The organism is Sphingomonas sp. UYAg733 (genome assembly GCF_054057355.1).
Map to the genome: position 1 here is coordinate 1 of NZ_JBSRZE010000006.1, position 54,959 is coordinate 54,959.

General features: G+C 64.2%; 60 protein-coding genes (1 of these 60 running past the window's edge). 38 read left to right on the plus strand and 22 right to left on the minus strand.

The genetic code is table 11. From position 1 onward, the window contains the following. Window positions 1–313 precede the first annotated feature (313 nt). Both ACVWZA_RS11855 and ACVWZA_RS11860 read left to right on the plus strand, forming a co-directional pair. On the plus strand, window positions 314–1,711 hold the full coding sequence (locus tag ACVWZA_RS11855) for an L-serine ammonia-lyase (RefSeq protein ID WP_457311415.1): 1,398 nt from the start codon (window positions 314–316) through the stop codon (window positions 1,709–1,711). Between the two features lie 74 nt (window positions 1,712–1,785). After that, entirely contained in the window at window positions 1,786–2,157 is a 372-nt protein-coding gene (locus ACVWZA_RS11860; protein ID WP_457311416.1) for a PilZ domain-containing protein, read from the plus strand. 180 nt (window positions 2,158–2,337) lie between these two features. Here ACVWZA_RS11860 and ACVWZA_RS11865 read toward each other — a convergent pair whose 3' ends face one another. From ACVWZA_RS11865 to ACVWZA_RS11880, 4 genes are all read right to left on the minus strand, one after another. Continuing rightward, window positions 2,338–4,620, minus strand: a complete 2,283-nt coding sequence (locus ACVWZA_RS11865; RefSeq protein ID WP_457311417.1) for a PAS domain S-box protein — start codon at window positions 4,618–4,620, stop codon at window positions 2,338–2,340. Between the two features lie 117 nt (window positions 4,621–4,737). Then, entirely contained in the window at window positions 4,738–5,028 is a 291-nt protein-coding gene (locus ACVWZA_RS11870; protein WP_457311418.1) for a UvrB/UvrC motif-containing protein, read from the minus strand. After that, the gene (locus tag ACVWZA_RS11875; protein ID WP_457311419.1) at window positions 5,028–7,127 is read right to left on the minus strand and encodes a catalase; all 2,100 of its coding nucleotides are present in this window, start codon (window positions 7,125–7,127) and stop codon (window positions 5,028–5,030) included. The genes ACVWZA_RS11870 and ACVWZA_RS11875 overlap by 1 nt, the downstream gene beginning before the upstream one ends. 81 nt (window positions 7,128–7,208) lie before the next feature. Beyond that, window positions 7,209–7,676 carry a hypothetical protein gene (locus tag ACVWZA_RS11880; RefSeq protein ID WP_457311420.1) on the minus strand — a complete coding sequence of 156 codons (468 nt, stop codon included), beginning with the start codon at window positions 7,674–7,676 and terminating at the stop codon, window positions 7,209–7,211. A 194-nt stretch (window positions 7,677–7,870) separates the two neighbouring features. Here ACVWZA_RS11880 and ACVWZA_RS11885 point away from each other — a divergent pair, with 194 nt between their 5' ends. Beyond that, the gene (locus ACVWZA_RS11885) at window positions 7,871–8,212 is read left to right on the plus strand and encodes a hypothetical protein (protein WP_457311421.1); all 342 of its coding nucleotides are present in this window, start codon (window positions 7,871–7,873) and stop codon (window positions 8,210–8,212) included. Between the two features lie 56 nt (window positions 8,213–8,268). After that, window positions 8,269–9,123, plus strand: a complete 855-nt coding sequence (locus ACVWZA_RS11890) for a GNAT family N-acetyltransferase (RefSeq protein WP_457311422.1) — start codon at window positions 8,269–8,271, stop codon at window positions 9,121–9,123. 156 nt (window positions 9,124–9,279) lie between these two features. Here the strand turns inward: ACVWZA_RS11890 and ACVWZA_RS11895 are convergent, their stop codons facing one another. Both ACVWZA_RS11895 and gstA read right to left on the minus strand, forming a co-directional pair. Continuing rightward, a complete protein-coding gene (locus tag ACVWZA_RS11895; protein WP_457311423.1) occupies window positions 9,280–9,609 on the minus strand; it encodes a DMT family transporter in 330 nt (109 codons plus the stop codon). Beyond that, window positions 9,606–10,232, minus strand: a complete 627-nt coding sequence (gene gstA / locus ACVWZA_RS11900) for a glutathione transferase GstA (protein ID WP_457311424.1) — start codon at window positions 10,230–10,232, stop codon at window positions 9,606–9,608. The genes ACVWZA_RS11895 and gstA overlap by 4 nt, the downstream gene beginning before the upstream one ends. Window positions 10,233–10,365: 133 nt before the next feature. Here gstA and ACVWZA_RS11905 point away from each other — a divergent pair, with 133 nt between their 5' ends. The 3 genes from ACVWZA_RS11905 (at window position 10,366) to ACVWZA_RS11915 (ending at window position 12,740) form a co-directional block, all read left to right on the plus strand. Continuing rightward, window positions 10,366–11,283 (plus strand): LysR family transcriptional regulator, encoded by a 918-nt coding sequence (locus ACVWZA_RS11905; protein ID WP_457311425.1) that lies wholly within the window; start codon window positions 10,366–10,368, stop codon window positions 11,281–11,283. 33 nt (window positions 11,284–11,316) lie between these two features. Next, window positions 11,317–11,670, plus strand: a complete 354-nt coding sequence (locus ACVWZA_RS11910) for a hypothetical protein (RefSeq protein WP_457311426.1) — start codon at window positions 11,317–11,319, stop codon at window positions 11,668–11,670. Window positions 11,671–12,272: 602 nt separating this feature from the next. Continuing rightward, complete coding sequence (locus ACVWZA_RS11915; protein ID WP_457311427.1) at window positions 12,273–12,740, plus strand: hypothetical protein; 468 nt, start codon at window positions 12,273–12,275, stop codon at window positions 12,738–12,740. Between the two features lie 131 nt (window positions 12,741–12,871). Here the strand turns inward: ACVWZA_RS11915 and xth are convergent, their stop codons facing one another. Continuing rightward, the gene (gene xth / locus ACVWZA_RS11920; RefSeq protein WP_457311428.1) at window positions 12,872–13,645 is read right to left on the minus strand and encodes an exodeoxyribonuclease III; all 774 of its coding nucleotides are present in this window, start codon (window positions 13,643–13,645) and stop codon (window positions 12,872–12,874) included. 75 nt (window positions 13,646–13,720) lie between these two features. On the opposite strand from xth, the gene ACVWZA_RS11925 reads away from it, so the two are divergent. The 3 genes from ACVWZA_RS11925 to ACVWZA_RS11935 all read left to right on the plus strand — a co-directional run bounded on the left by ACVWZA_RS11925 (window position 13,721) and on the right by ACVWZA_RS11935 (window position 15,422). After that, window positions 13,721–14,347: a YbhB/YbcL family Raf kinase inhibitor-like protein gene (locus ACVWZA_RS11925; protein WP_457311429.1), complete on the plus strand. Its 627-nt coding sequence runs from the start codon at window positions 13,721–13,723 to the stop codon at window positions 14,345–14,347. Window positions 14,348–14,350: 3 nt separating this feature from the next. Further along, window positions 14,351–14,956 carry an alpha-ketoglutarate-dependent dioxygenase AlkB gene (locus tag ACVWZA_RS11930; RefSeq protein ID WP_457311430.1) on the plus strand — a complete coding sequence of 202 codons (606 nt, stop codon included), beginning with the start codon at window positions 14,351–14,353 and terminating at the stop codon, window positions 14,954–14,956. A gap of 91 nt (window positions 14,957–15,047) precedes the next feature. Beyond that, a complete protein-coding gene (locus ACVWZA_RS11935; protein ID WP_457311431.1) occupies window positions 15,048–15,422 on the plus strand; it encodes a hypothetical protein in 375 nt (124 codons plus the stop codon). 66 nt (window positions 15,423–15,488) lie between these two features. On the opposite strand, the gene ACVWZA_RS11940 is transcribed toward ACVWZA_RS11935, so the two are convergent. Both ACVWZA_RS11940 and ACVWZA_RS11945 read right to left on the minus strand, forming a co-directional pair. Then, window positions 15,489–15,686 carry a hypothetical protein gene (locus ACVWZA_RS11940; protein WP_457311432.1) on the minus strand — a complete coding sequence of 66 codons (198 nt, stop codon included), beginning with the start codon at window positions 15,684–15,686 and terminating at the stop codon, window positions 15,489–15,491. Window positions 15,687–15,753: 67 nt separating this feature from the next. After that, on the minus strand, window positions 15,754–16,620 hold the full coding sequence (locus tag ACVWZA_RS11945; RefSeq protein ID WP_457311433.1) for a LysR substrate-binding domain-containing protein: 867 nt from the start codon (window positions 16,618–16,620) through the stop codon (window positions 15,754–15,756). A 102-nt stretch (window positions 16,621–16,722) separates the two neighbouring features. Between ACVWZA_RS11945 and bla the strand changes: the two genes are divergently transcribed. Both bla and ACVWZA_RS11955 read left to right on the plus strand, forming a co-directional pair. After that, entirely contained in the window at window positions 16,723–17,634 is a 912-nt protein-coding gene (gene bla, locus ACVWZA_RS11950) for a subclass B3 metallo-beta-lactamase (protein WP_457311434.1), read from the plus strand. A gap of 237 nt (window positions 17,635–17,871) precedes the next feature. Continuing rightward, window positions 17,872–18,309: a hypothetical protein gene (locus ACVWZA_RS11955; protein ID WP_457311435.1), complete on the plus strand. Its 438-nt coding sequence runs from the start codon at window positions 17,872–17,874 to the stop codon at window positions 18,307–18,309. 212 nt (window positions 18,310–18,521) lie between these two features. On the opposite strand, the gene ACVWZA_RS11960 is transcribed toward ACVWZA_RS11955, so the two are convergent. From ACVWZA_RS11960 to ACVWZA_RS11990, 7 genes are all read right to left on the minus strand, one after another. Continuing rightward, window positions 18,522–19,247, minus strand: coding sequence for a CPBP family intramembrane glutamic endopeptidase (locus ACVWZA_RS11960; protein WP_457311436.1), 726 nt, complete (start codon window positions 19,245–19,247; stop codon window positions 18,522–18,524). A gap of 83 nt (window positions 19,248–19,330) precedes the next feature. Further along, the gene (locus ACVWZA_RS11965; RefSeq protein WP_457311437.1) at window positions 19,331–20,182 is read right to left on the minus strand and encodes a hypothetical protein; all 852 of its coding nucleotides are present in this window, start codon (window positions 20,180–20,182) and stop codon (window positions 19,331–19,333) included. Window positions 20,183–20,504: 322 nt separating this feature from the next. Further along, window positions 20,505–20,987: a hypothetical protein gene (locus tag ACVWZA_RS11970; RefSeq protein WP_457311438.1), complete on the minus strand. Its 483-nt coding sequence runs from the start codon at window positions 20,985–20,987 to the stop codon at window positions 20,505–20,507. Window positions 20,988–21,014: 27 nt separating this feature from the next. Further along, window positions 21,015–21,173 carry a hypothetical protein gene (locus ACVWZA_RS11975; RefSeq protein WP_457311439.1) on the minus strand — a complete coding sequence of 53 codons (159 nt, stop codon included), beginning with the start codon at window positions 21,171–21,173 and terminating at the stop codon, window positions 21,015–21,017. A 201-nt stretch (window positions 21,174–21,374) separates the two neighbouring features. After that, the gene (locus ACVWZA_RS11980) at window positions 21,375–21,776 is read right to left on the minus strand and encodes a response regulator (protein WP_457311440.1); all 402 of its coding nucleotides are present in this window, start codon (window positions 21,774–21,776) and stop codon (window positions 21,375–21,377) included. Window positions 21,777–21,913: 137 nt separating this feature from the next. Continuing rightward, window positions 21,914–23,194: an amidohydrolase family protein gene (locus tag ACVWZA_RS11985; RefSeq protein ID WP_457311441.1), complete on the minus strand. Its 1,281-nt coding sequence runs from the start codon at window positions 23,192–23,194 to the stop codon at window positions 21,914–21,916. A gap of 190 nt (window positions 23,195–23,384) precedes the next feature. Next, on the minus strand, window positions 23,385–23,948 hold the full coding sequence (locus tag ACVWZA_RS11990; RefSeq protein WP_457311442.1) for a hypothetical protein: 564 nt from the start codon (window positions 23,946–23,948) through the stop codon (window positions 23,385–23,387). Window positions 23,949–24,026: 78 nt separating this feature from the next. Here ACVWZA_RS11990 and ACVWZA_RS11995 point away from each other — a divergent pair, with 78 nt between their 5' ends. The 13 genes from ACVWZA_RS11995 (at window position 24,027) to ACVWZA_RS12055 (ending at window position 35,149) form a co-directional block, all read left to right on the plus strand. Next, window positions 24,027–24,341, plus strand: a complete 315-nt coding sequence (locus ACVWZA_RS11995; RefSeq protein ID WP_457311443.1) for a hypothetical protein — start codon at window positions 24,027–24,029, stop codon at window positions 24,339–24,341. Then, window positions 24,338–25,162: a hypothetical protein gene (locus ACVWZA_RS12000; protein ID WP_457311444.1), complete on the plus strand. Its 825-nt coding sequence runs from the start codon at window positions 24,338–24,340 to the stop codon at window positions 25,160–25,162. The genes ACVWZA_RS11995 and ACVWZA_RS12000 overlap by 4 nt, the downstream gene beginning before the upstream one ends. Before the next feature lie 197 nt (window positions 25,163–25,359). Then, window positions 25,360–25,782, plus strand: coding sequence for a hypothetical protein (locus tag ACVWZA_RS12005; RefSeq protein ID WP_457311446.1), 423 nt, complete (start codon window positions 25,360–25,362; stop codon window positions 25,780–25,782). A gap of 168 nt (window positions 25,783–25,950) precedes the next feature. After that, window positions 25,951–27,504, plus strand: a complete 1,554-nt coding sequence (locus tag ACVWZA_RS12010; RefSeq protein ID WP_457311447.1) for a terminase — start codon at window positions 25,951–25,953, stop codon at window positions 27,502–27,504. Between the two features lie 275 nt (window positions 27,505–27,779). Next, window positions 27,780–28,283 carry a Panacea domain-containing protein gene (locus ACVWZA_RS12015; RefSeq protein WP_457311448.1) on the plus strand — a complete coding sequence of 168 codons (504 nt, stop codon included), beginning with the start codon at window positions 27,780–27,782 and terminating at the stop codon, window positions 28,281–28,283. Then, window positions 28,264–28,662: a hypothetical protein gene (locus tag ACVWZA_RS12020; RefSeq protein ID WP_457311449.1), complete on the plus strand. Its 399-nt coding sequence runs from the start codon at window positions 28,264–28,266 to the stop codon at window positions 28,660–28,662. Before ACVWZA_RS12015 ends, ACVWZA_RS12020 begins: the two co-directional genes overlap by 20 nt. Window positions 28,663–29,625: 963 nt before the next feature. After that, window positions 29,626–30,057 carry a hypothetical protein gene (locus tag ACVWZA_RS12025; RefSeq protein ID WP_457311450.1) on the plus strand — a complete coding sequence of 144 codons (432 nt, stop codon included), beginning with the start codon at window positions 29,626–29,628 and terminating at the stop codon, window positions 30,055–30,057. Between the two features lie 95 nt (window positions 30,058–30,152). Beyond that, window positions 30,153–30,512, plus strand: coding sequence for a hypothetical protein (locus ACVWZA_RS12030; RefSeq protein WP_457311451.1), 360 nt, complete (start codon window positions 30,153–30,155; stop codon window positions 30,510–30,512). 226 nt (window positions 30,513–30,738) lie between these two features. Next, window positions 30,739–31,539, plus strand: coding sequence for a hypothetical protein (locus ACVWZA_RS12035; RefSeq protein ID WP_457311452.1), 801 nt, complete (start codon window positions 30,739–30,741; stop codon window positions 31,537–31,539). 197 nt (window positions 31,540–31,736) lie between these two features. Further along, window positions 31,737–33,113, plus strand: coding sequence for a hypothetical protein (locus ACVWZA_RS12040; protein WP_457311453.1), 1,377 nt, complete (start codon window positions 31,737–31,739; stop codon window positions 33,111–33,113). Next, on the plus strand, window positions 33,088–33,609 hold the full coding sequence (locus tag ACVWZA_RS12045) for a hypothetical protein (RefSeq protein ID WP_457311454.1): 522 nt from the start codon (window positions 33,088–33,090) through the stop codon (window positions 33,607–33,609). The genes ACVWZA_RS12040 and ACVWZA_RS12045 overlap by 26 nt, the downstream gene beginning before the upstream one ends. 361 nt (window positions 33,610–33,970) lie before the next feature. Next, window positions 33,971–34,663 carry an energy transducer TonB gene (locus ACVWZA_RS12050; RefSeq protein WP_457311455.1) on the plus strand — a complete coding sequence of 231 codons (693 nt, stop codon included), beginning with the start codon at window positions 33,971–33,973 and terminating at the stop codon, window positions 34,661–34,663. A 144-nt stretch (window positions 34,664–34,807) separates the two neighbouring features. After that, window positions 34,808–35,149: a hypothetical protein gene (locus ACVWZA_RS12055; RefSeq protein WP_457311456.1), complete on the plus strand. Its 342-nt coding sequence runs from the start codon at window positions 34,808–34,810 to the stop codon at window positions 35,147–35,149. A gap of 202 nt (window positions 35,150–35,351) precedes the next feature. Here the strand turns inward: ACVWZA_RS12055 and ACVWZA_RS12060 are convergent, their stop codons facing one another. Beyond that, window positions 35,352–35,783, minus strand: a complete 432-nt coding sequence (locus tag ACVWZA_RS12060; protein WP_457311457.1) for a hypothetical protein — start codon at window positions 35,781–35,783, stop codon at window positions 35,352–35,354. Window positions 35,784–35,895: 112 nt separating this feature from the next. Beyond that, window positions 35,896–37,971, minus strand: coding sequence for a prolyl oligopeptidase family serine peptidase (locus ACVWZA_RS12065; protein WP_457311458.1), 2,076 nt, complete (start codon window positions 37,969–37,971; stop codon window positions 35,896–35,898). Window positions 37,972–38,167: 196 nt separating this feature from the next. Between ACVWZA_RS12065 and ACVWZA_RS12070 the strand changes: the two genes are divergently transcribed. The 8 genes from ACVWZA_RS12070 to ACVWZA_RS12105 all read left to right on the plus strand — a co-directional run bounded on the left by ACVWZA_RS12070 (window position 38,168) and on the right by ACVWZA_RS12105 (window position 43,301). Next, the gene (locus tag ACVWZA_RS12070; RefSeq protein WP_457311459.1) at window positions 38,168–38,473 is read left to right on the plus strand and encodes a hypothetical protein; all 306 of its coding nucleotides are present in this window, start codon (window positions 38,168–38,170) and stop codon (window positions 38,471–38,473) included. A 294-nt stretch (window positions 38,474–38,767) separates the two neighbouring features. After that, a complete protein-coding gene (locus ACVWZA_RS12075; RefSeq protein ID WP_457311460.1) occupies window positions 38,768–39,961 on the plus strand; it encodes a toxin glutamine deamidase domain-containing protein in 1,194 nt (397 codons plus the stop codon). Between the two features lie 11 nt (window positions 39,962–39,972). Then, entirely contained in the window at window positions 39,973–40,284 is a 312-nt protein-coding gene (locus ACVWZA_RS12080) for a hypothetical protein (protein ID WP_457311461.1), read from the plus strand. Window positions 40,285–40,324: 40 nt separating this feature from the next. After that, window positions 40,325–40,576: a YrhB domain-containing protein gene (locus ACVWZA_RS12085; protein WP_457311462.1), complete on the plus strand. Its 252-nt coding sequence runs from the start codon at window positions 40,325–40,327 to the stop codon at window positions 40,574–40,576. Between the two features lie 123 nt (window positions 40,577–40,699). After that, a complete protein-coding gene (locus ACVWZA_RS12090; protein ID WP_457311463.1) occupies window positions 40,700–41,047 on the plus strand; it encodes a hypothetical protein in 348 nt (115 codons plus the stop codon). A 58-nt stretch (window positions 41,048–41,105) separates the two neighbouring features. Next, a complete protein-coding gene (locus ACVWZA_RS12095) occupies window positions 41,106–41,666 on the plus strand; it encodes a helix-turn-helix domain-containing protein (RefSeq protein ID WP_457311464.1) in 561 nt (186 codons plus the stop codon). A 73-nt stretch (window positions 41,667–41,739) separates the two neighbouring features. Beyond that, window positions 41,740–42,339, plus strand: coding sequence for an HD domain-containing protein (locus tag ACVWZA_RS12100; RefSeq protein ID WP_457311465.1), 600 nt, complete (start codon window positions 41,740–41,742; stop codon window positions 42,337–42,339). A 215-nt stretch (window positions 42,340–42,554) separates the two neighbouring features. Then, entirely contained in the window at window positions 42,555–43,301 is a 747-nt protein-coding gene (locus ACVWZA_RS12105) for a ThuA domain-containing protein (protein WP_457311657.1), read from the plus strand. 30 nt (window positions 43,302–43,331) lie between these two features. On the opposite strand, the gene ACVWZA_RS12110 is transcribed toward ACVWZA_RS12105, so the two are convergent. Beyond that, window positions 43,332–44,429, minus strand: a complete 1,098-nt coding sequence (locus tag ACVWZA_RS12110) for a hypothetical protein (RefSeq protein ID WP_457311466.1) — start codon at window positions 44,427–44,429, stop codon at window positions 43,332–43,334. Between the two features lie 416 nt (window positions 44,430–44,845). On the opposite strand from ACVWZA_RS12110, the gene ACVWZA_RS12115 reads away from it, so the two are divergent. After that, window positions 44,846–46,099 carry a YncE family protein gene (locus ACVWZA_RS12115; RefSeq protein ID WP_457311467.1) on the plus strand — a complete coding sequence of 418 codons (1,254 nt, stop codon included), beginning with the start codon at window positions 44,846–44,848 and terminating at the stop codon, window positions 46,097–46,099. 89 nt (window positions 46,100–46,188) lie between these two features. On the opposite strand, the gene ACVWZA_RS12120 is transcribed toward ACVWZA_RS12115, so the two are convergent. Continuing rightward, complete coding sequence (locus ACVWZA_RS12120) at window positions 46,189–46,569, minus strand: ribosomal maturation YjgA family protein (RefSeq protein WP_457311468.1); 381 nt, start codon at window positions 46,567–46,569, stop codon at window positions 46,189–46,191. A gap of 200 nt (window positions 46,570–46,769) precedes the next feature. On the opposite strand from ACVWZA_RS12120, the gene ACVWZA_RS12125 reads away from it, so the two are divergent. After that, on the plus strand, window positions 46,770–49,265 hold the full coding sequence (locus ACVWZA_RS12125; RefSeq protein ID WP_457311469.1) for a serine/threonine-protein kinase: 2,496 nt from the start codon (window positions 46,770–46,772) through the stop codon (window positions 49,263–49,265). A 53-nt stretch (window positions 49,266–49,318) separates the two neighbouring features. Here the strand turns inward: ACVWZA_RS12125 and ACVWZA_RS12130 are convergent, their stop codons facing one another. After that, window positions 49,319–49,843: an ECF-type sigma factor gene (locus ACVWZA_RS12130; protein WP_457311471.1), complete on the minus strand. Its 525-nt coding sequence runs from the start codon at window positions 49,841–49,843 to the stop codon at window positions 49,319–49,321. A 208-nt stretch (window positions 49,844–50,051) separates the two neighbouring features. Between ACVWZA_RS12130 and ACVWZA_RS12135 the strand changes: the two genes are divergently transcribed. Beyond that, a complete protein-coding gene (locus tag ACVWZA_RS12135) occupies window positions 50,052–52,910 on the plus strand; it encodes a YadA-like family protein (RefSeq protein ID WP_457311472.1) in 2,859 nt (952 codons plus the stop codon). A 138-nt stretch (window positions 52,911–53,048) separates the two neighbouring features. On the opposite strand, the gene ACVWZA_RS12140 is transcribed toward ACVWZA_RS12135, so the two are convergent. Further along, window positions 53,049–53,852 carry a hypothetical protein gene (locus ACVWZA_RS12140; protein WP_457311473.1) on the minus strand — a complete coding sequence of 268 codons (804 nt, stop codon included), beginning with the start codon at window positions 53,850–53,852 and terminating at the stop codon, window positions 53,049–53,051. A gap of 144 nt (window positions 53,853–53,996) precedes the next feature. Between ACVWZA_RS12140 and ACVWZA_RS12145 the strand changes: the two genes are divergently transcribed. Together ACVWZA_RS12145 and ACVWZA_RS12150 are read left to right on the plus strand one after the other, a co-directional pair. After that, the gene (locus ACVWZA_RS12145) at window positions 53,997–54,683 is read left to right on the plus strand and encodes a class I SAM-dependent methyltransferase (RefSeq protein WP_457311474.1); all 687 of its coding nucleotides are present in this window, start codon (window positions 53,997–53,999) and stop codon (window positions 54,681–54,683) included. Window positions 54,684–54,752: 69 nt separating this feature from the next. Continuing rightward, window positions 54,753–54,959, plus strand: the 5' portion of a protein-coding gene (locus tag ACVWZA_RS12150; RefSeq protein ID WP_457311475.1) for a GFA family protein. It continues 144 nt past the right edge of the window; 207 of the gene's 351 nt are visible here — the first part of the coding sequence; it begins with the start codon at window positions 54,753–54,755; its stop codon lies beyond the right edge, outside the window.

Here is a 54,959-nt window from a genome sequence, read left to right on the forward strand (position 1 = left end):
TTCGTCATCTGATCTCCTGTTCGGCAGCCACACTGGCCACCTTCAGGCAGAAACTCCACTTAAACGCTCTGTCCAAAATCCCCGAGCCACCTCTATACGTTCGCAGCCCTCGATAGGGGCTGGTGCATCGCCGTTGGTGCGTTTGCTACATAATGCTGCTTCGATGGGCAGCCCCTTCGCGGGAATGGTGGTGGCGGGTTAATTAAAAGGCATCGGATTCAGCCAGCGCCTTTCAACGATGGCGATAGTCGCGGCGTCCGGCTAGGTGTGCCGATAGCTGGCGTTCGACTGGCGTCGCACAGGAAGGATGATCGTGACCTCTCCAGAGACTTCTGGCTCAGAGACGACTGCGCGCGGGCCGGACCGGCCGATCAGCGTGACGGACATGTTCACCATCGGCATCGGGCCGTCGAGCTCGCACACCGTGGGACCGATGCGCGCCGCGCTCGCCTTTGCGCGCGAGGCGGTGACGCACGACGTGCAGCGCGTGCTGGTCGAGGTTTATGGCTCGCTCGCGCTGACCGGCAAGGGGCATGCGACCGACCACGCGCTGATCCTTGGGCTGGCCGGCCATGATCCGGGCACGATCGATCCCGATGCGGTGACCAGCGAGGTAGCGCGGATCCGGGCGAGCGGGCGGATCGCGCTGGCGGGGATGCGCGACATCGCGTTCGACGAGGCGGGTGACCTGCTGTTCAAGATGGGCGAATTCCTGCCGCGTCATCCCAACGCGCTGCGTTTCCGCGCACGCTGCGCCGATGGCGTCGAGTTCTGCCAGACCTGGTATTCGGTCGGTGGCGGCGTGATCGTGCTTGAGGATGCGGCACCCGCCTTGCTCAACATCGCCATTCCCTATGGTTTCGGATCGGCCGCCGAATTGCTCGAAATCGGCAAGGCGCGGCGCATGTCGATCGCCGATATCCTGATCGCCAACGAGGCGTCGTGGCGATCGCCGGCCGAACTGGACGGGTTTCTCGATTCGGTTCGCGCGGCGATGGCATCGTCGATCGAGCGCGGCAGCATGCAGGAAGGGATATTACCCGGCGGGCTCAAGGTGAAGCGCCGCGCGGCGGGGCTGCACCGGCGGCTGACCGCGCAATTGCCGCGCGTCCATCCCTCGATGGTGTTCGACTGGGTGAGCCTGTGGGCGCTTGCGGTGAATGAGGAGAATGCGGCCGGCGGGCGCGTCGTCACCGCCCCGACCAATGGCGCGGCGGGCGTGATCCCGGCGGTGCTGCGCTATTATCAGCGCTTCACCGACGCGCCGACCGAGCAGGGCGAGCGCATATTGCTGATCACCGCGGCGGCGATCGGCATGCTGTACAAGAAACGCGCGTCGATTTCCGCAGCCGAGATGGGCTGCCAGGGCGAGGTCGGGGTGGCCTGTTCGATGGCCGCGGCGGGGCTGGCGGCGGCGCTTGGTGGGAGCAACGAGCAAGTAGAAAATGCCGCCGAGATCGGCATGGAGCATAATCTGGGGCTGACCTGCGACCCGATTGGCGGTCTGGTGCAGATCCCGTGTATCGAGCGCAACGCGATGGGCGCGATCAAGGCGATCAACGCCGCGCACCTCGCGCTGCAAGGCGACGGTACGCATATCGTGTCGCTCGACGCGGTGATCGAGACGATGCGCCAGACCGGCGAGGATATGCGCACCAAATACAAGGAGACCAGCCTGGGCGGGCTGGCGGTCAATGTCGTGGAATGTTGAGCGGCCCGATAAGCTAATTGGTCCCGACTCTTAGATCCTTAGCGTCGCGTTTACGTTCATTTGCGGGAGCCGAAATGCGGGTTTCGCGTTACGATGCGAATGAACGCGGCCAGGGACTTTTTACGGCGATGAAAACGGGGGCGGTGGATCGCAAGGCCCGGCGACTCAAGACCTTCCAGACGGCGTCGCTGCACGTCGCGGATGGGGTGCGCCGTGTTCACTTGCTCAACCTGTCGACCTCTGGTGCGCTGGTCCATTCGGACGATCCGCCCGCCGCCGGTAGCGCCTGTCGGCTGAATGCCACGATCGACCTGGGCGCGGCGCGCGTGATGTGGGTGGCCGGTCAGCGCTTCGGCGTGATGTTCGACCGCCCGATCAGCGAGCGCAGCCTGAGCCTGCTGGTCGAGGGGCAGATGCCCGACAGCGCGCGCGTGATGGCGCGATAGGATAGCTGGAGCCGCCTTTCTGACTCCCCTCCCTTTATGGCAGGGGTAGGGGGAGGGTGCGATCGCGAAGCGCATCGCTCGGCGCGGAACGCCGAACGGGGCATCGAGCCCTGCCCACCGCTGACCCTCCCCCAACCCCTCCCATAAAGGCAGCGGAGTGAGTTAAGGGGACTGGAAAGTTTAATGCAGCGCGGTCATGCTTGCCGCCAGTTCGTCCAGCCGGAATGGCTTGGACAGGCGGTGGAGGTCGGGCGGGATGCCTTCGAGGTCGGCATAACCGGAGATCAGCAGGATCCGGATGCCGGGGTATAGAGTGCGTGCCGCGCCGGCGAGTTCGGCGCCGGTCATCTCGGGCATCAAATGGTCGGTGACGATATAATCGGGGCGCGATGCCGCCAGCAGGGTCAGCGCGTCGCGGGCGGACTCGGCCTCCACCACCGACAGCCCCAATGTCCTGAGCATTTCGGCGGTTGCGCTGCGCACGCCGGCTTCGTCATCGACCAGCAGAACATGGCCGGTGGCATGCGGCGTGTCCTGGCCGAGCCGGGCGGCGGCGCGGCGTTCGATGCGCGGTTCGGCGGTACGCAGCACGAGTTCGATGGTCGTGCCCTGGCCGGGCTCGCTGTTCAGCAATATGGTGCCGCCGAGCTGCGAAGCGAGGCCGTGGACCATCGACAGGCCGAGCCCGGTGCCCTTGCCGATGCCCTTGGTCGAAAAGAACGGCTCGATCGCGCGGGCCATCACCGCCTCGTCCATGCCGGCGCCGGTGTCCGAGACGGAGATCGAGATATAGTCGCCGGGCGGCAGGCCCGACCGGTCGTCCACGGCCACGGCACGCGCGGCGGCGGACAGGGTCAGCGTGCCGCCATCGGGCATCGCGTCGCGCGAATTCACACTGAGATTGAGGATCGCCATTTCGAGCTGGTTGGCGTCGGCCAGAGCCGGCGGCAGGGCAGGCGGCAGATCGGTCACCACCCGGATATGCGGCCCGGCGGTGCTTCCGATCAGCTCGGCCATGCCGCCGATCAGCGCGGCGACGTCGATCGGCCCGGGCTGAAGCGGCTGACGGCGCGCAAAGGCGAGCAGGCGCTGGACAAGCGTGCGGGCGCGTTCGGCGGCGTCGAGCGCGCCGCGCAGCAGGCGCTGTTCGCGTTCGCCGCGCTCGCCGATCCGCTGCAGCAGGTCGAGGCTGCCGATGATCGGGGTGAGCAGGTTGTTGAAATCATGCGCGACGCCGCCGGTGAGCTGGCCGAGCGCCTCGACCTTCTGCGCCTGGCGCAACGCCGCTTGTGCCAGTTCGAGTTCCTCGCGGCGCTGTGTCTCGATCGTCACGTCGCGACCGATGACGAACGCCTCGCCCTCGCCGGGCGCCGCGCTCCAGGCGAAATGCCGCCATGATCCATCCTTCGCGCGCAGCCGGGCGAGGAGGTCGCCGACCGGCGCGGCGGCGGCGGCGCGGATCGCGATCCCGATCCGGGGCAGATCATCGGGATGGATAAAGGCGTCGATGCGCAGCCCCTCCACCTCCTCCGGCCGATAGCCAAGCGCATCGACCGCCGGATTGACCGCGACGATGCGCCGCTGCGGCCCGACCACCAGGAACAGGTCGCGGCTCAGCCGCCACATGCCGTCGCGTTCGGCGGTGCGGTCGGCGACTTCCTGTTCGAGCCGCTGGTTGAGCGCGGTAAGCGCGTCGCGGACGTCGCGCCGGTCGGTCACGTCGATCGTCACCGCGAGCACGCCGAACGGCGTGCCATCCGGCATGCGCACCACCGTCACCGAATTATTGACCCACACGGTGGAGCCGTCGGGCCGGACATAGCGCTTCTCGATTGTGAAAGGCACGCCGTCGCGCACCGCCTTTTCGAACAGCGACAGATTGGCCGGCAGATCGTCGGGATGGGTGATCTGCTGCATGGTCAGCCCGAGCAATTCATCACGGGCGCGACCGGCAATCGTGCAGAATCGATCATTGACCAGGGTGAAGGCGCCGTCGAGTCCGACCTGCGCGAAGCCGGCGCTGGTCTGGTCGATCAGGGCGGACAATTGCCGTTCGCGCTGGCGCAGCGCCTGTTCCGCCTGCTTGGCCTGAGTGATGTCGTGCGCGACACCGATGAACCCGACATGCGCGCCATCGGCGTCGTAACGCGGTTGCGATACCGAATGGAGCCAGCGCCATTCGCCGTCGCAGCGCCGATAGCGCGCATCGAGCGTGAAGGTCTTGAGCGATGCCTCGCCAGCGATCGATTCCGCGAGGATGCGGTCCTGATCGTCGGGGTGGAGGATGACGCGCCAGTCGAAATCCACCGCATCGGCGTAGGACACGCCAAGGAAATCGACATAAGCGCGGTTGACGAAGTTGCGCCGCCGATCGAGCCGCGTCACCCACATCGGCACCGGTGCGGAATCGGCGATCAGGTTGAATTCGCTCGCGCCCGAGGCGCTTTCCGATGGCAGGTCCATGATCAGCTTTCGGGATGCATCAGGACGTGGGCGGAATCAATCACCTGCCGCCGCATGTGTCCAGAGCAAGCCGTGTCGGATGCGGCGGAAACGCGCTCTTTCGCCGTCCGGAAGCATCTAATCCCGCCGTGCCGGGCGGCGCTTCCCGGTCGAGCGGGTCATCGGGTCGGGCTTTTTCGGCGGGATCCAGCCGGGCGGCGGGGTCATGCGCTGCTGGCTGGTGCCGAGGCCCATCGCGCCGGGTTGCTGGCGCGCGATACCCGATGTGTCGATGTCGCGAACATCATCGGGCGAGGCACCGCCGCGCAGCAGGTTGAGCTGGTCGCGCAGGCGGCGTGCCTCTTCGAAGTCGAGCGCCGCCGCGGCGGCTTCCATGCGCCGCCGCAAATCCCCGGCATCAACGACCATCAGGCGAGCGTGCGCACGCCCGGCTCGCGTGCCCAATAGCGCCTGGCCGCAGCGGCGGTGAAGCCCTTGTCGAGCGGCACCACGCCTTCGTCCGGCACGACGCCGGCCTTGTCGAGCAAGGGTTGCGCCTCCGCCGTGTGGCCGATCGCCTTGAGATGGCCGAACGCGTCCATCACGAACTGCACCGCCGCCGCTTCCTTGAGCAAGGCCGCGCAACCACCGTCCGAGAGCGCGACGACGATCGCATCGGCGAGCACCGACGGATAACCGGCAAGCTGTGCATCGGCCTTGAGCAGCGAACCGTCGGACAGTTTGGCGCCGCCGATGCGCGGCGCGACGATCACCGCACGGGCGCCGACATCCTTGATCGCCCTGGTCATGCTCGCCACCACTTTCGCGTCCGAGCCGTCTGCGACGAGCACCGCGATCGAGCGGCCGGCAATGTCCTGCGGCGCGCGCGGGCCGTCGACGATGCGCAGCGCGGGGGAGGGATCGAAATCCTGTGCCGGTTTCGCCGCTTTCGATGCCTTGGGCAGGGGCATGTTGAGACCGGTGGCGACGCGCTTCGCCAGTTCGGGATCGACATTGACCAGGTTGGACAGCATCCGCGTGCGGACATGTTCGAGCGCGACCTTGGACAGTTCGAACACCAGTGCGGAGGCGAGATGCGCCTGTTCCGGCGCGGCGAGCGAGCGGAAGAACAGCCGCGCCTGGCTGTAATGGTCGGCGAAACTGTCGGGGCGGATGCGCAGCTTGTCGCCTTGTTCATTCTCGCCGTCGCGGCCGGGGAAGGTGGCGAAGCCGGTCATCGGGCACTCGCGCGGGCCGCCTTCCTCGCCCGCTTCGGCCAGGCTGTTGGGTTCGTAATTTGCACGGCCCTTGGGCACCGCCATCTGCATCTGTCCGTCGCGCTGGAAATTCATCACCGGACATTTCGGCGCGTTGATCGGCAATTGGTGGAAATTAGCCGTGCCGAGCCGCGACTTCTGCGTATCGAGATAGGAGAAGAGCCGGCCCTGGAGCAGCGGATCGTTGGTGAAATCGACGCCCGGCACGATGTTGCCCGGGCAATAGGCGACCTGTTCGGTCTCGGCGAAGAAATTGTCGGGATAACGATCGAGCACCATGCGGCCGATCAGCCGCACCGGCAGCACTTCTTCGGGGATGATCTTGGTCGGGTCGAGCACGTCGAACGGCAAGCTGTCGGCGAAATCCTGGTCGAACGCCTGGATGCCCAGTTCCCATTCGGGGAAGTCGCCACGATCGATCGCCTCGAACAGGTCGCGGCGGTGGAAATCGGGATCGGCGCCGGCGATCTTCACGGCCTCATCCCAGCAAGTCGATTGGACACCCTGTTTCGGCTTCCAGTGGAATTTGACGAAGGTCGATTTGCCCTTTGCGTTGACCAGCCGGAAGGTATGGATGCCGAAGCCCTCCATCGTCCGCAGCGAGCGCGGGATGGTGCGGTCGGACATCGCCCACATGATCATATGCGTCGATTCCGGCATTAATCCGATGAAATCCCAGAAGGTATCGTGCGCCGAGGCAGCCTGAGGATAGCCGGTCTGCGCCTCCATCTTCACCGAATGGATCAGGTCGGGGAATTTGATCGCGTCCTGGATGAAGAAAACCGGGATATTGTTGCCGACCAGATCCCAATTGCCCTCCTTTGTATAGAATTTGACCGCGAACCCGCGCACGTCGCGCGGCGTGTCTACCGACCCGGCACCGCCGGCGACGGTCGAGAAGCGGGTGAACAGCGGCGTCTTTTCGCCGGCACGCTGGAACAGGTCCGCCCTGGTGATGTCGGACAGGCTTTCGTACAATTCGAAATAACCGTGCGCGGCCGAGCCACGGGCATGGACGATGCGCTCCGGAATGCGCTCATGGTCGAAATGGAAAATCTTTTCGCGCAGGACGAAGTCTTCGAGCAGGACCGGCCCGCGCGCGCCGGCCTTTAGCTGGTTCTGGTTATCGGAGACTCGAATGCCCTGATTGGTGGTCAGGCCCGTTGCCGCTTCGTCGCCCGCCTGCTGATGGGCCTCGCCGCCATTGCCCGGCTTGATCGAGTCGGATTTGGTGTCGCTCTTGATGGCCATCGCGCAGCTCCCTCTGGGTTTGCCCGCTCAACCACCAAGGTCGAGCCAAAGGTCCATATTTTCGGGCCGACTTGCTTTGGATCAGGGTGATTTTTTCCGCTTTAGCCGGCGCGCATTGGCCACGGCTTTCTTATGGATCGGCGCGAGGCCGAGCGCGCCGAGGTTCGCGCCACGCTTGGCGGTGCTCAGGGCATAGTTGGTTGCGCGTGAACCGGCGGTGCTCATCTCGGCCAGGGTCGGCGCGCGGCCGCGCAGCGCCATACCCCAAAAAGCCTGTACTTCGGTCAACAAGGCGGTCTGCATCGACCACCATTCATTGGCCATCGCCAAGCCCGATTGCGAAAAGGCGTCGACCTTTTCCGGGACCATGCGGGATAATTCGGCATAATCGCCGGCCAGCGGATTGCGCATGGCCGTGTCGATCATGCCGGTGCGGCGCTCCACGACACTATTGGAGGCGGCCAGTGTCTCCATCGCACGCAGCCCGGTGTGCGACATATCGGTCCAGATCGAGGTCAGGCGAAGCCAGGACGAAAAGGGGTCGGACATGTCGGCATACTCCATGGCCCGGGATCGGACCTGTCGGAAACGTGGAACGGCGGGGAAAGGATGCGCCGCCCTGCAATCTATCGGATGGAAATGCGCCCGCCAAGCCAGATCGATCGAGTATGATAGGTCGAATCGATTGACGATCGTCTGACCACGCGGTCGCACGACTGGCTCGCGGGACAGGCGCTGCCCGAATGACCGCGCCATTCGGAATCAAGACGAGCGTGCGCATGTTCGATATCGACGCGATGCTGGTATCGGGCATCGGCCCGGTCAATCTGGAAACCAATATCAGATTCCTCGCCGACCTGCGGGCGGCGACGACGTGGACATCATGTGCGAACTGCGCTTCTCGACGAGCAAGACCTACGTCACGCATTATGAATTTCAGGAAGCCGGACGGCGTTCTTGCCGCGGAGGTAAAGAATGTCATGGCCTTGCTCGACCTGTCGGCACGGCGGCTGATGCCGAACCCGGAAGCGCATTGGCGCGCCCGCGCGCGGTCGCCCGAGAAACTGGGCTTGTCGCTCGCCTAATGGGGGCGGCACCGATCAACGGCTGAACAATTCCTATTCTCATAGGTTGCCGCTGGATGGCGGATGATATCGCAGGGCAGGATCGCGACGAGATGCTGCGTAACATGGCGCGGCATCGCGGTTTCAAGCTGGTCAAGTCGCGGCGGCGCAAGCCGGGCGCGGGTGATTTTGGCCTGTACGGCCTGACAGAGGCGATCGGCGGGAAAGAAATAGTCGGGTTCGGCGCAAAGGGGCTCACCGCGACCGGTGACGAGATTGCCGCGTTCCTGCGCGAGGGCGAGCTTTCGGCCTGGGGCGCGTCGATCGATGCGACGCCCGCGCGACCGGTTGCGCGGAAGAAACCCGAGCCTGAGCCGGACGATGAGCCTGAGCCCGAAATCCGGCCGCGCGCGGTCCGATCGTCCAAGCTACGCAAGCCGTCAGCGGCGCCGCCGCTGCCGCCGAAGAAGAAGCCCGAACCCGCGCCACCTGCCGAACCGGCACTGACGATCCGCCAGGCGACGAAGGACGATGCGGTGGCGATCGCCGCGCTGCTCCGGGCGCTCGACGGTGCGCAGGACGAAGGCGCGAAGACCGGCACACGGATCGCCGAGGCACAGCGCGACAAGGCGGTGATTCTTGTCGCGGATCGGGATGGGGTGATCGGCGTGGTCGCCGGCTCGGTCTTCGCGACCTTGCAGTCGGGCCGGATCGGGCGTCTCTCGCTCATCCTTGTCGCACCCGATCAGCGTCGGCGCGGGGTGGGGCGGATGCTGGTCGAGGCCGCGCAGGCCGCACTGGCAAAGCGGGGCTGCGCGCAGGTCGAGGCGGTCAGCGATATCGCAATCCGCAATTCGCACGCCTTTTTCCGCAAGCTGGGGTTCGAACAGGCGAGTTATCGCTTCACCAGGGCAGCCGATGCTGTTGGCTAGGTTCGACTTGTCCCCTCCGTTCGTTTCGAGCGAAATCGAGAAACCCTTGCGCAGCGATTGTGGCTTGTTTCTCGACTTCGCTCGAAACGAACGGAGGTGAGGGATCAAGGAGTGGAGATCAATTCGGCCCGGAAGCGCCCTGGCGATCGTGCGGCATCAGGCCGGCGCGAGTTTGAGCAGGGCGATGCCGGCCAACACCAGGGCGATGCCGGCGATCCGCCACGGGTTGATCGATTCCCCGAACAGCCAGATGCCGAGCAAGGCCGTGCCGGTCGCGCCGATGCCGGTCCACACGGCATAGGCCGTGCCGACCGGCAGCACCGTGAGCGCGCGGCCGAGCAGATAAACGAAGGCGGCGAGCAGCGCGAAGGAGATCAGGCTCCAGCCGGGGCGGGTGTAACCATCGGCATATTTCATCGCCACCGCCCAGGCGACATCGAGCAGCCCGGCGACGCCGAGCAGGATCCAGGCAATGGCCGGACTCATGCCGCTATTTGCATGCCTTCGCCGCGCATCGCTTCGCGCACCGCCGGCCGTGCACCGACCCGGTCGAGAAAATCGCGCAGATGCGGGAAGGGCGTCAGGTCGATTTTGGCGAAAGGCGACCAGCCGATGATGGCGAAGAGATAGGCGTCGGCGGCGGTGAAGGTTTGGCCGAGCAGGAACGGACCCGACGCCGCGAAATGGCGTTCGACATAAGCGAGCCGCTCGACGATCTTGCCGCGCGCGACCTCCTGCGCCTGTGCGCCATATTCGGGGTGGAACAGCCACGGGCTGTACATCTTGTGGAGTTCGGTCGCGGTGAAGTTGAGCCAAGACTGGAGGCGATAGCGCGCCAGCGTGCCGGCGGGCGGGGCGAGCCCCGATGCGGGTTTCAGGTCGGCGAGATATTGCACGATCGCCGTCCCTTCGGTGAGCAGCGACCCGTCATCGAGCAGCAGCGCGGGGACGTAACCATTGGCGTGGAGCGCGGTGAAGTCTGCGCCCGTTTCGGTGCGGTGCGGAGTCTGGCGGATATCGACGCGTTCGAGATCGAGCGAAATGCCCGCCTCGCGCGCGACGATGTGCGGCGAGAGCGAGCAGGTCCCGGTGGCGTAATAGAGCTTCATGGGGTTCATCCTCGATGGTGCGGCAACAACCGCCTCGGGGCAGGGTTTAGGGTTGGCTTTGCTGCAATGCACATTGGTATTTCGCCAATATCACTTGCATGACTGCAAATGCTTCATGTGATATCGGGCGGGCATGAAGGATTGGAACGACCTGCAACTCGTCCTTGCGGTGCGCCGCGCCGGCGGGCTGACGGCAGCGGCAAAGGCGCTGGGTATCGATCATTCGACCGCCTTTCGCCGGCTCAACGCGATCGAGGCGCGGCTTGGTGCGCGAGTGTTCGAGCGGCTGCCTGGCGGCCTCTACCAACCGACCTCTGCCGGGGAGCGCATGGCGGTGGCGGCCGAGCGGATGGAGGACGAGGCGCTGGCGCTCGACCGTGATATCGCCGGGCGTGACCATCTGCTGACCGGCCGGCTCCGCGTCACCTCGTCGGAGACGCTCGCGTTCAGCCGGCTGACCGGCCATCTCGCTGCGTTTCGGCAGCATCATCCCGGCATCGTGGTCGAACTGGCGATCGACAATCGCGTGCTCAGCCTGTCGCGGCGCGAGGCGGATATCGCGCTGCGCCCGATCCGGCCGCGGGAGGACGACCTGTGGGGGCGCAAGCTCGCCGGGATCGCGTGGAGCCTTTATGCGGCGCCGGCCTGGCTCGCGGCGCACGGCGCGATTGCCGATCCGGGAGCACTCGATGGGCGGGCAATGATCGGCTGGGAGGAGGCGGCGAGCGGCATCATGGCGGCCGACTGGCTGGCGCGACGGATATCCGGCGATGCCTTCGTCTATCGTACCAACAGCCTGGTCAATCAGCTCGTCGCGGCGCGCGCCGGGATGGGTGTTGCGTTGCTGCCCTGTTATCTCGGCGATGGCGATGACGGCGTGACGCGCGCGCTGTCCGAGCCGATTGCCGAGCTGGCGGGGGAATTGTGGATCGTGACCCATGCCGATCTCAAGGGCACGGCGCGCGTGCGGGCGTTTTTCGATCTGGTCGGCGGGGGGCTGGCGGAGGATCGCGCGTTGTTCGAGGGGCGATCGGCGGTGGATCGGCCATGAGAACGACCGGCGGTTTTTGACGAAGGGCTGGCGATGATCAAGACGATGTGGTTGGCGATGGCGGCGATCGGCTGGAGCATGGCTGGCACGGCATCCGCACAAGCGCCGACCGGCGATGGATTCGACGCACTGGTCGGCGGCTGGACGTGCGACGGATATTTCGTGAAGAGTGGCAAGAAGGTCGCGTCGGTGCTCGACATCAGCCGCGACGTGGCGAGCCGGGCGCTGATCGTGCGTCACGACAAGTGCCCCAGATGTCGAAACTTGTTAGTTCGATTCCATTTCCTATTAGTTGACGTTCGTCGATTGATGGCAGTCATCGATCGGGAGAGGAAGAATGTGGCGAGTTGCATTCGCGATGTTGCTTTTAGCAGCATGCTCATATGAAACACCGCCATCGCCAGACGATCCTGTCGCGGTGGCGAAATGGCATTGTAGCGGTAAAGCAAGTCGTCCTGACCATGATGCCACGCGGCCCGAAACGTACACGAGATCAGAGAGAGATATGTGCCTTGCAGAGGAGTCGAACCGCTCCGGCCTAGCCAACCCAGGCATCTGCCATCTTGCACATGGGATAGTGCAGGCAGACCGCTGCGTATTAGAGATCCTGTGATGAAACAGGTTGTCCACTTTCGCCAGTAGCCCGAAGGCAGACCGTCGGTTTTCCATCCGGTCCTTGCCGTTCGCTGGCTGGCGCGGTCGATCGCAGTGCCCAAAATGTGCCGTTCGGGTTGTTGCCCGAAAAGCCACCTGGCTGGAAGCGACCCAATGCCAGTCGTAGGTTAGTGGCTTTGCTATTCCCGGTTGCGGATATTCGGCCACGGCGACAGGATAGGAATATGCGCCGCCTTGCCGCGAAGATCGAGGCTCATCGCGATAGCGTATCGCAGCGATTGCGAAGTGCAAACTTACGATAATCCCTTTGGCCGGAAGAACCGGGTCGGACGGTGCGTGGCGATGACCTAGGCCCGTCGGACAGGAGATGATCGATGACCACAGAAACGAGAAACCCGTTCGGCGTGATGGATGTACCCGACCCGGATGGCGAGGATGTCATTGCCTTTGCCGCAACCGCGTCGCTCGACGGCGGCGCGTCCGATTCGAATGCCGCGCCATGGGCTGAGATCGACGCGGCGCCGGCCTCGATCGAGGGACGATGGTCGAGCCGCTGGAACGGCGGGGCCGATCCGGCGATCCCGGGTGACAGTGCGGATCAATGGAAACCGGGCAGCGGCGAGGCGCGCCGGGTTGGTGATCGCGTCTTCCTGTCGTTCGACTGGCACCATGGCGCGCGACTCGGCCTGATCGAGGCGCGTTATGAAAATGATGGCCGGATGACGGGCAAATATATCAACCTGTCATCGCCGGAGATCGTCCAGCCCTGGATCGGGCGGCATATCGACGATCGCCGGATCGACGGGATGTGGCCCGGCGGTCGCCTCGATTTCCGGCGATGATGTGGCGCTAGAGTCTTTCCGACTTACGTCGGTTCGGTGCCAGCCCGCTCCCCCTCCCGACCACCCATAGCATATCCTGAATGGGTGGTCGGGAGGGGGAGCGGGCTGGCACCGGCTAAACCGGAAAGACGCTAGTCCGCGAGCTCGATCCATACCGGGGCATGGTCGCTGGTCTTTTCCCAGCCACGGACATGGCGGTCGACCTCGGCGGCGACGAGGCGATCGGCGATGGCCGGGCTGAGCAGGAGATGGTCGAGCCGCAGGCCCGCATTGCGACCATAGGCGTTCCGGAAATAATCCCAGAAGGTGTAGATCGTCTCGTCCGGATGAATCGTGCGCAGCGCGTCGGTCCAGCCCTGATCGGTCAGGCGGAAGAACGCCGCGCGGATCTCCGGCGCGAACAGCGCGTCGTCGGTCCAGCGTTCGGGTTTGTAGACGTCGCGCTCGGTCGGCATGACGTTGAAGTCGCCGGCGATGATCACCGGCATCTTGGTCGCGATCAGATCGGCGGCGTGGGCGATCAGCCGTTCGAACCAGGCGATCTTGTAATCGAATTTCGGGCCGGGCCGGGGATTGCCGTTGGGCAGATAAAGGCCGGCGATCAGCACGCCGTTGACCGCTGCCTCGATATAACGGCTGTGCGTGTCGCCCTCGCCACCGGGCAGGCCGCGCCGCGTTTCGACCGGCGTGCCGACGCGGCTGAGGATCGCGACGCCGTTCCAGCTTTTCTGGCCGTGCCAGATCGCCTCGTATCCCGCATCGGCGATCGCGGCTTCGGGGAATTTCTCGTCGGGCGCCTTTAATTCCTGCAGGCAGACAATGTCCGGACGGGCTTCGGCCAGCCAGCGTAGCAACACGGCGAGGCGACCGTTGATGCCATTCACATTATAGGTCGCTATCTTCATCTCGATCGCCCGGCGTGGAAACCTCGCGTCTTTCGCGGGTTAGTCAGGCAGGACAACGCATAAAGGACCAGAGCGATGCTCGAACATATACCGGGATGGCTGGGAAGCCTGATGCGCAATGTCCGCGCGGGGCACGCAAAATTGCTTTGCGTCGAACCCGAACTGGGTAATCCGGGCGCCGAGATCGACTTGTCGAGCCCGGCCTTCGCCGACGGAGCGCGCCTGCCCGAACGCTTCACTGCCGATGGCGAGGGTGTTTCGCCGCCGCTGGTGTGGGGCGAGGTGCCGGCGGGCACGGTGTGCCTTGCACTGATCGTCGAGGATCCCGATGCGCCGACGCCCAACCCGCTGGTCCATGCGATCATGTGGAACATCGCGTCCGAAGAGCGGCGTCTGGCCGAAGGCGCGATCGTGCCGGATGGCGTGGGCGACGTCGATGGGCGCGATGTCGGGCGCAACAGCTATTTCAGCGAAGGCTGGTTGCCGCCCGATCCGCCGACCGGGCACGGAACGCATGATTATGTGTTCCAGCTGTTCGCCTTGTCGCGGACGCCGGTGATGGTGTCGAGCCCCGGGCGTGCCGCGATCCTGGATGCGATCAAGGGCAATGTGCTGGGCACCGGCCTGCTCACCGGAACCTATTCGCGCGGCGAACACGCGCCGGTGTCGCGCGGTGATTTCGGCGCGGCCGTTCCCGCATAGGCGATGCACGCGGTCCAGACCGATCTGTTCGGTGAAGCCCCGCCGGTCGCGTTGCCGCCGGGGCTGAGCCAGGCCGATGATATCATCGACGCGGCCGGGGAGCGGGCGTTGATCGCGCGGCTGGAGGAGGTCGCGGTGACGCCGTTCCGGTTCCAGGGCTGGCTTGGCAAGCGGCTGATCGCGTCGTTCGGATGGAATTACGATTTCGACGATGCGAGCTTCGGCCCGACCGAGCCGATCCCGGATTTCCTGCTGCCACTGCGTGACCGTGCGGCGCGCTTTGCCGGGCTGGCGGCGGACGATCTCGTCCAGGCTCTGGTCGTGCGTTACGATCCCGGCGCGGGGATTGGCTGGCACCGCGACCGGCCGGTGTTCGAGCATGTCGTCGGCATCTCGCTCAAGACACCGGCGACCCTGCGCCTGCGCCGCCGCGTGGCGGGCGGGTTCGATCGCGCCGCGCTGCCGCTGGCGCCGCGCTCGATCTATCATCTGAGTGGAGTGGCACGACACGATTGGGAGCACAGCATCGTCGAGCTGGAAGAGCGGCGCTGGTCGGTGACGTTCCGCAGCCTGTCGGGGAAGGGGTTGCGGGCGCTGGAGGGCGGCTGACACGCCCCGTCGGCGCGATCTGGCGATCGACACGCAACCGTAACGCGCGCGGTACGTTTGCTGTTCATCCTCCTCCCAATGCAGGTGAATCATGACTCATACCCCGCCCGTCCCGCCCCAGAACCAGTCGCCCTATCCGTTGCATGAGCCGCCGCACGAACATCATGCGCCGCTGCCCGAAAAGAGCGCCGCCAATGACGATGACGGTGAGGCTGCGCCGGCGATCAGCGCAAAGGCATTGGGCATCGGCGCGGCGGTCGGCATCGGATCCGCAGCGATCGTCGCGGGCCTGCTCTATGCGCGAAGCGGCGACAAGTCGGGCAAGGCAAAGCGCTCGACGCCGAAGGCTGGTACGGCAAAGACTGCGACACCGAAGGCGGGCGCGCGCAAGCCACGGGCCGCCGCCAGCAAGACGGTGCGCAAACCGGCCGCGCGCAAACCGGCTGCGACCACAGCGAAGACCTGACCCCGCCGGACCGGCGCGGCGTAGCCCGCAAGTGCGCCGGTCCGGCGTTATCGTCTTGCTGCGATCCTATGCGCCAGTGACGAGCGTTTTCGGATCGGGCTGCGGCAATTGACCGTCGCCAGTCGCGGTATCGCTGTCATAGTCTTCGCCGGGACTGCCGCCGCCGGCGCCAACACCGCTGCCATGGACTTCGCCGGTGCGGCTGTCGATCGAGGCGCGCTTGCCATTTTCGGGCGGAATGTCGGGGGTTCGGGATTCGGTCATTGGCTTTCTCCTCCGCGCGTCAACGGGTGCGGGAGCATTGCGTTCCGCAGCAGGCGGGTGGCGGTTGCTATGCCGCCTGCGCCACGATCCATTCGCGCAACGCGCGCATCGCGGCATTTTCCGGGCGCGACATCAGCCGGGTCAGCCAGTAGCGCCCGGCGGCGAGTTCGGTCGCGAAGGGCTGGACCAGCCGCCCCGCGGTCAGGTCGCGCGCGAACATGCGCGCGGGCGCGAGTGCGACGCCGCGCCCGGCGATCGCCATGCTGACCATCACCACCGAACTGTCGAACACCGGCCCGCGAACCGGCGGGCAGGTGATTCCCGCCTGGTCGAACCAGCGCGGCCATTCGTCGGCGCGGTAGGAGCGCAGCAGGGTTTCGCGGTGCAGATCCTCGACGTTTTCGATCCGTGCGGCGATCGACGGCGCGCACAATGCGGTGAGCGGCGCGTCCATGATCGGTTCGGCCTGCGTGCCGTGCCACGCGCCGTCGCCGAAGCGGATGGCGTAATCGAGCCCTTCGCCGGCAAGGTCGACGCGGTTGTTGTTGGTCAGTACGCGCAGGTCGATCTGCGGATGATTGCGGGTGAAATCGGGCAACCGGTCGAGCAGCCAGCCGGCCGCAAAGGTGCCGACCACGCCCAGCGTCAGCACTTCGCGCACGCCGCCGGGGCCGTGGCGTTCGAGCGCGATGCCGATGCGGTCGAACGCGTCCTCGACCACCGGTACCAGGGCGAGGCCTTCATCGGTCAGCGCGAGGCCGCGCGGCAGGCGGCGGAACAGCGCGCTGCCCAGCCGGCGCTCGAGCAACGCGACCTGATGGCTCACCGCGCCCTGGCTGACGCAGAGTTCAAGCCCGGCGCGGGTGAAGTTGAGATGGCGGGCCGCTGCCTCGAAGGCACGCAGCGCATTGAGCGGAAGATGGGCGCGATCCATGTCCGATCCATGAATTGGATTCATGGTCAAGTCCAGAGAAGATGCTTTGTGAAGCGCGGCGCGAACGGTCATTCTTCAGGTCGATTTGACGGAGAATGGACGATGACGCTGAAGATGATCATGGGCGCGACTGGCCTGGCTATGCTGCTGGCAAGCGCAGGAAGCGCGCAGGGCGACGATCCGCTGACCCGGCCGATCGCGCCCGAATCTGCTAAGCGGTGGCTCGGTCCGCAGGTGCCGACGCGCATATACGGCAATAGTTATCTTGTGGGCTTCGTCGATCTTAACGTGGCGCTAATCCGCACCAGCGCGGGGTTGATCGTGATCGATGCGGGCGTGCCGCAGGGTGTCGCGGCGGTCGAGGCGAATATCCGCCGGCTCGGTTTCCGGGTGAAGGACGTCAAATACATCCTCAGCACCGAACCGCATTTCGACCATGCCGGCGGCCTCGCCGCGCTGGCGCGCGACAGCGGCGCGACGGTGGTGGCTAGCGCAGCCGGGGCGGTGGCGTTGCGCCGGGGCGCGATCGGCCCGGACGATCCGCAATTCGGCCTGGTAGTGGATTTTCCCGGCGTGACGCGAGTCCGCGCGGTGGCCGATGGCGAGAAACTGAAATTGGGCAACACGGTGATCACCGCGATTGCCACGCCCGGTCATACCGCGGGTAGCATGAGCTGGACCTGGCGGTCATGCGAGGGTCGCAAGTGTTTGAACATGGTGTTCGGATCGAGCCTGAACCCGGCATCGGCGGACGATTATCGCTATACCGATCCGGCGCATGCTTCGGTCATCGCGGGGTTTCGCCGGAGCTTTGGCGTGATGAAGAAGCTGCCCTGCGACATCCTGGTCACCGCGCATCCCGGCCAGTCCGGCGGTAACGAGAAATTCGCCGCGTTGCGCAAGCGGCCGGCGCGCAACCCGTTCATCGATCCTGCGGCCTGCCGTACGGTTGCGGCGGACTTCGAAACGCTGCTCGACGCGCGGCGCGCGAAGGAGGCGGCCGCGCGCCGCTGATCCAATCCCGCCGTTCGCCCCGAGCCTCTCGACGAAGCTCGAGCCAGGCAACGCAGCAGGCTCTTGCGCATCGATCGTCGCTCGGTCGTCGCCCTGCGCGTCCCGATCGCTGGCTTGGCGGCAATTTGATGGCTGTGGATGAAGGGCCGTCGTTCGAATGTAGGACGGCAGCGAAGGGCGATGTCGGCAGAACGGCGGTGCGGTGTCGTGAGCGCCGTGTTGCAGGAAGCCTGACGTATGGCCATCAACCGCACATTGTCGCTGCTCGCTGTCGCGGCCGGGATGCTCGCCGCCGTGCCGGCTTATGCTGACATCACATTCTATGGCGAGAATGGCTGTCGCGGGCCGGTCGCGTTCCGTTATGCGCCCGGCGTTTCCTACAAGGAGAGCTGCAAGGCCAATAGCGGCAGGTGTCGCGGGCATAACGACGTCGCGCGATCGATGAAGGTCACCGGCACCTCGCGCCCGTCGGAGATCCGGCTCTATGACGATCCGGGCGGCAGCAAGGGCGACGATTACAGTGTCATCCAGTTCCGCGCCTACAAGGCGGAATACCCCGATTATTGCGTATCGAGCTTCGAGCGCAGCGGCTTGCTCGCGAGCCAGGGACAGATCCTGTACACGCGCAAGAACGGCCTCGACGGCAAGGTCTCGTACGTGATCATCTATCGCTGATCCGTGCTGAACGGTGGCGGGGAGTGCCGGGGAGCGGCGGTTCCTTGATCTGATCGGACTGCCTCTTTCCAGCCAGCGGTGGTTGCGCCCGGCGGTCCATGCGCTGAGCTTCCTCGCCTTCACCTTCCCGATCGGTGCGCTGGGTTTGCCGTCGCTTGACGCCGACCCGGAGTTCGGAAAAATGTCCGTTAAATGGGTAGTTAAATGGGTAGTTAAATGGGCAGGGGTTCGCGCTCGCGGACGCCCCGCAACATGCCGCAGATGAAATTGGGCAGGATGAGCGCGATCGGCGCGAGCATTTGCCAGCCGCTCGAGATCGAGGGCGCGTCGGCCACCGCCCTCGCTGCCCCTCCCGTCACAGCAGTAATAAGGGCAAAATCCCACAGCCCATGCAGGATCATGCCGGGGTAAAGCGAGCCGGTCCTCACGCGGATGCCCAGAAAGGCCATGCCCGTCATGAACGCTGTGATCGACTGTATCCCGGCAGAGGTGAAATCGCCGGTCGTGAAGCCGTTGACCAGATGCACGGCTCCGAACAGGAGCGAGGACAATAGCGCCGCCGGCCAGATCGCCAGCTTGTCGCGCAACCCGCGATAGAGGATGCCACGGGCGGCAAGTTCCTCCGACACGCCCACCAGCATCGTATTCCCAAGCAGGATCATCGTCGTGGTCAGCGGTGGAAGGCCCACCACGCCGATCAACGCTACAAAGCCGACGACATAGATGGCCGGAAACCAGACGAGCCGTATCGTCCCTGGGTTCGGTCGGTTCAACCCGACGTCACGCCAGCGAAGGACCAGCAGAACAAGGATCAGGAACAGCAGCGCGAGCCCGAGGCTCGGCTGTATTGCCGCGGCGACAGATTCCGCGATCGGCTTTGGCCCATGCATCGTGGACCAGAGCCGGGAACTGAACGCGGTGATCGCCGTCCAGATCATGAAGATCGCGATCGCTACGGCAGGCGCGATGCCAGGCGCGAGGGCGGGTTTGTTGATCGCGGCCTCCCCCGGACGACGGGCGTCTAGAATCGGCGTGGCGCGCTGCCCGTCTGATCACATCTGCCGCGGAATCCGTAGCTTGCGGTGCCCTCTATCGTGACCCGACCACTTTGCCGGTCGATCGTCAGGCGGGGCTTGTTGAGCCCGTTCAGCCGGTATGTGGCGCGAATGACATCAGGCCCGACCGATACGTCGTAAAGGTCCCACCAACCATTGTTGCCGCGCGAATTGATCGGCGGAATCAGCGATCGAGGCAGGCGGATACGGCCCCCGCCGTCCCAGGTCTGAACCATCAGCGAAGCGTCGAACACCTCGGTCCGCGTCTCGTTATATCGACCATATTCATAACGATCGCGGTCGCCGTTCCACGTCCATGTCGTGCCGCTTGCAAGGCCGTCGCGCGAGCCGTCCCCGAAGCAGACGAGCCCAAGTTCGACATTGCGACCATCAACGACCGGCCCCTCGTCGCTCGATTGATAATCCGGCTGCTGATAGCCCTGATCGGGGGCATAGTCAGGCCGGGAAGGATTGTCTGGCCGTGCCTGGTTTTCATAATCCGGGCGGGACCGGCTATTCGCGGATTGCTGACAATCCGGCGCCGTTGTCGGCGTGATCGAATCATAACGGCCATTCATCGTCGCGATGCTGACGCACTGGCGCCGCTCCGCATTCCACCAATATGTGTAGCTGCGATCGTCGCCTTGTTCGCCCCGGATGTTCTGATAGCCCCGCCGCTGCAGCTCCCCCTCGGCTTGCCCGGCACGCGCGCCAACCATGTCTTCAAGGCCTGTGGACTGTGCAACGGCGATAGCGGGGAAAAGAACCGTCACTAACGTGGCGGCCATCACGCCGATCGATCTTCCAACGAAACGCATCGCCGTCTCCTGTTTGCCGATATCCAGTGCTTTGCGCTAATCTACAGCTGGGAAGCGGGCGCGTCCATCGCTACCGAGCGTGGTAAGCCAGAACGTCAGTCTTCATTGACCTTTCCCGAACGTGCCGGATCAACAACCGGCTAGCTTCTTGCCTTCAAGGTTACGAGATATCGCCCGGTCGCCTTTGCGCGCATAGCGCACGAAAGGTGTCCAATCCGCGCGGTGTGCGATCGCCCCATACGAGCGGATCGGTCGCAATCCGCCGTATTCTGGGCGATCGGCGATGCTTGCCCGACCATCGCAATCAACACGAACGCAAGGATCATCGGAAAAGAATCCCAAAGCCGATTGTAACCGCAACGCTTATCACCACGCTTATCATGGTATCAAAGAAGGAGCGGGCGATGGACTGCCCCAATTCCTGGCAGAACCAACGTATTTCGACAAAACTATAGTATAAGAATGCCGATATAACGGCGGTCAGGCCGATCGCTTGAGCGACGCCGTCGTGCATTGTGGCGGCCGCCGCCCCGCCACTGAACAGCAGAACGAAGGGTGAGATTGCGTAGCATTGCGCGTAAAACGCTGGTTTCAGGGTATCACGGTCCACATCAAGGCCGTTGCGCCGTATTTTCCGTGTCGCCAATATGAGGGCGAATGTTCCAAACAGGACCACCCGAAGCAGCAGCAATGTGGTGGCGTCATTGACCAGGCCCGCCAGGCCGTGCCGGCTTGCCAAGATGGCGTTGGGACCATCAAGCGCCAGGCCGATTCCCTGAACGATGACGATGGTCAGGATCAACATGATCGGCGGACTGACGGTGCCTCGATATTACCGCTCGGGATCGAGTAGCAATTGCGCCTCGGCATATTGCATCGTCTTCAGCGGATGTCGCACGATGCGCCAGAGCGTCACGGGGAAAAAGATGATCCAGCTCATCAGCTCGTAGAGCAGATCGTCGAGCGAGCTTAGCCATTGGACAAAGTTCATCGTGGTCCCTGATCAGCTATGATGGCAGCCCATGCTGTACGATACTGCTTCTAACGCTCTGCCAGCAAATCACCATGCGATCGTGCGCCGCAAGTCCGGCAACGGGTGGGCGCAACGGCAGCGATCGTCATCTCTCTGACCGAAACCCGCCCGTCGCTTTTCCACAGCCGTCGCCGTTCGGCGGTCGCCGCGCCGCCCAATTCAAATCGACGATATTTTCCTTAACGTCGCAGCTTTGCGCAAGACACGCAGAAATGCCTGCACATCGGACATCAGTCTAGCCTTGTCGAAACAGGCAAATGCGCCGTGCGCCAGCGCTTCCGTCGCCGCAGCACTATCACTCTTGGTAAGGGAGGAGACCACGACAATCGGCGCATGCGTCCGGTTTGCCAACTCGTCAAGGAATTCAAGGCCATCTGTTCCCGGCATCGCGAGGTCCAGCGTCACGACGTCGTGGGAAGTTCTACGCATCATGACCCGCGCTTCATCTATACAGGACGCGATGCCTGCTACCTGGAAGTCCGTGTCTTGCAGAAGGACCTGCTCCATCATCGCACGAATGGTAACGGAGTCGTCGATTATCAGGACAGCGATCTTTGACATGGTACCGGCCTTCTGTGTCGAAGCGGGATAGCGGGAGACGCTCCGTCGTTATTCGACAGCCGGTAAACGCGCAGGCAGTGATGCGGTTGCCCGCTCACGATCACGCCCCCGACACTTGCCGACTCATACCTGCGCCGTTATTTCTCCATCACCCGCCCGGCCTTCATTACCAGCACCACCCGCCGCGTCGCGGCGATGTCGCGGGTCGGGTCGCCGGTGACCGCGATCAGGTCGGCGAGCAGGCCCGGCTTCACCCGGCCGACCTTGTTCTCCAGCCCGAAGGCGCGGGCGTTGCCGCTGGTTGCGGCGATCAGCGCCTGGACCGGGGACATGCCGGCGGCGACCATCAGTTCGAGTTCGCGGGCATTGTCGCCATGCGCGAACACGCCGACATCGCCGCCCACGCAGATCGGCACATGCGCGGCCAGCGCCAGGCGGAAGGCGGCGCGGCTGGCGAGGACCGCGGCGGGGGCGGGGTCCGCGCCGCTCCAGCCGGCATAACGCGCGACCGCGTCGGACGCGGCGAGGGTCGGGCACAACACCACGCCCTTTGCCGCCATCGCGCGGAAAATCTCCGGCGTGCCGCCATAGCCATGTTCGATGCTGTCGGCGCCCGCCTCGATCGCGCGGCGCATGCCCTCGGGCGTGGAGGTGTGGACGGCGACCTTGCGCCCGGCATCGTGCGCCGCCTCGACGCCTGCACGCATCTCCGCTTGGCTGAAGGTCGGGCGGCTGTCCTCGCCGGCGCGCCAGCGATAGTCGCCGTAGAGTTTGATCAGGTCGGCGCCGGCGGCGATCTGGCCGCGCACCGCGCGCACCATTTCGTCGGTACCGCTTGCTTCCTCCGCGCCCTGCGGCACGTCGACGCCCGGTTCGAAGCCCTTGGGGCCGTACGCGCCGCGCGCGACGATCGCGCGGGTCGCGACGATCAGGCGCGGGCCGGGCACGATGCCCTGATCGATCGCCTGACGCAGGCCGACATCGGCATAGCCCGCCCCTTCGGTGCCGAGATCGCGTTCGGTGGTGAAGCCGGCGAGCAGCGTGGCGCGGGCCTGCGCCACGGCGCGCGCGGTGCGCAGCGCGAGCGGCTCATGCAGCACCTGATCGTCCCATTTCGCTTCGTTGTAGGGATGGAGGAAGAGGTGGCCGTGCCCCTCGATCATGCCGGGCATCAGCGTCGCATCGGGCAAGTCGATGATCCGTGTGCCGGCGGGGGCGGTGAGGTCGGGGCCGGCCGCGATGATCGCGCCGCCTTGTACCAGCACTTGCCAGCCGCGATGCGGGTTGGGATCGCTGCCGTCGAAGACCTGCGCCGGTTTGAGCAGGATCGCCGGAGCGGCGGGCGCGTCGGCGCCGCTTGCCGCGACCGGTGCCGCACCGCCCAGCGCCAGTGCCGCCAGTATCATGATCCACTTCATCGGCCGCTCTCCCTTGCCGCGCATGGTGAGACCAGCGCGCCGCCGCTGCAAGTCGTTCAGCGGCGCGCGATCAGGAACAGGCGTGGGGACGAGGAGCAACATGGTGCCGCCGGACAGCGCGGGATGGGCGATATCAGGTCGTCGGACGGTGCCAGCGATTCGAGATGGCATTGTCGCGGCGGAACGATTTTCAACCTTCCCCGCAAAACGCCGCCCATGCCGCCGCGACCGTGCCGGCCTCTTCGGCCAATGCGTCGCGGCGGTCGTGCTTCGCGTCGCACCAGGTCCAGGGGGTGAACCCGTCGGCGGCGAGCCGCGTGTCGATCCAGGCGTCGCGGTGCTGCCCAAGCAATTCCCATAACGACGCCGCCGCGCCGCCATTGGCGCGGACCGTCCACACCAGGCGCATCGGGCCGCTAAAGTCGGTTTCGTAAAGCCCGGTCACCGCGCCGATCTCTCCGCGCACGCCATCCAGGCCGGTCGCGGGATCGGTGTGACACAGCGAAGCTGCGCGATCGTGCAGCGCGTTCAGGTCGCGCAGCAGGGCGAACATATCGGCGATCGCCGGTGCCGCGGTCCAGGCTGGCGCGGTCCAGGCCGGGGTAATGCCGTCCGGGGTGATGCAATCCGGCGCAGTCCGGGGCGGGTGGGTGGTCTCGCAAGGGGCGAGCGGCGGCGAATAAGCCATGGCGGGAAGACGGGCGGGGCTTGGCGTAATCACCTCCTGCATTGATGCGATTGATTCGATCACCATAGGAAATTTCCTAGATTGTTCTTGCAATGTAGGAAAGCGAATAAGAGAACAAAACAAGAATATTGGAGTCGAATCGATATGGCTGAGGCGATAGATCAGGGCAGTTTCGAAGTGAATCGATCGCCGTCGTGCGAAGCGGACAAGGGCTTTGCCGAGGCCGCCCATCCACCGACCCCGACCGGCGAGGAGCAGGCGGGGGTCGAGAACGACCAGTTACTGCGCAGCGCGGCGGCGATCGCCGGCGACCAGTTGCGCGATGCGACGCAGCGCCTGTTCGAGCGGGTGGCGGAACGGCACGGCGTCTCGGTCGAGGCCGCGCGGCTTGCGGCGTTGTACAGCCACGCCGAGCTGATCCGCATGGCCGCGCGCCGGATGCGGGGGACGCGCGCTTGAGCGTCATCGCCACCGCCATGAAGCATCTGATCGACGCCGGGGTTTCGGGCGACGCGCTGTACCGCGCCATCGCCGAACTGGAGGCGGCGACCGATACGCGATCCTCCGGCGCGCGGCGCATGGCGCGGTATCGTGCGCGTCAGAAGGCGTCGCCAGTCGCCCCGCCTGTCACATCCGTCACGACCGTCACTGGTGACGATGGTGACGGCTGTGACGACCATGATGACCTTCCCCCCAATGATAATAACTCTAACCCCCCTTCACCCTCATCAGCTGAAGCTGATGGCATCCCGCTGATCGAATTGACGCCGAAAGCCGAACGGCTCGAACCGCCCGAATCGTTTGCCAATCCCGGTCGCAAACCGGGGGACGAGCCGCTGGCCGATCGGGTGACCGCGGCGTGGAACGTGATGGCGGCGGCAAATGGGCTGGCCGAGGCACGCGGGCTGTCGTCGGAGCGGCGAACGCATCTCGCGGCACGCGTCCGGGAACATGGCGAGGCCGCGGTCTTCGATGCGATCGAGCGGCTCGGCGCAAGCGACTGGCATTGTGGGAGAAGTGACGGGGGCGGCAGAAGTGACGGGGGCGGCAGAAGTGACGGGAGCGCGAAAGCCGGGCGGGCTGGGCGCGGCGCGTGGAAGGCGGATCTCGGCTGGCTGCTGAAGAGCGCCGACGCGTTCCTGCGCATTCTGGAACGGCCGCACGAAACCCGCCGCGTCCCGGTGATGAGCGCGGCGGCGCGCGCGGCCTATCTGCGCGGGCTGGAGGACAAGCCCTGGGCGAACGCGCCGATCCGCGCGCCGGACGGAATGGAAATATGAAGGAGATCGGTATGACGGCAATTCAGACGATAGTCGCTCCTCCCCGGCACGGGGAGGGGGACCGCCCGCTTCTTCAGCAGGTGGTGGAGGGGGACCTCCCCAAGCGTGACGCTGCCGGCCCACCCCCTCCACCGCTTCGCGGTCCCCCTCCCCATGCTGGGGAGGAGCAAGGTGCGATTGGTCTCACCCCATGGGAAATGCGCGCGCTGGCGACGATCGTCGATGCGGCCGAGGCGGGGCGCCTCGCGCCGACCTCCGACGAGCTGCAGGCGGTGGTCGGGTGCGATTCGGTCAGCACCACGGTCAACATCGTCCAGCGGCTGGAAAAGCGCGGGCTGATCCGGGTCGAGCGGTATCAGCGATCACGCCGGATATTCATAATATCGACCGGCAAGGCGACAGCGCCGGTCAACAACAAGACGCCGCACTGGCGCACCGTGCCACGGCCCCGGGCGATGCCGGTGCCGGCTTTGCCGCATTTGCGCCAGCGCAGCCCCGATCTGGCGGCGGAGATCATCCGCGCCGCGCATAAGGAAGGGATGCGGATCGACGACTTCATCGCCGAACTGGTGTGGACCGGCTGGCGTGCGCGGAGCGCGGGGATGGAGGGGGCGGGGTGAATGCGCGCTCATTCGCATGCCGATCCGGACTGTGTGCTGTCCCGCTTGAGCCGAATAAATGAATCGCTTCCCCGGCCTGCGCCGGGGAAGCGCGTTTTGCACCGCACGACACCGAACGAAGCCGCCGCGACAGCCTGAATTTCTCATTCTCTCGACGAAAGACCGCCCATGACTTCATCACCACCGGACGCCGCCGCGTCGCCGACAGCCAAGCCCGACAGCGACCCGATCCGCGCGACGATCGCGGCGTTCAAACATGATCCGCTCGGCCATGTGCAGCATGTCTATCCCTGGGGGGAGGGCATACTCGGCGGCATCGCGGGCCCGCGCGAATGGCAGCGCGACGTGCTGAGCGCGATCGGCGCGCACCTGACGGACAAAGCGACGCGCCATACGCCGTGCCGCATCGCGCGCGCCAGCGGGCACGGCATCGGCAAATCGGCGCTGATCGCGATGGTGGTCAAATGGGCGCTCGACACATGCGAGGACACCCGCGTGATCGTCACCGCCAATACCGAAAGCCAGTTGCTCACCAAGACCGCGCCGGAGATCGGCAAATGGGCGCAGCTTGCCGCCACATCGGACTGGTTCACCCAGACCGCGACCGCGCTGGCCAGCACGGCGAAGGGTCATGGCCGGTCGTGGCGCGCCGACCTGGTCACCTGGTCGCTGTCCAATACCGAGGCGTTCGCCGGGCTGCACAACAAGGGCCGGCGCATCGTGCTGATCTTCGACGAGGCGAGCGGCATCGATGCGAAGATGTGGGAGGTCGCACTGGGCGCGCTGACCGATGAGCATACCGAGATCATCTTCCTCGCCTTTGGCAACCCGACACAAGGGACCGGACCGTTCCGCGATGTGTTCGGCAAGCTGCGCAATCTGTGGAACACCGCGCAGATCGACAGCCGCGACGTGGAGGGCACCAACAAGGCGTATCTCGAGGAGCTGGTCGCGACCTATGGCCTGGACAGCGACCTGGTGCGGGTGCGCGTGCTCGGGCAGTTCCCCTCCGCTTCGTCGATGCAGTTCATCGCGCGCGACACGGTGGCGGCGGCGCGCGAGCGGGAAGGGGTGCGCGGCCTCGGCACCGATCCGGTGATCTTCGGCGTCGATTGCGCGCGTTTCGGCGACGATCATTCGACGCTCGCGATCCGTTGCGGCCGCGATGCGCGGTCGCGGCCGTGGAAGCGCTGGCACCATATGGACAGCATGAGCCTGGCCGGCGACATCGCGATGGAGGCGGGGCGGTGGATGCCCGACGCGATCTTCGTCGATGCCGGCAATATCGGCGCGGCGGTGATCGACCGGCTGCGCCAGTTGCTGCCCGATACGCTGGTCGGCGAAGTGTGGTTCGGCAGCAGCCGCGTGCGCGAGGCAAGCTGGCTGGGCGGCGCCCGCATCCGCGTCGCCAACAAGCGCGCCGAGATGTGGACCAATATGCGCCACTGGCTCGGCGAAGGCTGCATTCCCGATCATCAGGGGCTGGAGGATGATCTGATCGGCCCGGAATATGGTTTCGACGCCGACCAGGCGGTGATGCTGGAAAAGAAGGAACATATGAAATCGCGCGGGCTCGCCTCGCCCGACGACGCCGATGCGCTGGCCTGTACCTTCGCGGAACCGGTGCAGCCGAGGATGCTGCCGGGGTGGCTGGATCCCTCGCGTTATGGGCGCGGGAAGGGGAGCGGGGAGGAGGATTTGTATGCGGATTTGGCGGGGTGAGGGGGCTGGTCGAATTGGACCAGCGGAAGGCTGCGACAAAGGATTACCGAGAAGTAGCTTTGAAGGCCAGCCCCTCCGATTCAACCGTCATTGTTTGGGATACATACCTTGCCACCGGAAGGCTTAGGGCGGGGGCGATCCACACGTCACGAACGCCGCATATATCCGATAATACCGGAAATACCCTTCGCAAAGTGCTAAAAGTTCCTATATAAGGTTTTGGGGCGTTCGCAGTTTGTTCTAGGGGGAACGAACCGGGCTCGAAGGCCAAACGCATGATCTACACGCCGCAACATATCGCAAACTACTTCCTAGAGCGCGCCGAGAGCGAGGGCCGTCCCTTGACGCCACTCAAGCTGATCAAGCTTGTGTATATCGCATATGGTTGGGTGTTGGCGCTGCTCGGCACGAAGCTGTTTGACGAGCAAATCGAGGCGTGGAAGCACGGCCCGGTGATCCCGTCCGTGTACCATGAGTTCAAGCATTTTGGCAGCTCGCCGATTACAGGCGATTCCGTTTGGTATGACCTTGAAACTGGCGCTTGTAATCGGCCGACCGTCGATACTGGTGACAAGGTATTCAGGCCGATCCTTGATAAGGTTTGGTCAGCGTATCGCCGCTTCAGCGGCTGGGCATTACGTGAGAAAACTCACCAGCTAGGCACGCCGTGGGAACAGGTCTACGATTCGAAGGCAATGAACAAACCTATTCCTGATGAAGCGATCCAGCCTCATTTTCAGGATAAGATTCGAGAAATCCTTGACGCCGCCGAAGGATGAGGGTGATGCTGAACTGCTCGCTAGGCTGACTGCTACCAGTGGCAGAAAGCTTGGCGTGGCGGCTGAACAGTCCCCATCATTCAGCGAAGATGATGATGCCAACGACAAGCGATGGTGGAATGCTCATCATCGTAGAACCATGGGCCGAATTAAACGGGTTTTCTTCTGGTTTCTGCTTGCCGTTACTTGCCTTTTCATCATAGTCAGCGGTGCAGGTTATCTGTATCTTGTCTATCTTTGGCTTGGCACAGTTCTGTATGGCACTACGGTCCACGATGCTGTCGCGCTTAAGTCATTTATTGACGGCGTTCTCTGGTCTCTTTTGATCATATTCGCGACACTGTTCTTTGAAGGAACGTTCAAAGACAAAGAACGCTAGAGCCTCATCGGATCGGTCCCGATAGGTTGAAATTGGTACCGAAATTGGAAAAGTTATATCGCGTTTTATCTATTTAGTGAGGTAGCGCGATTCAAATCTACATTCGGGCAGGGCATACGAATCTCGGGTATTAAACTCTAGAGATTGGTGAATTTATGCGTAGATATATAGCGGTAAACCTCGTCAGAGATGATGTTCGAGAAGGAGTATGGATTCTGGAGGCGATCGATCAAACTGATGGCGGAATAGAGCGCGCCGAATTCTCGGGATACGCGGCGTTTGAGAATGCTCAGAAGGTAGCTGACGCGCTCTATCCGATTACGGAAAGATCTCTAGATCAACCTCTTTGACGCATGTCTGTTTTTTTGAATGGTTCTGTGAAGTAGACCAAGGTCCATCGCGTGCTGTCACGCCGACTAATTTATCAACCTCCATGCAGCGCCAGCGTTGGTCATCGTTTTCGGGTGGCCGACTGCTTTCTCCGGCAAATTGGTAGGCTAAGATCATTTCCTTAGACCCCGAAAAACCGATGGTGTGAACGCAAAGCTCTCGAGGTAAGTTATTATATGAGCATATTATCTGCTGACGCGCTTCCATAGCAGCGCGAACAATATTATAATTTTGACTTGGCATTTATTCCTCCCCTTCAATCCTTCGGATTGGCGGGAAGATGGCTGAAGTGTGGTACGCGAAGAGTCGAGCAGAACCCCATCCAATTCGGTAGCTTTTTTGAATTGCGAGGACAGTTACTTAACCGTCTGAGCCAACGGTCACTCGCGATCCGCCTATCCTCTCTCGTTGATCCTAGTCTCGCATATCACGTGACGCTGCGCTGGAGATGCAGACCGGCAGGGGGCTTGCCTCGATCAAGCGAACTCGCACCGAGTTTGGAGTTTAAGTAACCTGCCACCGAAGCCAAGCGGCTCACTTGCGGACCTTTGGCCCTACTGCGATGCTGTCGCGATGAGCCGACTTGGATTCGTTGCGTATGGATCGGGTGTCGCCGGCATCACGCTACTCACTGCGCGCCCGACGCTCGATCCGACCATGTCCATATACGAGATGTACACCGGTGACATGACCACGCTAGCGGTGACCGGCTGGCTCATCGCTACGCTTGGCCCGCTCGCTTTGTCGGTCACGGTCTGGTTGCTGGCCCGACGAGTTAAGGTGCAATGGCTCCTGCACCTTGTCTTTATCCCGATGGCGTTCACTGTTTTCAGAGAGGGGGCCTCCCTGTTTTTTTACGCGGCCGGCGTGTCAGGTGACAGCATGATGGATGAGATGGCCCTCCTCGCAGCGACCGGTTACCTGTTGCTTGCGCTGTTGGTCCACACCGTCGCTTTGGCCGTCATTGGAGTGACGGGCCTCAGGCGTTTGGCGGGCGTCCGCTAACCGCCGCTCCTTCGCGTTCGCTGGCTGGCACGGTCAACAAGGATCGCCACGCGAAAACATGTGGTTTTGCGGGCAGGGCGGATTAGGAGAGCGTGATGAGCGAGCCCGGGAAAGAATGGGACGGCGAGGTCGTCCGCAGCTGGCTGGAACGCCGTTTAATCGCGTCGCAGGGCGATCAGGATCGGGCGGACAAGCGCGGCCGGGACAGTGAAGATGATTATGACAAGGCCGCCGCCGAGGAATGGATCTGCCGTGTCACCAGGGCCAGCGAGGCGACGAACGACCAGAAGCGCTTCGTCGATCAGCTGAAAGGACTTCTCGACCAGGACGAATATCGTCGGCTCGGCGTCCATGATGAAAGGCGGTTCGAACGGGAGGTCCGGTCTTACCTCCGCAAGCTGATCAAGATGGCGAAGGCGAACGCCGGTTTCGAGAAAACGCTGCGTTATCAGTAACATTGGTGGTGGAATTGCGGTCATGGTTACCGCGACACTCTACTGATGCCCAGGTGCCGTTACGCCTGGGTGATCGGCGTTACGGTGGGTTTCGGTGACATGGCGTAATTGGGGTAGCCATCCCCTTGCTGAAACGGAGTCGCCTTTCGGTGCTCCAGGCGGGAGTCGGAATCCCGGCTGGTCCGGGGCTATTGCGCTGGCCGCCGCGATGAACTCAAACGGCATCATGCCGAAATCTCTTTCCTTTAGTGAATCGGTTATCGCGACGGCGCGGCAAAAGCGCGACGCGGCCGCAAGCCGTGCGCTGCCGAATGCGGAGCGGGAGAAGCCGAGGGACGTGATCCTGGCGGCGGTCGCGCAGATCGCGGCACAGCTACAGGAAGATGGCTTCGCCTTTTACAAGAGCGGTCCAGGATTGAAGCGCGTTGGCGGCGATCTGTCGTATGAAATCATCTTTCAATCGGACCGGAACAACATCGCCGGCCAGCGCGCCGCGGTGTGGATTCATGGTGCCGTGAGCTCCCGGAAACTGGCCGATTGGCGTCGGAGGCATGATCATCCCTGGCTTCGGCGCGAAGGCCCGCAAGCCGGCGTGATCAGCGGGGGCCAGATCGGCAATCTCGGGCCTGTGCCGAGCTGGATGGAATGGGATTTCGCGGATCCCGTCACGCGCCCGGCGGAGATCGATGACGCGGTGACGGCGATCCGGCGGATCATGCTGCCTTTCTTCGACTTGTTCGATGATCCCGCAGCCGCGGTCGATGTCCTTGTCCATCACCCGGTGTGCCCGCAAAAGCCGCTGTTGGAATATGCGATTTCCATACTCGGAAAGCAGGCCGCCGAGGCTGCGTTGCTGTCGCTGCTTATGGCGCAGCCGGCGCTCCGCGCCCGCTTCGATGCGGCGCGCGCCAAGTTCGCCTGCGCGGGGTTGCCGCAATTTTCTGGCGATACGGCGAGCGAACTGGCCGAGCTATGGCTCGCCGCCGGGTTCGGGTCCGGCCTTACTGCCGAAGCCAATAACCAATGACCAACCGCAGCGCTTCCTGGGTCCGCTCCTCAAGAGCGTAAATCACCCTGATATTTCAGTGGCATCGTATAATTGAGGATGAGCGACAGCCGACCGGCCGCGCGCTCGATTCAATCATTTCGCACAATGGTTACGGCCTCTTTTCGCGACCCAGAGCAGGCCGGCCGTGCCGTCACGAGCATCTGGCGCGACAGGAGATGACCGTGCAGATACCATATGAGCGCGATATTCCGGCCGATCAGCCGGAGCCGGTGGCATCGATCGAACCGCCTTTGCCGGAGGTGGCGGCGGATGACGCCGTTGCAGCGTCGGTCGCAACAGAAGCGGCCGCCGAGCCGACCGACCCGATCGATCCGCCGACGCAGGGCGACACGATCGAACCGTTCAGGAGGGATGTCGACGACGGCGCGGCGCAGCGCCGCATCACGATGCAACTCTACACGCGGATGATGACCGATCTGAGGGTGTTGACCGGCGACCAGCGCGTGCCGACCGATGATGAAATCAACGAGGCGCTGAACCGTGCGGCGCGTGCTTTGGGACTGCCGTTTCGCAAACAAGCGCCCCAGGCCCGACCTGAAACGCCGGCATTCGCCGGTCCAACCGATGACGATATGCGTCCGCGCTGGAATGGCGTGCCAAGCGTAAGGCCGGACACGGATCGCGCGGTGATGTGGAAAACTGCCGATCTGGGCACCGCGGCACCGGGCAACCGGGTCACATTTGGCAGCGCGATTGGGAATGAAATACCAACATTTGCGACGAAAGCTGAACTCTACCCGACTTCGATCGACGGGTCGTCGCGCGGGCAACCGGGGCGGAGCGATGATCAAACATTCGAAACGATGACCAAGCTTCCCGATCTGCCGCTTGGCCCTAACGATAAATCCGACCAGACGAATATAATACCCTTCGATGGCAACCTTATTGAACCATTTCTGCCGTCAACAAGGAGAATGAAGAAGGCGAAGGAGCTGTTCGAAAAGAAGAATCTGGATGAAATAATTTCGCGCTATTTCGTATTGGAAAATAGCAAGTATATGACGATGGATAACCCGCTTAGGCCCGAGGCGGAAAAAACGCTCAAAAATAGTCTTAAGCTGTTGCTAATGACCAATACCGGCCGAAGAATAATATTGAATATGGCCAGTCAAGGCGTAAGGCAGAGAATAGTGCTGAGTCCAGTCGGAGATACTGAAGCCGTTGCCGGGAAAGGCAGTGACGTTCTATTCAATTTTCGTCAGGTTTACGAGAGTGAAGACTTTCCGCAAGATACCTCTCGTACCTATCGAAATGCCATAGCGCTTGCGCATGAACTTGGCCATTCTATTCTCGGATATTCCGACCCGGTTAAGTCGATCAATGTTAAGGGGCCGGACATGGAGGTGTTCACTAACCTCCCGAGAGCGACCCAAAAGGTTATTCTCGATACGGTGGTGCCCAATACGATGGGCGACAATGTTCGTTATATCGAGAACGCCATACGAAAAGAATTGCGAATTCCGGCGAGAGAAACATATCTTCGGGAAAGGACGTGGAGGCGGTTTCATGATGCATATGCAAGGGGTCTGTAATGCCCTGTTTATCACGGTCGCAGCCATCACGACCATATCGTGCTCCGCCCCATCAGGTCAGGTTGATCGCAAGGGGAAGGATGATGAGGAATGCCCGATATTATACCAGTTTAAATCGGGCCGCCTTTTGGATTTAAGAAAGCCGGGATGGGACGCGATCAAGGACGCCAAGGAAAATATTCGCCTTGGGCAAAGAAGGCTGGTCGGGACGCCTAGTGATCTGGAGGGAATTGCCTTTTTAGCGGATGAAAAATATAGTCAAATAAAACGTGAAATACTCTCCGACGAACGCGATAAAAAATATGAAAAGTACGATATAGAATTGACCGGCATGGGGACGCTGGCATCGGTGAAATACTGGTTCAAGCACGAGAACTTCGATGCTTGTAAAAATCAAACAGACCAGTTGAAGTTATATGCTCCGCAATATAATAACTATATTCTGGAAGACATACTGAACGATTTGAAAAAATCGGAGCGTCACGAAAAGAAATAGGATGAATATTCCGGCGGAGATTGAATGCCTCGAAGCGCAAGCGCCGCCGGATCAAAGTGTCGATCATCATTGAGGCGGCGGGCCGAAGCCAACATCGCCCGTCTTGCGCCGCTACACGCCCCTTGAGCCCGCCCCCCAAGAGCGTAAACTCGCCCTTAGTCGAACACGCCGGACCTAATGTCAGGCGGCAACCAGTTCCAATCGAAAGCGCCCCGTGCCAATCCATGCCCTTGTCGCGACAGCTCTGCTGACCGCCCAGATTGCCGCCCCAATTGCTGGAGCCCCAATTGCTGGAGCCAAGAGCGCGGCGCTCATGCCGGCGGGCAAATGGGCGCTGGATATGGATCCCAACGGGTGCAGGTTGGGGCGCCTCTTCGGGTCCGGACCGGGGCGGACGGCGATTGAAATCCGGCCGGTGCCGACGACCGGCAAGATCGGGATCACGCTCGCACTGAGCAAAGCGATCCTCCTCAGGAAAGGCGATATCGCGACCGTAACGATCCTGCCATCCGGCGCGGCACAGGATGCACCGGTAAATGGGTTGAACCCCTGGGTCGTCAGCGGCGAGCAGCCAAGGTTCGACGTCGTCGTCCCACGGCGCTTCCTGTCGTCATCCGCACGGATCGAATCGGTTGCGGTGTCGATCGGTGGCAAGCAGGTCGCGGCAGTCACGACGAGTGGGCTGGCCGAGGCGCTGACCGCGCTGCTCAAATGCGAGACCGACCTGCTGCGGAGCTGGGGCATCGACACCCAGGCGATGGCGAAGATCGCGACGCCAGCGGAAGCGCTAGGCGATGGCCCCCATGCGTGGTTTCCGCAGAGCTCCTATCCCCGCAATTCCAATGCACAGGGCCGTGTCCGCATCCATTTCCAGGTCGGTGCGACCGGTGCGATCAGCGATTGCGTCGCAGCAATGAGCAGTGGCTTCGACAGTCTCGACAAACTCAGTTGCAAGCTGCTGATGAAGAACGGCAAATTCCGCCCCGCGATCGGCCTTGACGGCCAGCCCGTCGCGTCGGCGCAGATCCTGTCGGTCACATGGGCGAGATGGTAACGGGGTCATACGGTACCATGTGTCGGTAACGGCGTATTTAGCCGTCATCGAAACGTTGGGGGAAGTGGCAAGCCCCCCTTGAGCCCCAACCGCATGAGCGTAAGCTCACCCGCAGTCGAACATCGACGGAAGGGAGAGAATGTGATGATCAGGATCATGGCCGCAGCCGTTTTGGCAATGGCGATGGGCGCTGGCGGAGCGTTACCCGCGCAGGCGGCGGGCACCGGGGCCTTCGCCTATTGCACCCTGAAGGATTACGACAAGGAGCAGATCCACTTCTCCTCGGTCTATCAGGGGCCGAGCGACAAGGCGACCGAAGCGGCCTATTTCAAATATCTGACCAAGACCGTGCCGGGCATCAGCGGATCGGTGGTATGCTGGGCGAACGCCAGCGCGGCCGACGCCGCGTCGGCGATGGCCGACAAGAAGGACAGCGAAACGGGCTGGAAAATGATCGACAATGGCTGGAAGCCGGGCACGCCGTAAGGCCGGTTTGCGCCGCTCGATGGCGCGCATAGCAGGGTGAGGTCCGATTGAAGCGATGCCGCGCGGGGGAATGGAACTGTCCCATTCTCCCCGCTTGCGGTGAGTGGATGGTTTATTCACCGCATCTCTTGCGGTGATTGATCTTGCAGCCGGGTCGTGCCCGATCATGACCACCGATGGCGGCGACTGCGTTGCCTCGCGGTTACCCTTGAACCCGGGTAACGGCCCGAACGCGAAATCCGCGATAGAAAGCGAACAGTCCCGCCAACGCGGCGCCGATCAGCACGCTGGGTGCATAGATCATGCATGCCGCGATCAGGGGCGAGCGGCGATAATAGAGATAATGACCCCTGCTCTCGCTCAGCAGATAGACGGCGATCGCGATCGTGCACGCCAGAACGAAATACGTTGCGGGCTTCAACGCGGGATCCGTTTGCGTATCCGTTGGCTTAAGCCGGGCGCGTGACCGCTGCATCGCGATATAAAGTGCAGCGACACCGCCCACGCCAAAGGTGCAGCCGATCAGCAGGATGAGCACCGGATGATCGAGCAGCAACGAGCAAAGCCATGCCAGTCCCAGCATCACCACCACGCCCGACCAGTCGAGCGCCAGTTTGCGTAACGTCTTTATCATCCCGCAAAATTAGCCGCGGCGGGTTAAGGTCCGGTATCTGGCCGAACTATGCTGGCACTGCGCTTAGTGGCGATCACCTGGCGCTATCGGAAAAACGACCGGATGCTCCCTCTTACGGCACATCCTTGCGCGCCGCCGCGAGCGGGTCGGGTTCCCCCGCGAACGCCGCGCGCAGGAAGCCGAACATGCGGCGGCGTAGGTCGGTGCCGTGCCACGGTTCCTGGCTGACCGCCGCGCGGAAATTGCCGCCGGTTTCGCCGTGCCCTTCGCGTGGATAGACGACCAGCGCGACCGGTGCGCCGGTCTGTTTCAACGCGCGGTACATTTCGAGCGACTGGCCGAGCGGGTCGGTGACGTCCTTGTCGCCCTGCAGCAGAAGGAACGGCGTCTTTGCGTTGCCGGCGGTGGATAACGGGCTCTGGCGCCACGAATCGGCGAAATTGAGCCAGGGTTTGCCGTAATACCAGCGGTCGTAGAAGCTGCCGTCCTCGGTGCCATATTCGCTGAACTGGTCGATCACCGGTGCGCCCGAGACGATCGCCTTGAACCGGTCGGTTTTGCCGACGGCGAAGCCGGCCATTTCGCCGCCATAGCTATAGCCGATCAAGGCCATGCGGCCGGGGTCGACCGGATGCGCCTTCAGCACCGCGTCCACGCCGGTCATCACGTCGCGGTAATCCGCGCCGCCCATGTCGTTCTTGTTGGCGGCGGTGAACTTCGCGCCATAACCGGTGCTGCCGCGGATATTGGGCTGAAACACCGCCCACCCTTCGGCGACCAGCATCTGAACAAGGTTATCATAGCCGTCCTGGAAACGCCCGGCCGGGCCGCCATGGATGCTGACCACCAGCGGCACTTTGGTGCCCGGCTTTATCGCATCGACGGGCGGCAGATAGAGCAGTCCCTCGATCGTCAGCCCGTCATTCTGCCAGCTGACCAGTTGCGACGCGACCTTGGGCCAGCCCGCCGGGACCAAAGCGGGCGCGGTCAGCGCGACCGGCTTCGCATCGAGGCGGGGCAGCAGCATCGCGGTGGCCGGCTGAGTCGGCCCGGCGGCGAGAAACGCCCAGCCGCTATGGCGCGCATTGGTCACGGGTGACGCGGCGACCGGCTGATCGGTGGCGATCCAGCGGACCGCGCCGGTGCGAGTCGACAGGCGCGCGAGGCGCGTGCGCGTGTGCACCCCGATCGCCATGACCAGGTCGCCGTCGGGCAGTATCTCATAGTCCGAAGGGATTTCGCCATCGAATCCCCGGGTCAGGTTCCGTGCCTGCCCGCTGCGCAAATCCTTGACGATCAGGTCGTTGCAGCGCGGTGGGGCATCGTCGGCGCATTGATCGGTATAGGTCAGCCGGGTGCGGCCGGGGAGGAAAGCGACGCCCTTCGCGGTGCGCGGCACGTCGATCGGCGATGCCGCCAGCGTGGCCCGATCGATCCGCCAGAAACGCGCATCGGGGCCGGTCTCGTCGGAATCGGGGTCGGTCGCGACGACCAGGTCGGCACCATCGAACGACCAGTCGACCGAGCTGAACACGCCGTCGACCGGCACCGCGCGCGCCGCGCCGGTCGCGCTATCGACCAGATACAGGTGCGTGCGGTGATTGGGAATGTCATGCGCATAACCATCGTCCTTGCGCTCCCGCCGCGCCTTTACCTCGGCCGCTTCGGCATCATCGGCCCATAGCGCGATGGTGCGGCCATCGGGCGAGGCCGCATAGCCGGAGACGGCGAGCGCGTCCCTCATCACCGCGCCGTTCCAGCGCGCGGTCAGCACGGCGCCGGTCTTGCCGAGCCTATATTGATCGGGCTCGCCGCTGGCGGCGGGCAAGCGGTAGAGCGCACGGGCGCCGTCGCGCGTCGTCAGGAACAGGATCGATCCGTCGGGCAGGAAGCGCCCCTCGCTTTCGCCGCGTTCGCCGGTGCGGAAGGTCAACTGGCGCGGCGCGGCGCCTGGCGCGAGCAGCCAGAGGTGTGGCAACCCGCCATCCGCCGTCGTTTCGGTGATCGCGGCGAGTATGCTGCGGCCATCCGGCGCCAGCGCGATCCCGCGCATCGTACGCACGCCGGTGCGCACTTCATCGTTCATCGGGAAAGGCGGCGGATCGGCGGCGGCGACCGGCCATGCGGTGGCGCTGGTCAGAATGAGCGCCGCCAACAGCCGCGCGCCGGCCCATACCCTGTTCCGCATCGCAATCTTCATCCCGCCCGCTCCCCGTTTCCTTCACACAATGCAGACGAGTCCTGACGCGAAGTAAACCGCCACCGAGCCCTCAAGCCATCCCTCACCCGATTCAACATCTTCGCCCGGTCGCTACAGCCTGGCCGCGTCATGGGTATGGGCCGACCGGTGTTGTCCCGTGCGCATGACGTGACGGGAGACGCTGGTGCAAATACCATTCGAACATGACGGTCCGGCCGATCCGATCGCACCGGTCGAACCGCCGCTGGCGGATCAGGTAGTGGAGGGTGTCGCTGTCGCCGCACCGGCAGAAATGCCGGCCGATCCGGAACCGCTGGCCGCCGAACCGGTCCGCGCGATGGTCGCGATGCCGGAAGTGGAGGCCGTCGCGCCCATCGCGCCGGATGGCGATGCAGGCGCGGCGCGGCGTCGGATCACGATGCGGCTCTATTCGCGAATGATGGCCGATCTGAAGGTCCTGACGGGCGATAAGCGCCTGGCGACCGATTAGGAGATCCGCGTCGAGCTGGATCGGGCATTGCGAGCCGAGGGACTCATTGGATCCAAAACGCCGGTACCCATGCCGGCAGGCGGCAATGCCCCGACTGCGCGGAGCGCTGCCCCGACTGCGCGGAGCGCTGCCCCGACTGCGCGGAGCGCTGCCCCGACTGCGCGGAGCGCTGCTTCGCCGTCGGGGGGCGTCACGGTCGAAACTGGCCCGCCGGCGATCCGGTTCGACGACGGCACCGTCCTGCCCTACGCCACCGATGGTAAGGGACGGGCGTATACGCTGACGGTCATCGACATGATCGGCATGGGCAAGGCGGCAGAATATATTGCCGGCCACAATAAGGACTTTGACCCGGCCATGGCCGCGGTGCAGGTCGCCGAGGAGCATGGGTACAACAAAGAAGCCCTGCTACGCTTCGCCGACTTCATGGAAGCGAAAATCAGATCGGACAATCCTGCCTATCAGGCGGAAGTGGATCGCCAGGTTCGTGCGATCAGGGGTCATGCCAACGAGCTGGAGGACCCGTCTGTCGGTTTCCGGATCCCGCCCAATCCGGCGGTGGCGCAACTGGCCTATTTCGCCGATCAGATGCGCAACGGAAGTCTCGCCGAGCCGTCGGTTTCGGCAGCGCCGCCCGACGACCGGTCACCCCTGCATAGATATCTCGACACGGCCATGCAGGATGCGCGGATCAGCGCGCGGGAATCGCGCCAGCGATTAGGCCATGGCCTTTTGCAGGATACGCCGGAAGCGCGCGCGCAGATGGCGAACAATCCGGGCGTGCAGGCCGCGATGCTCGCGCTCGACGCACTGACGGCGCCGGAAAGGGGATTCATCTCGGGACTGTTTCGGCCGCTATTTCCGGAGTCTGACGATATCTATCTGACCCGGGCAATCGAGGCCAATAATGCCGAACATCCCTGGCTGATCGATCCCAGGCATCTTCGGACGCCACAGGAGAAGCGCGATCTGGCAGCTGATGTGACGATGGCCGCCCTGACGGCGAAGGTACCAATGGGTGGTGCTGGGCGCCGGCTGGGCAGTGCGGCCGACCACATCTATACTGATATGCGTCGGTTTGACGCGGAGTTTCCCGAACTGCTGGGTGTTAATCCTCATTATTCTCCGGCGGGCGCGTTGGGCACAAACATAAACTGTGTGTCCTGCGTCAATGCTACGACACGCCGGCTGCTGGGCCACGATATCGAGGCTGCTGCGGAGCCGGCACGAGGCTATGGAGGGCCGAACGATCTATTGCCGTCAGTTGGAGGCGGGTTCCGGCCGTGGGCGACCGCCGCCGATGCGGAGAAGCAAATGCTCGATGCCGGCGAGGGCGCCATCGGGGTCGTTCGGATCAAGCAAGCCGGTCCGTTCGAACACGCCATCAATGTCGTCAATCGCAATGGTCGCGTCTACTTCATTGATAGCCAATCCGGCCATATTGTAAAATTGAAGCCGGACATCATCGTCAAGCTCGGGATAAGATAAGGAAGTCGCAGATGGCCATAATCGATCTGGCGCAGGCGGAGCAAATCGCGCGCGAACAGGCACATGAAGCGCTGGAATTCTTCATGGCCGACCCTTCGATCGATCCGTTGAGCGGACTGGTTATGGAGGCGGAGAATTGCTGGATATTCTTCAGGAACAAGGACATTCATATACCGCCGGAGGGCGCGATGCGTGGCGAGTGGGCTTATGCGGTGAGCAAGGCCGGGGACTTCAGGCAGGTTTATGATCTGTCCGACGATCCGCAGAAATGTGCGGACTATCTGCAATTCATGTCAGACTATTTTTCCTCACAGAAGATGTGACGGCTGATCTGTGTCGGGGCGCTGCAAGGAGGCTTGTGACATGGATATTCATGAAGCGAGGGATCTGGCTGAGTGCTATATCGAGGACAATGCTCCGCCTGTTGAAGGGGATAGATATGTTATCGTGGATAGCTCCACTCTGGATACGGAACAGGGTTGGTATTTTTATTGGCAGACATCGAAGTTTGTCGAAACAGGCGACATGAATTTTGCTGTGGTGGGAAGCCCACCGATTTTGATAGCTAAGGATGGTTCGTTCGTTGGCCCCGCTCGACCCAAAATTGCCAGATGATTGCTTCGCTCCGCGCCGATGGGTCGATACTGCTTGGACGATGGCAGGCGTGACATTCGAACGTTACCGGATCGGCACATTATCACGTCGAACTCAGTTATGGCGATGAAGCGGAAGGAACCCATGTCAGGGACGGCAAGGGCAAAGCTCATCTATCGTTCCGGCGGATACCCCGAGCAATTCGGCGCCCGAAAGTCGGCGAGCGGCATCGTTTTATATTTTACCGCCAATTATGAAGAAGAGGAAGGTTATGCCGCCGTCGGCATAAAGGATGGCGTGGTCCGGCCCTATTATTGCCTGTTGAGCCGCGAAACCCTGATCGGCGCTTTCGGGCATCCTACCGAAGATCGGCAGGCGTTGCTGCGACGGTTCGCCGCCGGTTATCTGAATGGCGGGGAAGTCATCAGATTCCTGACATCGGTGGAACTCGACCTGAAGCGCGACGATTGTACGCTGGATGACCCGTTCTGACGGTTGAGCTCAGGCGCCGAGGTTTGATCGTCGACTGCCGATCGCTACAGGCAAGAGCATGCACCAGCCAGTATCCACCCTCCCTGCCATCGGTCGCCGCCTGCGCCGGTTCCGCGCGCTGCGCGGGATCAAACAGGCCCATGTCGCCGACCTGCTCGGCGTGACGCAGGCGATGGTGTCGCGATGGGAGAGCGGTTTGCACCGCCCGGCGCCCGACCTGAGTCGGCGGATCGAAACGTTGATCGCGGCGCGGGCCGATGGTTCGGCCGATGCGGCGCTGCGGCGGCTAGTGCTCGAATCCGCCGCGCCGGTTCATTTGATCTGCGATGCGACGCATGTGTTGCTTGCCGCGTCGCGCTCACGCGAAGCGGAATGGCGCGTGGCTGCGGCGGATTATGTCGGTGCGTCGCTATGGCGCTTCGCGACGCCGGAGATCGTCGCGGCGGAGCAGGGGCTGGACGATGCGGGATGGTTCGACCGGCCCGATCCGGTGCGGGTTCCGACGAGCGGGAACGGCAGGCGCGACATCCGCATCCTGCCGAGCATCCTCGGCTGGGAACGGATCGCGCTGGCCGATGGACGCATGGGGCGGCTGGTGACGACGGTCGCTTTCACCTGATCGCCCCACTTTCTGCCGGCCTGCGAATATTTCATTCGTGGAGCTTGGCACAGGTCGGCGGTAATGCGGTGGCATGACCGACCAAACGCCCCTTGTCCGCCAGATCGCCTTCCTCACCGAAATCGACGCGCTGAAATCGGTGATGCGCCAGTCGCCGCTGATCGACCGCAGCCGGCGCGAGAATTCGGCCGAGCATAGCTGGCATCTCGCGCTGTTCGCGCTGGTCCTGGCCGAGGGCGAGCCAGGGGTCGATGCCGCGACTGTGATCCGCATGCTGCTGATCCACGACATCGTCGAGATCGATGCCGGCGACGCGCCGATCCATGGGACGCACGATCTGGATGCGCTCGCTTTGGCCGAGCGTGCGGCGGCGGCGCGGATCTTCGGTTTGCTGCCCGATGCGCAGCGCGACGCGATGCTGGCGCTGTGGTCGGAATTCGAGGCTGGCGAGACGGCGAATGCGCGCTTCGCCAAGGGGCTCGACCGGTTGCAGCCGCTGCTGCTCAATACGCTGACCGGCGGCGGCACCTGGACCGAGAATGGCGTGAGCGAAGCGCAGGTGATGGCGCGTTACGGCCCGGTGATCGAGCGTGGTTCGCCGCGGTTATGGGATCATGCACGCGTCCTGGTCGAACGGTTCTTCAGGTCGGTGACTGGCCGCGCGGACCGGTGACGATGAGTTGCACGCGGTAGCTGGAGGTGCATGCGCGGATTATCTGCAGTTCACACTGGATCCGGAAAAAGGCTGGTATTTTTACTCGCAAACATCGAAGTTCGTCGAAATAGACGGGAATTTCGCCGGGGTCGGAAGTCCGCCGATATCGGGGCCACTCTTCCGTTATAGCTGAGATGCCGTGTCGGTCGGGATAAAAAGGGAAACATCCAGTGATGCGATATCTGCGCCGCCCGCTGCTGATCCTTGTCGGCGCCGTTGCCCTGACGGGCAGCGCCGCCTGGGCGAAGGAGGCGCCGCGCGTGCTGATCTTCTCGAAATCGACCGGCTGGCGACATGGATCGATCCCGGCTGGCGTGGCGGCATTGAAGATGCTGGGCGCGCGTGCCGGTATGACGATGATCGCGAGCGAGGATCCGGACATATTCAGCACTGACGGGCTGAAGGATGTGAAGGCGATCATCCTGCTCAGCGATACCAGCGCCAGGGATATGGCGAGCGAATGGTTCACCGGCACGCGGCGCGAAGCGTTCGAGGCGTTCGTCCATCGCGGCGGCGGCGTGGTCGGCATCCATGCCGCGGCGGATTCGCATTACAACTGGCCCTGGTACGGTCGGATGATCGGCGCGCGCTTTCAGCGCCATCCCAAGGGAACGCCCGAAGGCACGATCACGGTGGTCGATCCCAGGCATCCCGCGATGAAGGGGCTGGCGCCGGTCACCCGCCATGTCGATGAATGGTATTATTTCGAGGATTATAACCCCCGGCTGCACTTGCTGGCGACGATTGATCCGGCGTCGATCGGCGAGGCGGACGTGAACCCCAATCCCGTGGCGTGGAGCCAGGAGTTCGAGGGCGGGCGCATATTCTACACGGCGATGGGCCACACCGATGAATCCTATCGGGATCCCTGGTTCCTCAAACAACTCCAAAACGGGCTGAACTGGGTGCTGAAGCGGTAGGCCCGGCCCCTTCATATCGGGCGCCGAAGATCACCTCGGCGACTGGCCGCGCGGGCCGGTGACGATAAGCTGCACGCGGTAGCTGGAGGTGCAGTCGCCGCGTCCGTCGAACCCGAAGATCGGTGACGCGTAATACCGCATCGCGCCATAGCCCACGCGCACCGCATCACCCTCCCAGGTCAGGCTGTAATCGCCGCGCGGTGTGCTGGTGGTGCGGCCCGACTGGCCCGCCACCTGGTTGGTGTGGAACCAGTAATAACCGGTCACCTCGAATCCGGGGCGCAGGCCGGCGCCAGCCCAGCTGATGCGGTCGCTGCCCGGCTTGATGCAATGCTTGCCGTCGATATCGTCCTTCGTTTCGCGCCGGACCTTGTAATAGCCATCCTCGAAGCGCTTGGTGGTCGGGCCCATCGCGGTGGGGATCGGGACGCCGGCGACATTGATCTTGGCCGGGTCGAAACTGAACATCGCGTCGTTGATCGACAGCGCCTGATCGGCGCGCGCGGCGCGGAAGCCATAGGCGTTCGATTTCAATACCGGCTTGCCGGCGGGGCCGACGTCCAGTTCCACATGGTCGGCATCGCTCAGCCCGTCGACGCTACCGTCATTGGGCATAGTGGCGAGGATCTGCCCGTCCGACCAGTGATCGACCGTCAGCGCGATGTTGCGTCCGCCGTGGCGCAAGACGACCGAGCCGTTCTGCGTCCCGAAGCCGCTGCCGCGGATTTCATAACCATTGCCGGGTTCGAAGGTGCCGGATTTCGCACCGTTGACGCTGGCCACGCCGGGCATCCTGACCGTCACCATGATCGTGCCGATCAGCTTGGGTTTGCGCTTGAAGGTTGCGAACTGAGTGGAGATCCTCGCCTTGACCAGTGCGGCGCTCATCTTGCCGGGCCGGGCGATGTAACTGCGCGGGCCTTCCTTTTCGGCATTCTTCAACGTGGTGAATTCGGTGATCAGCCTGGCCGAATCGATCGTGCGCACCGGTCCCGTCTGGGGCAGGGGGCGCGGGATGAGTGGCTTGGCGAGCGGCCTGGTGATCTTGCGCACGGGCACCTGTGCCGCGCACACCGCCCCGCCGCACGCCAGGGCGAGCATCAGCGAAATTCGGATCGGGTGCGGCATCGGACTATCTCCCCACGGCTGCGGACAAGATCGCGCCGGTTGCCGGGGTGATGGCGGAGGCCGTGCGGCGTGCCGTCATGCGATCGTAGGAGCGGCGGCTTGGGGCGCGGACGAAATGGTTCGCGCGGAAACGCGGAGATCATATGGGCCACCGCCATCATACCATTGCACGCCGATTCGCTCACGGACGATTTGTCGTTGCGAAGCGCCGGCAAAACCAACGGCCCTCTTCCGCGCGCCCACGGGCTCCGCGTGAACCGGTCACATCAGGCCTGCGCGGCTGCGCCCCGAATATCTTGATGCTCCGCCGTCATATCGAACGGGCGAGCCAGCCGGTCCGTCGCCCTTCGTGTAATTATCTATTGCGTCCCTGTAATTTGATTACATAATCCGTCGCAGCGAAATGGCGCGCATTCGTGCTTTTGCGATCACCGGCGTTGCCGTTCTTCCTGTCGAAGGGACCATTGATGTTCGATGCGCCGCGAAACGATCCGTTGTCCGTAGGTCGATCGGGACGCGCCACTTTGCGCCGGGCGCTGGCGCTGGCCGGAGTGGCGGGGATGTTTGTCGCCATGCCGGCGGCGGCGCAGCTGGTCGGCATCGCGGTCGATCCCGAGGCGGTGATGGTCAATGGCGAACTCGCGCCGCCGGCGGCACCGGCGCCGGATTCGGTGGTTTTCCTTGAGTTTGGCCGCAAATCGGCGCGCACAATGGGCAAGGTCTTGGTGCCGTCTAGCTTCATGGGCCCGCCATCGTCGGTGGTCATCGCGCGCGACCGCCGCTTTGCGCTCGCCAGTGCATCGTCGCGGGTCGAGGCGGGCGCGTTCGTGCCCAACCGCACCGTGTCGCTGATCGACCTTGCCGGCGCGGTCCCGCGCGTCGCCCAAACATTGACGCTGGCCGCCGCGCCTTCGTCGCTGGCGCTCTCGCCCGACGCAAGCTTTGCGCTCGCGCCGCATGGCGACAATGACAGCGTCAGCGTACTGCGCATCGTCGGTGGCGTGGTCAGCGTGCGGACCCGGATCGACTTCGCCAAGGGATCGAAGCTGCTTGCGGCGGCGATCGCGCCCGATGGGCTGAGCGCCTTGGTCAGCTTTGCCGGCACCAACAAGGTCGGCGTGTTCAGGGTCGTCGATGGCGAGCCGCGCCTGCCCGCCATGCGTGAGATCGGCACCGGCGTCTATCCGACAATCGTGTCCTATTGCGGCGCGACCGGCATGGCGATCGTCGCCAATTACGGCACGGTGTCGGGAGATGCCGATACGGTCAGCCTGATCGACCTGACCGGCGCCGCGCCGCGCATCGTCGATACCGCGACGGTCGGCCCGTCGCCGGAGGGCGCGGCCTGTTCGCCCGATGGCCGGTACGTTGCCGCAGCGGTGCAGAATATGAGCACCGTCGCATCCGGCGATCCGCTTTATGCGCCGACCAGCCTGGTCGTGCTGCTGCGGATCAAGGGCAAAAAATTGGTCCGCGTGGCCGAGGCGGCGATCGGTGGATGGGCGCAAGGGGTCGGCTTCCTCGACGATGGCAGGACATTGTTCGCCGAGAGCATCGCCGATCGCAGCGTCCATGTCTTTCGCATTGCGGGCGACCGGCTGACGCGGCCGATGCCGCCGCTGGTGCTGCCCGATGGCGGGCCGGTCGGTCACGGCATCGCCGGCCGCTGAGACTGGCCGCCGGAGCGGATGGACTTGACCGGAATTACGCCTCGTTTGGGGCTAACGGGAATGGTCGTTTAAACCTGCGCGAAATGCCTTTAGCGAGACAGGATTTCCCGGCCACGCATTTTCTCGATTGCCAGCACGACCAGTGCCCCGGCGGTGTAAGCGATGAAATCCTTCGGGTCGAAACCGGCGCCGAGCAGGAACCGCGCCGCAATATTGTCGCGCAATCCCAGTGCACCGATCAGCCCGAAAAGCTGACCGAACTCGATGACGAAGGCGATGGCGAGCGCGAGTGCGGCAGCGGGCGACACACGCAGCGGCGTTGCCGCGCGCAGCGCCAGATAGAGCAGGACAACGGCCAGGCTATCGCCGATATGCGGCCGGATCAGGCGATCATGCACGAACAGCGCGATGGCGATCTCCAGCGCGAACAGCGCGATCGCGGCAAGCGCGTAACCGGGGCGGAGGGTCATTCGGACTGCCTGAGCTAGTGGAATCGACCGTTCGTATAGCGCGGCTATGTCGGGAAGCGATGCTGGCCGGTGGTGATCGGATGCAGCGCCGCGCGCGCAACGTCGTGCCGCAGGCGTGAGGGCAATTTACTCCTGTCCGAAGCGCGCTATCCTGCGGTCTTCGGGGGGAGACGAATGATGGCCATGATCGCAGGGGATGCGTGCGGAATTTCGTCGGCGGCGCGGGCGCGAGCGGCATGGTGAAGGCCACCGAACAGGAATGGGCCGCGATCCAGCGCTTGTTCGACGAACTGGTCGATCTCGCTCCGGCCGAACAGGCGGCGGCGCTCGCCCGCGCCCGCGTCAGCGACACGGTCGCGCGGCAAGTGCGCGAGTTGCTCGCCGCATCGGGCACCCATGGCATCCTCGATTTGTCGCCGCCGACGCTTGACGAGCAGGAGGCGGGCGGGGGGTATAGCTCGCTCGCGCAGGGGCAGCAGGTCGGCCAGTTCGTGGTCGATCGGCTGATCGGCCGGGGCGGCATGGGCGAAGTCTATCTCGCGCATCGCGGCGCGGCCGATTTCGATCAGCGTGTCGCACTCAAGATGCTGCGCGCGGAAGCGGCCGATCGCGGCGCGATGTTCGCGCGCGAACGAAAACTGCTCGCGCGGCTCGAACATCATGGCATCGCGCGGCTGATCGACGGCGGCATCGCGGCGGACGGGCGTCCGTATATGGCGATGGATTATGTCGACGGCGTCGCGATCGACGAATGGTGCCGGATCAATGATGCGACGCTCGATCGCCGGCTCGATCTGGTGCGTGAGGTGTGCGACGCGGTCAGCTACGCGCATGCCAACCTGATCGTGCATCGCGATTTGAAGCCGTCGAACATCCTGATCGACACCAATGGCAATGTGCGGCTGCTCGATTTCGGTATCGCCAAGCTGCTCGACGACACAGCGGTGGTGCCAGCGACGACGCAGGCGATGCTGACGCCGGAGAATGCCGCGCCGGAACAGCTCGACGGCGATACCGCGACGGTTGCGACCGACGTCTATGCGCTGGGCGTGATCCTGTTCGAACTGGTCACTGGTAAAGGGCCGTGGCGCAGCGGCAGTACATCGATCCCGGCAATCATCCGCCGCGTGCTGCATAGCGAACCCCCGGTGCCGAGCCAGGCCGCCGCAGCGCCAGGCGCGCCGGTGCCGGCCAGCCGCATCGCCGGCGATCTCGACGCGATCATCCTGAAGGCGATGCGGCGCGCGCCGGCCGATCGCTACCGCAGTGTCGCCGACCTGTCGGACGATATCCTGCGCCACCAGACATTGAAGCCGGTCAATGCGCGCAATGGATCGACGCGCTACATGATCGGCCGGTTCGTGCGGCGTTATCGCTGGGCGGTGGGCGGCGCGGCGGCGGCGCTGATCGCGATCCTGATCGGCACCGCGGGGGTCGCGTGGCAAGCGCGCAAGACCGCGATCCAGCGCGACATGGCGCTGACCGAGGCGCGCCGGTCCGAAGCGATCGTGCGCCTGCTGACCGTGATGTTCCGCGAAACCGCCGATACCGAAAGCGGCAGCGACGCGACGGTCAAGCAAATGCTCGACGGCACGTCGCAGCGGCTGGTCAACTCGCTCGATACCAGCGCGAAGTCCGCGACCCTGATCACCACCTTGGCCGACCTTTACTTCAATCTGGAGGATGCGACGGGCGCGGATGCACTGCTGCAGCGCGCGTTGAAGAAGGGCATCGGCAAGGACGATCCGGTATCCATCGCGGAGATCAAGCTGCGCCTGGCATCGTCGGCCGGGGCGCTCAATCGCGATGGCGACATGGCGGCTTTGCTCGCGTCGGCGGACGCCGTGTTTCGCACCGATCCGACGCGCTTCCAGGGTGAGTTGCTGGAAATGGCCAGTGGGCGCGCGCAGCTGGCGCGGCGGCAGGGCAATTATGACGAGGCGATCGGCCTGTTGTCGACCAACCTGCCGGTCGCCGACCGGGTCTATGCCGAAAACCATCGCGACTTGCTGACGCTCTACAACAACCTGCTGGTCTATATGGTCGAGGCGAACCGGCTCGACGCGATGCCGGCGGTGTTCGCGCGCGCCGATGCTGTGCTGAAGCGTACCGGGCAGGAAGGCAGCATGCAGGGGCTGGCGATCACGCAGCTAAAGGGCGTGCGGCTGCTCAAGCTGGACCAGGTCGCGCAAGCCGAAATGATCTTCCGCGCGGTGGCGAAGCGGCGCCGGTCGGTGTTCGGCGATTCCGCCGGGCTCGCGGTCGATCTGCTGCAACTCGGGCGGACGCAATTGATCCGCGGCAAATTCGGCGAGGCGCGCGACGTCTTCGCCCAGGCCATGCCGATCGCGACCGCCAAGCTGGGCCCGACCGCCCTGCCGACGCTGATCATCGGCGCCAACCTGGTCGAGGCAATGGCGGAGACCGGCGACACGGCCGGCGCGACCGCGCAGCTGCGCGAGCTGGACCCGCGGATCGCGGCGATGAAAAAGGTCGGAGTGACCCATGGCATCGTCGAGCGGGCGCGGGCGATTACCCTGCTCAACCAACGCCGCGTGCCCGAAGCGCGCGCGGCGGCGGACAAGGCGGCGGCGATCTTCCGCGACCTCGGCCCGCCGGGGGTTTCCTATCTGAAGAGCTTTCCCGCCTTGATGACGCGGATCGATGCGGCAGGGCCGGGGGCGGCGGCGGGATAGGTAGGCAGAGTTCCGATCAGCCCATTCTGTGAGTTAATCGACGGTCATCCGCCCTAAGCCGCCATCTCGTGATGGATCCAGGCGCGGGCCTGGACCCACCAGCGGCGCACGGTGCGCACGCTGACGTCGAGCACATCGGCGGTTTCCTGTTCGTCCAGCCCGGCGAAGAAACGGCAATCGACCAGCAGCGCGAGATTGGGGTCGACGTTCGACAAGGCCTTCAGCGCATCGCCAAGGCGCATGACATCGGCATCGTCGGGCACCATCGCCGCCATCGAATCCAGGCTTTCGGTGAAGGACACCTTGGTCCCGCCGCGCTTGCCCGCGATGCGCGCGCGCGCCGCGTCGATCAGGATGTGGCGGATCGCGGTCGCCGCACAGGCGAGGAAATGGCGGTGGCTGACAAAGCCGTCATGCTTGCTCAGCTTCACATAGGCTTCGTTGATCAGCGCGGTCGGTTGTAGTGTTTGCGGCGCGCCGGCGCGGAAATGTTCGCGCCGCGCGATCACCTTCAGCTCGCGATACAGCGATTCGATCAGCACATCGGATCCGCCGGTAAAATTTTCTTGATCGGGCATGGCCGGTCCGGTCGCCTTTTTACGTCTTACGCAGCGCCACGAGACTGGCCGCGCCAATTTACCGGCGCGGTCGGGCGGATGGCAAGCGCAACCTTACGCCGCAGCGGCGTGGGCATGCGTGGGGCATCGCGCAGGACCAACCATGCGTCAGCCCATGGGTCGAAGCGTCTGATCAACCGCGGCCGATGCCGCCCAAAGGGGACTGTCCATGCGTATCACCAACAAGCTTCTCGCCACCGCCGCGCCATTCGCTCTCGCCATCGCCTTTGCGATGCCAGCGAGCGCGCAGGTGACTTGCGCCTCCGAAGACGGTGTGCCGACCGGCGCCGTCGCGGGCGGCAGCCCGGGGGTCTTCCCGCTGACCCCGACGACCGCCTCGATCGCGTGCGGCCCGTTCGCCAATGCCGGCGGACCGCGAGGCGTTGCGGTCGGCAACACGGCCCAGGCCAGCGGCGACACCGCGATCGCGATCGGCGGTCCTGCGGTCTATTTCGATCCGAACACGCTTTTCCCGGTACAGCTCAACACCGTCGCGCATGACTTCGGCATCGCGATCGGTGGCGGCGCAGCGGCGGTCGGCACATCGTCGATCGCGCTGGGCAGCGCGGCTTCGGGCAGCTCCCCGGGAATCACCATCGCGACGGGGAACTTCGCCGTCGCGATCGGCGCGCAGGCGAACGCAACCGGGACCGGCGCCATTGCGCTCGGCCGTTCGAGCCTGACCGCGCAATCCGGCGATGTCGCGATCGGCGATGGGTCGAACGCGCTGGGCCTGTCGTCGATCGCGCTGGGCAACGGCGCCCAGGTCACCGCGACCGGGCGTCAGGGCGTCGCACTCGGCGCGCTGTCGACCGCGAGCGGATTCCTCGGGACCGCACTCGGCACCCAGTCGCAGGCGACGGCGGAATACAGCGTCGCGATCGGCGCGGATGCGATCGCCGATGTCGCCTATACGGTGTCGGTCGGTCGGGTGGGCAGCGAACGCCGCATCATGAATGTCGGCGCTGGCGTGCTCGGCACCGATGCGGTCAATCTGGCGCAGCTCAACGCCGCGCTGCTTGGCGCGGGCAATGCCTATTTCATGGCCAACAGCACCGGTCCGGCGGCACAGGCGGTGGGCGCGGATGCGATCGCGATCGGCAATGATGCCGTCGCCACCTCCGCCGACAGCATCGCGATGGGCAATTCGGCGGGAGCGGACGGGGTTTCCTCGATCGCGATCGGCCGCAACTCCAACACCTATACCGAAGGCGCCATCGCCATCGGTCTCAACGCGAGCGGCGCCGGGCGCGGCGCGGTCGCGCTTGGCCTGGGCGCGGGTGGCGGCGGCGAGGGAACCACCGCGGTCGGCATGTTCGCCTTCACCAACGGGGCGAATTCGACCGCGATCGGCATGCAGGCATCGGCCGATGGAGCGCTTGCCACCTCGCTCGGCTACAATGCCCGCTCGCAGGGCAGCGGCACGGTGGCGGCGGGCTCGAACAGTCAGGCGCGTGGCGTCGCGGCGGTCGCGCTGGGCGGCAACGGCACGCCGGGCGAAGCCGGTGCGCTGGCCGATGGCAATTACAGCTTCGCGGTAGGATCGGCATCGACCGCGACCGGAGACGAAAGCATCGCGATCGGCCGGTCGAGCAATGCGGCGGCGACCGGCGGGACCGCGCTGGGCGCGAATTCGACAGTCGCGGTCGGTGCCACCGGATCGGTCGCGCTGGGCAACGGCGCGACCGCGACGGCCGCCAATTCGGTCGCGCTGGGCGCCGGGTCGATCGCCGACCAGGCGAACACGGTGTCGGTCGGCAGCATCGGGGCGGAGCGGCGCATCACCAATGTGGCGGCGGGCATTGAGGGCTTCGATGCGGTCAACATGAACCAGCTCAACGCGCTCGACAGCCGCGTGGTGACGGCACAATCGACCGCCGACGCCGCACTTGCCGCGGCGATGGCCGCAGGATCGAGCGGTGCGGCGGCGCAAGCCACCGCCGATGCCGCGCTGGCCGGCGCCACAGCCGCACAGGGCACCGCCGATACTGCGTTGGTCAATGCGGCGACTGCGCAGGGCACCGCCGATACGGCGCTGGTCAATGCGGCGACCGCACAGGGGACGGCGAACAATGCGCTCGCCAATGCCGCGACGGCACAGGCGACGGCGGATCAGGTGGCCGACGACACGGCCTATTTCCGCACCAACTTCTCCGGCCCCGGTCCGCAGGCAACCGGCGCCAATTCGATCGCGGTGGGCCAGTCGAGCGTGTCGAGCGGCCCGTCGTCGGTGGCAATCGGTGATGGAGCGCAGGCCGGCGGCGGTCGGGCGGTGTCGATCGGTGCGGGCAATATCGCGACCGGCAACGGCGCGGTGGCGATCGGCGATCCGAACATCGCCACCGGGCAGGGCGCGGTCGCGATGGGCAACAACAACAGCGCGATCGGCCAGGGCGCGGTGGCGATCGGCAACCAGAACAGCGCCGGCGGACAGGGATCGATCGCGCTGGGCAACAACAATGTCGCCGACATGGCGGGCAGTGTGGCGATCGGTGACGGCGTGACGACGACGCGCGTGGGTCAGGTGTCGGTCGGCAACGCCGCCTCCACGGTCACGCTGTCGGGCATCGTGTCGTCGGCGAGCCGTGCCGCGCAAAGCGGCGCACTGCGCCTGATCACCAGCGACGGGCTCGGCAATCTCGCCACCTCGACGCTCGACGTCGGGACGCTGGCCGGGCTCGACGGTCGCACCACCAGCCTGGAGAACCGCGCCACCTCGCTCGAGGGGCGCACGGGCATGCTCGAGAACCGCGCCGCCTCGCTGGAATCGCGCACCGCGACCCTGACGCGGCAGGCACGGCAGACCGAAGGCGGGATCGCGGCGGCACTGGCGCTGGGCGGCACGATGATGCCGGCGGACATGAAGGTGGCGATGTCGTTCAACCTGGCAACGTATCGCGGCGAACAGGGCTTCTCCGCCGCCGCCGTCGCGAAGGTCACCGAGCGGGTCTATGTCTCGGGCGGTATCGCCGGATCGACCGTCAAGGGATCGACCGGCGGCCGTGTCGGCGTGACCTTTGGCTGGTAAGCGCGAAGAGTAAGTGAAGGGCGCGCGCGGCCGGCGGCTGCGCGCCCCTTTTTTCGTTTGCGATGGATGATCCGATTCCGCGCCTTGCTGTGCGTAAGGGAGTGGAGGATGCCGCCTGTTCTCGGCCAGCGCGCCGCATCATGACGGTGTCAAAATTGCCTGGCCGTACAGATAATAAAGCGCAGTGTTGCCTTCATAGCCGGAATCGGTGCCGATGAAGATCCACAGCCGCCCGTTCGCGTCGGACACGGCGTTGAACCCGGCGGGCGCGGTGGTCAGTGTCTTGGTCTCATAAGTCGAAATGCCGCACGGTCCCGATAGCTTCGCCAGATTGCCGATAACGAGCGAATCCGCGCCCGGATTGCTCTGCGCACCGATGTCGAAGGCAGTGCGCACCGTCGTGCCGCCGATCACGCGGTTGGCCGGCGCCGTGGCGAGCAGCCCGGTCTTGATCGTCACCGCTTCGCCCGGTGCGCCGCCCGCGCCGGCACAGCCCGGCGGCGCATTGGTCGCGATCGTGACCAATAGCGCCAGGCGATAGCGCGTCGCGGGGCGCAATCCGTCGATCCGACGATGGATGTACATAAAGACATCGTCGGACGCGTTGCGGCTGAAATGACGCAGGCCGCGCAGCGTGTTGAGCGGCGCAGGCAGTTCCTCATAATTTGTGGTGAAACCGATCGATGCCTCCTGACCGAGCGTGTAATCGGCATAGGCCGAGGTCCAGGCCGGGTCGGCGGCGGCGAAGCTGAAGGCGATGGTCTGCTGGCCCGGGGTCGGTGTGGGCGTTGTGGTCGGGGTTGGCATTGGCGTTGGCGTCGGCGTGGGGCTCGGTCCCGAAACCAGCGTACCGCCCCCGCCACATGAGGCCAGCGCGAAGCATGCGGACAAGGCGACGGGGCGGATTCGGGCGAGCCTGACGCGGCTGGCGGGGTTGGCCATCACGAATTCCTTGGGCAATGAATGTCAAGGGAGACGGAACCGCGAAGGCGAACCCGCCAAGAGTCGGTCAGGTGGACATATGACGGGTCGAGGGCCAGCTACGACGCGTCATACGATACCGGTTTTGCGTGAGGAAAAGCGCCGTTGAATGAGTCGAACAATACCGCGTCGCAAGCGGCCGGCCCCGAGGTCGAGGATTTCATCCGGGCCAATCTGCCGCTCGTGCCGATACCTTCCATTCCCGAGATCCGCTTGTACAAGGCCGGGCCGGCCAGCGGCTTGTGGCGGCTTGCCGAAGCTGATGAACTGGGCTTCGACACACCCTATTGGGCGCATTATTGGGGCGGCGGGCTGGCGCTGGCGCGGCATGTCCTCGACCGGCCCGAGGCGGTCGCAGGCCGATCCGTGCTCGATCTTGGCACAGGCTCCGGCATCGTCGCGATCGCCGCCGCGAAAGCTGGCGCGCGCGCGGTCATCGCCGCCGATGTCGATCGTTATGCGGTCGTCGCGGCGCGATTGAATGCGGTGGCCAATTCGGTCGTGGTGAAGGTCGTGGCGGGCGACCTCACGCTGGAGCCGCCACCGGCGGTCGATCTCGTGCTGGTCGGCGACCTGTTTTATGACGCGGCGCTGGCACGGCGCGTGGCGGCGTTTCTCGACCGGTGTCTGGATGCGGGGATCGCCGTCTTGATCGGCGATCCGTGGCGCGATCACCTGCCGCGCGCTCGCCTGTGCCGAATCGCCGATTATGATGTGGCCGAAACCGGTGACGGCGGGAGCGGGCGAACCAAACCGGCCGCCGTGTTTTCCTGGCTGCCGGCGGCGGCATGAGCGGCGCGGAGAACGAGTTGCGGTCGCCGGCGGTTATCGCTTAGACTGCCGCCAAAGAGGAGACGACAGATGGCGTTCGAAGGAAGTTGCCATTGCGGCGCGGTGAATTTTTCGGTCGATGCCGATGCGCCGGAAACCGCGATGAGCTGCAATTGTTCGCATTGCCGGCGCAAGGGGATGTTGCTGGCCTTCTTCCCGGCGAGCAGCTTTACCCTGCAATCGGGCGAGGCCGATCTCGTGTCGTACACATTCAACATGCACAAGATCGATCATCAG

Excerpts from the sequence above, each read along its gene's own strand:
- ACVWZA_RS11905 (WP_457311425.1), top strand. The coding sequence starts at position 10,366 with ATGAAGGATTGGAACGACCTGCAACTCGTCCTTGCGGTGCGCCGCGCC.
- ACVWZA_RS12055 (WP_457311456.1), top strand. The coding sequence starts at position 34,808 with ATGATCAGGATCATGGCCGCAGCCGTTTTGGCAATGGCGATGGGCGCT.
- ACVWZA_RS12110 (WP_457311466.1), bottom strand. The coding sequence starts at position 44,429 with ATGCCGCACCCGATCCGAATTTCGCTGATGCTCGCCCTGGCGTGCGGC.
- ACVWZA_RS12100 (WP_457311465.1), top strand. The coding sequence starts at position 41,740 with ATGACCGACCAAACGCCCCTTGTCCGCCAGATCGCCTTCCTCACCGAA.
- ACVWZA_RS12025 (WP_457311450.1), top strand. The coding sequence starts at position 29,626 with ATGAGCCGACTTGGATTCGTTGCGTATGGATCGGGTGTCGCCGGCATC.
- ACVWZA_RS12010 (WP_457311447.1), top strand. The coding sequence starts at position 25,951 with ATGACTTCATCACCACCGGACGCCGCCGCGTCGCCGACAGCCAAGCCC.
- ACVWZA_RS12135 (WP_457311472.1), top strand. The coding sequence starts at position 50,052 with ATGCGTATCACCAACAAGCTTCTCGCCACCGCCGCGCCATTCGCTCTC.
- ACVWZA_RS12040 (WP_457311453.1), top strand. The coding sequence starts at position 31,737 with ATGACCGTGCAGATACCATATGAGCGCGATATTCCGGCCGATCAGCCG.
- ACVWZA_RS11930 (WP_457311430.1), top strand. The coding sequence starts at position 14,351 with ATGCACGCGGTCCAGACCGATCTGTTCGGTGAAGCCCCGCCGGTCGCG.
- ACVWZA_RS11960 (WP_457311436.1), bottom strand. The coding sequence starts at position 19,247 with ATGATCTGGACGGCGATCACCGCGTTCAGTTCCCGGCTCTGGTCCACG.
- ACVWZA_RS11985 (WP_457311441.1), bottom strand. The coding sequence starts at position 23,194 with ATGAAGTGGATCATGATACTGGCGGCACTGGCGCTGGGCGGTGCGGCA.
- ACVWZA_RS12085 (WP_457311462.1), top strand. The coding sequence starts at position 40,325 with ATGGATATTCATGAAGCGAGGGATCTGGCTGAGTGCTATATCGAGGAC.
- ACVWZA_RS12060 (WP_457311457.1), bottom strand. The coding sequence starts at position 35,783 with ATGATAAAGACGTTACGCAAACTGGCGCTCGACTGGTCGGGCGTGGTG.
- ACVWZA_RS11925 (WP_457311429.1), top strand. The coding sequence starts at position 13,721 with ATGCTCGAACATATACCGGGATGGCTGGGAAGCCTGATGCGCAATGTC.
- ACVWZA_RS11970 (WP_457311438.1), bottom strand. The coding sequence starts at position 20,987 with ATGTTGATCCTGACCATCGTCATCGTTCAGGGAATCGGCCTGGCGCTT.
- ACVWZA_RS12045 (WP_457311454.1), top strand. The coding sequence starts at position 33,088 with ATGATGCATATGCAAGGGGTCTGTAATGCCCTGTTTATCACGGTCGCA.
- ACVWZA_RS11885 (WP_457311421.1), top strand. The coding sequence starts at position 7,871 with ATGACCGCGCCATTCGGAATCAAGACGAGCGTGCGCATGTTCGATATC.
- xth (WP_457311428.1), bottom strand. The coding sequence starts at position 13,645 with ATGAAGATAGCGACCTATAATGTGAATGGCATCAACGGTCGCCTCGCC.
- ACVWZA_RS12140 (WP_457311473.1), bottom strand. The coding sequence starts at position 53,852 with ATGGCCAACCCCGCCAGCCGCGTCAGGCTCGCCCGAATCCGCCCCGTC.
- ACVWZA_RS12030 (WP_457311451.1), top strand. The coding sequence starts at position 30,153 with ATGAGCGAGCCCGGGAAAGAATGGGACGGCGAGGTCGTCCGCAGCTGG.
- ACVWZA_RS11945 (WP_457311433.1), bottom strand. The coding sequence starts at position 16,620 with ATGGATCGCGCCCATCTTCCGCTCAATGCGCTGCGTGCCTTCGAGGCA.
- ACVWZA_RS12035 (WP_457311452.1), top strand. The coding sequence starts at position 30,739 with ATGCCGAAATCTCTTTCCTTTAGTGAATCGGTTATCGCGACGGCGCGG.
- ACVWZA_RS11915 (WP_457311427.1), top strand. The coding sequence starts at position 12,273 with ATGACCACAGAAACGAGAAACCCGTTCGGCGTGATGGATGTACCCGAC.
- ACVWZA_RS11965 (WP_457311437.1), bottom strand. The coding sequence starts at position 20,182 with ATGCGTTTCGTTGGAAGATCGATCGGCGTGATGGCCGCCACGTTAGTG.
- ACVWZA_RS12065 (WP_457311458.1), bottom strand. The coding sequence starts at position 37,971 with ATGCGGAACAGGGTATGGGCCGGCGCGCGGCTGTTGGCGGCGCTCATT.
- ACVWZA_RS11935 (WP_457311431.1), top strand. The coding sequence starts at position 15,048 with ATGACTCATACCCCGCCCGTCCCGCCCCAGAACCAGTCGCCCTATCCG.
- ACVWZA_RS12090 (WP_457311463.1), top strand. The coding sequence starts at position 40,700 with ATGTCAGGGACGGCAAGGGCAAAGCTCATCTATCGTTCCGGCGGATAC.
- ACVWZA_RS12005 (WP_457311446.1), top strand. The coding sequence starts at position 25,360 with ATGCGCGCGCTGGCGACGATCGTCGATGCGGCCGAGGCGGGGCGCCTC.
- ACVWZA_RS12130 (WP_457311471.1), bottom strand. The coding sequence starts at position 49,843 with ATGCCCGATCAAGAAAATTTTACCGGCGGATCCGATGTGCTGATCGAA.
- ACVWZA_RS11880 (WP_457311420.1), bottom strand. The coding sequence starts at position 7,676 with ATGTCCGACCCCTTTTCGTCCTGGCTTCGCCTGACCTCGATCTGGACC.
- ACVWZA_RS11940 (WP_457311432.1), bottom strand. The coding sequence starts at position 15,686 with ATGACCGAATCCCGAACCCCCGACATTCCGCCCGAAAATGGCAAGCGC.
- ACVWZA_RS12080 (WP_457311461.1), top strand. The coding sequence starts at position 39,973 with ATGGCCATAATCGATCTGGCGCAGGCGGAGCAAATCGCGCGCGAACAG.
- bla (WP_457311434.1), top strand. The coding sequence starts at position 16,723 with ATGACGCTGAAGATGATCATGGGCGCGACTGGCCTGGCTATGCTGCTG.
- ACVWZA_RS12095 (WP_457311464.1), top strand. The coding sequence starts at position 41,106 with ATGCACCAGCCAGTATCCACCCTCCCTGCCATCGGTCGCCGCCTGCGC.
- ACVWZA_RS12015 (WP_457311448.1), top strand. The coding sequence starts at position 27,780 with ATGATCTACACGCCGCAACATATCGCAAACTACTTCCTAGAGCGCGCC.
- ACVWZA_RS11955 (WP_457311435.1), top strand. The coding sequence starts at position 17,872 with ATGGCCATCAACCGCACATTGTCGCTGCTCGCTGTCGCGGCCGGGATG.
- ACVWZA_RS12075 (WP_457311460.1), top strand. The coding sequence starts at position 38,768 with ATGATCGGCATGGGCAAGGCGGCAGAATATATTGCCGGCCACAATAAG.
- ACVWZA_RS11975 (WP_457311439.1), bottom strand. The coding sequence starts at position 21,173 with ATGAACTTTGTCCAATGGCTAAGCTCGCTCGACGATCTGCTCTACGAG.
- ACVWZA_RS11870 (WP_457311418.1), bottom strand. The coding sequence starts at position 5,028 with ATGGTCGTTGATGCCGGGGATTTGCGGCGGCGCATGGAAGCCGCCGCG.
- ACVWZA_RS11895 (WP_457311423.1), bottom strand. The coding sequence starts at position 9,609 with ATGAGTCCGGCCATTGCCTGGATCCTGCTCGGCGTCGCCGGGCTGCTC.
- ACVWZA_RS11875 (WP_457311419.1), bottom strand. The coding sequence starts at position 7,127 with ATGGCCATCAAGAGCGACACCAAATCCGACTCGATCAAGCCGGGCAAT.
- ACVWZA_RS11990 (WP_457311442.1), bottom strand. The coding sequence starts at position 23,948 with ATGGTGATCGAATCAATCGCATCAATGCAGGAGGTGATTACGCCAAGC.
- ACVWZA_RS11860 (WP_457311416.1), top strand. The coding sequence starts at position 1,786 with ATGCGGGTTTCGCGTTACGATGCGAATGAACGCGGCCAGGGACTTTTT.
- ACVWZA_RS11865 (WP_457311417.1), bottom strand. The coding sequence starts at position 4,620 with ATGGACCTGCCATCGGAAAGCGCCTCGGGCGCGAGCGAATTCAACCTG.
- ACVWZA_RS12105 (WP_457311657.1), top strand. The coding sequence starts at position 42,555 with ATGCGATATCTGCGCCGCCCGCTGCTGATCCTTGTCGGCGCCGTTGCC.
- ACVWZA_RS11995 (WP_457311443.1), top strand. The coding sequence starts at position 24,027 with ATGGCTGAGGCGATAGATCAGGGCAGTTTCGAAGTGAATCGATCGCCG.
- ACVWZA_RS11910 (WP_457311426.1), top strand. The coding sequence starts at position 11,317 with ATGATCAAGACGATGTGGTTGGCGATGGCGGCGATCGGCTGGAGCATG.
- gstA (WP_457311424.1), bottom strand. The coding sequence starts at position 10,232 with ATGAAGCTCTATTACGCCACCGGGACCTGCTCGCTCTCGCCGCACATC.
- ACVWZA_RS11980 (WP_457311440.1), bottom strand. The coding sequence starts at position 21,776 with ATGTCAAAGATCGCTGTCCTGATAATCGACGACTCCGTTACCATTCGT.
- ACVWZA_RS12120 (WP_457311468.1), bottom strand. The coding sequence starts at position 46,569 with ATGACCCTCCGCCCCGGTTACGCGCTTGCCGCGATCGCGCTGTTCGCG.
- ACVWZA_RS11890 (WP_457311422.1), top strand. The coding sequence starts at position 8,269 with ATGGCGGATGATATCGCAGGGCAGGATCGCGACGAGATGCTGCGTAAC.